Origin of the sequence: Thiomonas arsenitoxydans, from assembly GCF_000253115.1 — a bacterium.
Classification (GTDB): Bacteria; Pseudomonadota; Gammaproteobacteria; order Burkholderiales; family Burkholderiaceae_C; genus Thiomonas; species Thiomonas arsenitoxydans.
On the sequence record NC_014145.1, the window covers coordinates 1144320 to 1200362 of the forward strand.

54 protein-coding genes and 1 tRNA gene (2 of these 55 running past the window's edge) are annotated in these 56043 nt (G+C 65.5%); 25 read left to right on the top strand and 30 right to left on the bottom strand.

What is annotated here, in order from left to right:
* From THI_RS05260 to THI_RS05275, 4 genes are all read right to left on the bottom strand, one after another.
* Positions 1-642: the 5' portion of a branched-chain amino acid ABC transporter permease gene (locus THI_RS05260; RefSeq protein WP_013105198.1), read on the bottom strand. It extends 603 nt beyond the left edge of the window; the window shows 642 of its 1245 coding nt (coding positions 1-642); it begins with the start codon at positions 640-642; the stop codon falls past the left edge of the window.
* Positions 639-1613 (bottom strand): branched-chain amino acid ABC transporter permease, encoded by a 975-nt coding sequence (locus THI_RS05265; protein ID WP_013105199.1) that lies wholly within the window; start codon positions 1611-1613, stop codon positions 639-641. Before THI_RS05265 ends, THI_RS05260 begins: the two co-directional genes overlap by 4 nt.
* 34 nt (positions 1614-1647) lie before the next feature.
* Positions 1648-2970, bottom strand: a complete 1323-nt coding sequence (locus THI_RS05270; RefSeq protein WP_013105200.1) for a branched-chain amino acid ABC transporter substrate-binding protein — start codon at positions 2968-2970, stop codon at positions 1648-1650.
* An 87-nt stretch (positions 2971-3057) separates the two neighbouring features.
* On the bottom strand, positions 3058-5370 hold the full coding sequence (locus tag THI_RS05275; protein WP_013105201.1) for a TonB-dependent receptor plug domain-containing protein: 2313 nt from the start codon (positions 5368-5370) through the stop codon (positions 3058-3060).
* Between the two features lie 142 nt (positions 5371-5512).
* On the opposite strand from THI_RS05275, the gene THI_RS05280 reads away from it, so the two are divergent.
* The 6 genes from THI_RS05280 to THI_RS05305 all read left to right on the top strand — a co-directional run bounded on the left by THI_RS05280 (position 5513) and on the right by THI_RS05305 (position 12635).
* The gene (locus tag THI_RS05280; protein ID WP_013105202.1) at positions 5513-7408 is read left to right on the top strand and encodes a chorismate-binding protein; all 1896 of its coding nucleotides are present in this window, start codon (positions 5513-5515) and stop codon (positions 7406-7408) included.
* 82 nt (positions 7409-7490) lie between these two features.
* On the top strand, positions 7491-8972 hold the full coding sequence (locus THI_RS05285) for an FAD-binding domain-containing protein (RefSeq protein WP_013105203.1): 1482 nt from the start codon (positions 7491-7493) through the stop codon (positions 8970-8972).
* Positions 8969-9166, top strand: coding sequence for a DUF2256 domain-containing protein (locus tag THI_RS05290; protein WP_041608912.1), 198 nt, complete (start codon positions 8969-8971; stop codon positions 9164-9166). Before THI_RS05285 ends, THI_RS05290 begins: the two co-directional genes overlap by 4 nt.
* Positions 9153-10712: a cryptochrome/photolyase family protein gene (locus tag THI_RS05295; protein WP_013105204.1), complete on the top strand. Its 1560-nt coding sequence runs from the start codon at positions 9153-9155 to the stop codon at positions 10710-10712. The genes THI_RS05290 and THI_RS05295 overlap by 14 nt, the downstream gene beginning before the upstream one ends.
* Complete coding sequence (locus tag THI_RS05300; protein ID WP_013105205.1) at positions 10709-11899, top strand: FAD-binding domain-containing protein; 1191 nt, start codon at positions 10709-10711, stop codon at positions 11897-11899. The genes THI_RS05295 and THI_RS05300 overlap by 4 nt, the downstream gene beginning before the upstream one ends.
* The gene (locus THI_RS05305; protein ID WP_013105206.1) at positions 11892-12635 is read left to right on the top strand and encodes an SDR family NAD(P)-dependent oxidoreductase; all 744 of its coding nucleotides are present in this window, start codon (positions 11892-11894) and stop codon (positions 12633-12635) included. The genes THI_RS05300 and THI_RS05305 overlap by 8 nt, the downstream gene beginning before the upstream one ends.
* 24 nt (positions 12636-12659) lie before the next feature.
* Here the strand turns inward: THI_RS05305 and THI_RS05310 are convergent, their stop codons facing one another.
* From THI_RS05310 to THI_RS05345, 8 genes are all read right to left on the bottom strand, one after another.
* On the bottom strand, positions 12660-14801 hold the full coding sequence (locus THI_RS05310; protein WP_013105207.1) for a sensor domain-containing diguanylate cyclase: 2142 nt from the start codon (positions 14799-14801) through the stop codon (positions 12660-12662).
* 123 nt (positions 14802-14924) lie between these two features.
* The gene (locus THI_RS05315; protein ID WP_041609162.1) at positions 14925-16010 is read right to left on the bottom strand and encodes a diguanylate cyclase; all 1086 of its coding nucleotides are present in this window, start codon (positions 16008-16010) and stop codon (positions 14925-14927) included.
* Positions 16011-16052: 42 nt separating this feature from the next.
* On the bottom strand, positions 16053-16778 hold the full coding sequence (locus THI_RS05320; RefSeq protein WP_013105209.1) for an ABC transporter ATP-binding protein: 726 nt from the start codon (positions 16776-16778) through the stop codon (positions 16053-16055).
* The gene (locus tag THI_RS05325; protein WP_013105210.1) at positions 16775-17491 is read right to left on the bottom strand and encodes an ABC transporter ATP-binding protein; all 717 of its coding nucleotides are present in this window, start codon (positions 17489-17491) and stop codon (positions 16775-16777) included. The genes THI_RS05320 and THI_RS05325 overlap by 4 nt, the downstream gene beginning before the upstream one ends.
* Positions 17481-18416 carry a branched-chain amino acid ABC transporter permease gene (locus THI_RS05330; RefSeq protein WP_013105211.1) on the bottom strand — a complete coding sequence of 312 codons (936 nt, stop codon included), beginning with the start codon at positions 18414-18416 and terminating at the stop codon, positions 17481-17483. Before THI_RS05330 ends, THI_RS05325 begins: the two co-directional genes overlap by 11 nt.
* Entirely contained in the window at positions 18409-19290 is an 882-nt protein-coding gene (locus THI_RS05335; RefSeq protein WP_013105212.1) for a branched-chain amino acid ABC transporter permease, read from the bottom strand. Before THI_RS05335 ends, THI_RS05330 begins: the two co-directional genes overlap by 8 nt.
* A gap of 93 nt (positions 19291-19383) precedes the next feature.
* On the bottom strand, positions 19384-20631 hold the full coding sequence (locus THI_RS05340; protein WP_013105213.1) for an amino acid ABC transporter substrate-binding protein: 1248 nt from the start codon (positions 20629-20631) through the stop codon (positions 19384-19386).
* Between the two features lie 199 nt (positions 20632-20830).
* The gene (locus THI_RS05345) at positions 20831-22108 is read right to left on the bottom strand and encodes a c-type cytochrome (protein ID WP_013105214.1); all 1278 of its coding nucleotides are present in this window, start codon (positions 22106-22108) and stop codon (positions 20831-20833) included.
* A 215-nt stretch (positions 22109-22323) separates the two neighbouring features.
* On the opposite strand from THI_RS05345, the gene upp reads away from it, so the two are divergent.
* The 3 genes from upp (at position 22324) to THI_RS05360 (ending at position 24882) form a co-directional block, all read left to right on the top strand.
* Positions 22324-22959, top strand: a complete 636-nt coding sequence (upp, locus tag THI_RS05350; protein ID WP_013105215.1) for a uracil phosphoribosyltransferase — start codon at positions 22324-22326, stop codon at positions 22957-22959.
* Between the two features lie 76 nt (positions 22960-23035).
* The gene (locus tag THI_RS05355) at positions 23036-24355 is read left to right on the top strand and encodes a solute carrier family 23 protein (RefSeq protein WP_013105216.1); all 1320 of its coding nucleotides are present in this window, start codon (positions 23036-23038) and stop codon (positions 24353-24355) included.
* An 86-nt stretch (positions 24356-24441) separates the two neighbouring features.
* Complete coding sequence (locus THI_RS05360) at positions 24442-24882, top strand: hypothetical protein (protein ID WP_013105217.1); 441 nt, start codon at positions 24442-24444, stop codon at positions 24880-24882.
* 18 nt (positions 24883-24900) lie between these two features.
* Here the strand turns inward: THI_RS05360 and moeA are convergent, their stop codons facing one another.
* The 5 genes from moeA to murJ form a co-directional block, all read right to left on the bottom strand.
* A complete protein-coding gene (moeA, locus tag THI_RS05365) occupies positions 24901-26187 on the bottom strand; it encodes a molybdopterin molybdotransferase MoeA (protein ID WP_013105218.1) in 1287 nt (428 codons plus the stop codon).
* Complete coding sequence (mobA, locus tag THI_RS05370; protein WP_013105219.1) at positions 26184-26789, bottom strand: molybdenum cofactor guanylyltransferase MobA; 606 nt, start codon at positions 26787-26789, stop codon at positions 26184-26186. The genes moeA and mobA overlap by 4 nt, the downstream gene beginning before the upstream one ends.
* Position 26790: 1 nt before the next feature.
* On the bottom strand, positions 26791-27144 hold the full coding sequence (locus THI_RS05375; protein WP_013105220.1) for a hypothetical protein: 354 nt from the start codon (positions 27142-27144) through the stop codon (positions 26791-26793).
* 10 nt (positions 27145-27154) lie between these two features.
* The gene (locus tag THI_RS05380) at positions 27155-27541 is read right to left on the bottom strand and encodes a TraR/DksA family transcriptional regulator (protein ID WP_013105221.1); all 387 of its coding nucleotides are present in this window, start codon (positions 27539-27541) and stop codon (positions 27155-27157) included.
* An 86-nt stretch (positions 27542-27627) separates the two neighbouring features.
* The gene (gene murJ, locus THI_RS05385; RefSeq protein WP_013105222.1) at positions 27628-29166 is read right to left on the bottom strand and encodes a murein biosynthesis integral membrane protein MurJ; all 1539 of its coding nucleotides are present in this window, start codon (positions 29164-29166) and stop codon (positions 27628-27630) included.
* Positions 29167-29278: 112 nt separating this feature from the next.
* Between murJ and rpsT the strand changes: the two genes are divergently transcribed.
* Positions 29279-29599, top strand: coding sequence for a 30S ribosomal protein S20 (gene rpsT, locus THI_RS05390; RefSeq protein WP_013105223.1), 321 nt, complete (start codon positions 29279-29281; stop codon positions 29597-29599).
* A 124-nt stretch (positions 29600-29723) separates the two neighbouring features.
* Here the strand turns inward: rpsT and THI_RS05395 are convergent, their stop codons facing one another.
* Entirely contained in the window at positions 29724-30137 is a 414-nt protein-coding gene (locus THI_RS05395) for a DUF3579 domain-containing protein (protein ID WP_013105224.1), read from the bottom strand.
* A 235-nt stretch (positions 30138-30372) separates the two neighbouring features.
* On the opposite strand from THI_RS05395, the gene THI_RS05400 reads away from it, so the two are divergent.
* From THI_RS05400 to THI_RS05410, 3 genes are all read left to right on the top strand, one after another.
* Positions 30373-31560 carry an acetylornithine transaminase gene (locus THI_RS05400; RefSeq protein WP_013105225.1) on the top strand — a complete coding sequence of 396 codons (1188 nt, stop codon included), beginning with the start codon at positions 30373-30375 and terminating at the stop codon, positions 31558-31560.
* Positions 31561-31590: 30 nt separating this feature from the next.
* The gene (argF, locus tag THI_RS05405) at positions 31591-32526 is read left to right on the top strand and encodes an ornithine carbamoyltransferase (protein WP_013105226.1); all 936 of its coding nucleotides are present in this window, start codon (positions 31591-31593) and stop codon (positions 32524-32526) included.
* A 121-nt stretch (positions 32527-32647) separates the two neighbouring features.
* Positions 32648-33691 carry a hypothetical protein gene (locus THI_RS05410; protein WP_013105227.1) on the top strand — a complete coding sequence of 348 codons (1044 nt, stop codon included), beginning with the start codon at positions 32648-32650 and terminating at the stop codon, positions 33689-33691.
* Here the strand turns inward: THI_RS05410 and THI_RS05415 are convergent, their stop codons facing one another.
* The 4 genes from THI_RS05415 to THI_RS05430 are packed head-to-tail and all read right to left on the bottom strand — an operon-like array spanning position 33692 to position 36656.
* Positions 33692-34012, bottom strand: coding sequence for a putative signal transducing protein (locus THI_RS05415; RefSeq protein WP_013105228.1), 321 nt, complete (start codon positions 34010-34012; stop codon positions 33692-33694).
* A complete protein-coding gene (gene rsgA, locus THI_RS05420) occupies positions 34009-34974 on the bottom strand; it encodes a ribosome small subunit-dependent GTPase A (protein WP_013105229.1) in 966 nt (321 codons plus the stop codon). The genes THI_RS05415 and rsgA overlap by 4 nt, the downstream gene beginning before the upstream one ends.
* Before the next feature lie 17 nt (positions 34975-34991).
* The gene (locus THI_RS05425; protein WP_013105230.1) at positions 34992-35336 is read right to left on the bottom strand and encodes a 4a-hydroxytetrahydrobiopterin dehydratase; all 345 of its coding nucleotides are present in this window, start codon (positions 35334-35336) and stop codon (positions 34992-34994) included.
* 6 nt (positions 35337-35342) lie between these two features.
* Positions 35343-36656: a M48 family metallopeptidase gene (locus THI_RS05430; protein WP_013105231.1), complete on the bottom strand. Its 1314-nt coding sequence runs from the start codon at positions 36654-36656 to the stop codon at positions 35343-35345.
* Positions 36657-36751: 95 nt separating this feature from the next.
* On the opposite strand from THI_RS05430, the gene orn reads away from it, so the two are divergent.
* Positions 36752-37363 (top strand): oligoribonuclease, encoded by a 612-nt coding sequence (gene orn, locus THI_RS05435; protein WP_013105232.1) that lies wholly within the window; start codon positions 36752-36754, stop codon positions 37361-37363.
* A gap of 34 nt (positions 37364-37397) precedes the next feature.
* On the opposite strand, the gene THI_RS05440 is transcribed toward orn, so the two are convergent.
* Positions 37398-38312 carry an AraC family transcriptional regulator gene (locus THI_RS05440; protein WP_231836401.1) on the bottom strand — a complete coding sequence of 305 codons (915 nt, stop codon included), beginning with the start codon at positions 38310-38312 and terminating at the stop codon, positions 37398-37400.
* 146 nt (positions 38313-38458) lie between these two features.
* On the opposite strand from THI_RS05440, the gene THI_RS05445 reads away from it, so the two are divergent.
* Positions 38459-39592, top strand: coding sequence for an MFS transporter (locus THI_RS05445; protein ID WP_013105234.1), 1134 nt, complete (start codon positions 38459-38461; stop codon positions 39590-39592).
* Position 39593: 1 nt separating this feature from the next.
* Here the strand turns inward: THI_RS05445 and THI_RS05450 are convergent, their stop codons facing one another.
* From THI_RS05450 to THI_RS05460, 3 genes are all read right to left on the bottom strand, one after another.
* The gene (locus THI_RS05450) at positions 39594-40292 is read right to left on the bottom strand and encodes a class I SAM-dependent methyltransferase (protein ID WP_013105235.1); all 699 of its coding nucleotides are present in this window, start codon (positions 40290-40292) and stop codon (positions 39594-39596) included.
* Between the two features lie 54 nt (positions 40293-40346).
* Entirely contained in the window at positions 40347-42068 is a 1722-nt protein-coding gene (locus THI_RS05455; protein WP_013105236.1) for an AMP-binding protein, read from the bottom strand.
* A gap of 143 nt (positions 42069-42211) precedes the next feature.
* Positions 42212-43066, bottom strand: coding sequence for a symmetrical bis(5'-nucleosyl)-tetraphosphatase (locus THI_RS05460; RefSeq protein ID WP_013105237.1), 855 nt, complete (start codon positions 43064-43066; stop codon positions 42212-42214).
* A gap of 101 nt (positions 43067-43167) precedes the next feature.
* On the opposite strand from THI_RS05460, the gene THI_RS05465 reads away from it, so the two are divergent.
* The 3 genes from THI_RS05465 to THI_RS05475 are packed head-to-tail and all read left to right on the top strand — an operon-like array spanning position 43168 to position 46897.
* A complete protein-coding gene (locus THI_RS05465; protein ID WP_013105238.1) occupies positions 43168-44544 on the top strand; it encodes a phosphomannomutase/phosphoglucomutase in 1377 nt (458 codons plus the stop codon).
* Positions 44541-45593, top strand: coding sequence for a lipopolysaccharide heptosyltransferase I (waaC, locus tag THI_RS05470; protein ID WP_013105239.1), 1053 nt, complete (start codon positions 44541-44543; stop codon positions 45591-45593). Before THI_RS05465 ends, waaC begins: the two co-directional genes overlap by 4 nt.
* Entirely contained in the window at positions 45590-46897 is a 1308-nt protein-coding gene (locus THI_RS05475) for a 3-deoxy-D-manno-octulosonic acid transferase (RefSeq protein ID WP_013105240.1), read from the top strand. The genes waaC and THI_RS05475 overlap by 4 nt, the downstream gene beginning before the upstream one ends.
* On the opposite strand, the gene THI_RS05480 is transcribed toward THI_RS05475, so the two are convergent.
* Both THI_RS05480 and THI_RS05485 read right to left on the bottom strand, forming a co-directional pair.
* Complete coding sequence (locus tag THI_RS05480; protein ID WP_013105241.1) at positions 46891-47235, bottom strand: rhodanese-like domain-containing protein; 345 nt, start codon at positions 47233-47235, stop codon at positions 46891-46893. The genes THI_RS05475 and THI_RS05480 overlap by 7 nt on opposite strands.
* 185 nt (positions 47236-47420) lie before the next feature.
* A complete protein-coding gene (locus tag THI_RS05485; protein WP_013105242.1) occupies positions 47421-48071 on the bottom strand; it encodes a protein-L-isoaspartate O-methyltransferase family protein in 651 nt (216 codons plus the stop codon).
* Positions 48072-48271: 200 nt separating this feature from the next.
* Between THI_RS05485 and THI_RS05490 the strand changes: the two genes are divergently transcribed.
* From THI_RS05490 to THI_RS05500, 3 genes are all read left to right on the top strand, one after another.
* The gene (locus tag THI_RS05490; RefSeq protein ID WP_013105243.1) at positions 48272-49552 is read left to right on the top strand and encodes an Nramp family divalent metal transporter; all 1281 of its coding nucleotides are present in this window, start codon (positions 48272-48274) and stop codon (positions 49550-49552) included.
* Between the two features lie 121 nt (positions 49553-49673).
* Positions 49674-50930, top strand: coding sequence for an NRAMP family divalent metal transporter (locus THI_RS05495; protein ID WP_013105244.1), 1257 nt, complete (start codon positions 49674-49676; stop codon positions 50928-50930).
* Positions 50931-50985: 55 nt separating this feature from the next.
* Entirely contained in the window at positions 50986-51834 is an 849-nt protein-coding gene (locus tag THI_RS05500) for an undecaprenyl-diphosphate phosphatase (protein ID WP_013105245.1), read from the top strand.
* A 12-nt stretch (positions 51835-51846) separates the two neighbouring features.
* Here the strand turns inward: THI_RS05500 and trmB are convergent, their stop codons facing one another.
* Together trmB and THI_RS05510 are read right to left on the bottom strand one after the other, a co-directional pair.
* Positions 51847-52557: a tRNA (guanosine(46)-N7)-methyltransferase TrmB gene (trmB, locus tag THI_RS05505; protein ID WP_013105246.1), complete on the bottom strand. Its 711-nt coding sequence runs from the start codon at positions 52555-52557 to the stop codon at positions 51847-51849.
* Between the two features lie 34 nt (positions 52558-52591).
* Positions 52592-52665: transfer RNA gene (locus tag THI_RS05510), tRNA-Gly, on the bottom strand.
* Positions 52666-52736: 71 nt separating this feature from the next.
* Here THI_RS05510 and THI_RS05515 point away from each other — a divergent pair.
* The 4 genes in view from THI_RS05515 to THI_RS05530 are tightly spaced (at most 37 nt apart) and all read left to right on the top strand, a layout consistent with a single transcriptional unit that may run on beyond the window.
* Positions 52737-53276 carry a DNA-deoxyinosine glycosylase gene (locus THI_RS05515; RefSeq protein ID WP_013105247.1) on the top strand — a complete coding sequence of 180 codons (540 nt, stop codon included), beginning with the start codon at positions 52737-52739 and terminating at the stop codon, positions 53274-53276.
* A 1-nt stretch (position 53277) separates the two neighbouring features.
* Complete coding sequence (locus THI_RS05520) at positions 53278-54063, top strand: class I SAM-dependent methyltransferase (protein ID WP_013105248.1); 786 nt, start codon at positions 53278-53280, stop codon at positions 54061-54063.
* Positions 54064-54100: 37 nt separating this feature from the next.
* A complete protein-coding gene (locus THI_RS05525; RefSeq protein WP_013105249.1) occupies positions 54101-55936 on the top strand; it encodes a type IV pilus assembly ATPase TfpB in 1836 nt (611 codons plus the stop codon).
* Between the two features lie 16 nt (positions 55937-55952).
* On the top strand, positions 55953-56043 hold the beginning of the coding sequence (locus THI_RS05530) for a DUF4197 domain-containing protein (protein ID WP_013105250.1). The gene runs 743 nt beyond the window's last position; only the first 91 of its 834 coding nucleotides appear in the window; the start codon lies at positions 55953-55955; its stop codon lies beyond the right edge, outside the window.

Below are 56043 nucleotides of genomic sequence, written 5' to 3' on the forward strand. Positions count from 1 at the left end.
TCGCGGTGTGGCGCCGCTGACCGCAACGCGCAAGGGGTTGTCGCGCACTGCGCGCGCCAGCAGGTCGAGCCGGGTGCCGTCGAGCCCACGCATCAAGGCCGCGCCCAGCAGCACATAAGCGGCGCTCACGCCATAGACCTGTCGCTGCGACAGAAAATCGAGCCCCAGCCAGACTGGCCCGGCGGTGCGGTCGGTGGAAACGCCGCCTTCCCCGCCGAAAAACCCCTGCAGCATGGGCGCGGCCAGCGCTACGAGCAGGCCCAGCCCCAGCGTGATCATGGCAAAGCTCAAACCGCCTCGCCGCACGCTGATCGGGCCGAGCACCAGCGCCGCAGCCACGGCAAACGCCCCGCCATACACGGGCACCAGGGCAAAGGGCAGCGGCCAGCCGGAGGCGGCAATCGTGTTCATCGCATGCGCGGCGGCATAGGCGGCCAGCCCCGCATACATCGCCTGCCCGAAGCTGAGCAGCCCGGCGCGGGTGACCAGCAGCCCCACCGACAGCAGCAGCAACCAGGCGCTGGCCAGTTGCGACAGCAAGCTGAAACCGGCGCTGTCCAGCGGCAAGGCCAGCGGCAGCGCGACCAGCAGCGAAAACAGCGCAGCGCGGCCGCGCGCCGGGGCGGGCACGGCGGCGTTCACAGCGCGTCGTCCCGAGACAGCGCGCGTGTCAGCCCCTGCGGGCGCAGCGCCAGCACCCCGACCAGCAGCACATAGGGCAGCAGCGGTGCGGCGCGGGCCAGGTCGAGGTGCAGCAGGCTGGGGAGAATGCCGTCGCTCGCAGGCCAGGCGGCCGGGGCGTTCCAGCCCAGACGTTGCAGGCCGTCAGCCAAGGAGCCGTTGACGGCCACGGCCAGGGTCTGCACCTCGCCCACCAGCAGCGCACCCAGCAGCGCGCCGCGCAACGACCCCAGACCGCCGATGATGATGACGGCAAACAGCAGCGCGCCCATTTGCGCGGCCATGTCCGGCTCGGTGACGAGCAGCGGCCCCCCCACCGCACCAGCCAGCCCGGCCAGTGCGCCGCCCACGGCAAACACCCCAGTCTGCACCGCGCGTACATCGTGCCCCAGAGCCGAAGTCATGGGCGCGTGCGTCAGCGCGGCCTGCACGATCAGCCCGGCGCGTGTGCGCCACAGCAGCAGCCAGGCCAGCGCCAGCGCGGCCAGCGCCGTCGCCATGACAAAGCCGCGGTACACCGGAAAATCTACCCCGCTCAAGGCGAACAGCGGGCCCTGCAGCGATGCGGGTATGGCATAAGGCACCGAGCCGCCGCCCCACAACAGGCGGGCCGCTTCCACCAGCACCACGCCGAAGGCGAAAGTGGCGAGCAACTCCGGCAGATGCCCCTGCGAGCGCAGACGCCGCAACACGCCGACTTCAAACCCTGTGGCCACCACGGCAACGCCCAGGGGCGCAAGCAGCAGTCCGCCCCAGAAGCCCAGCCATTGGCCGCTTTGCCAGGCCAGATAGGCGCCGAGCATGTAGAAACTGCCGTGGGCGAAATTGAGTACGCCCAGCAGCGAAAAGATCAGCGTCAGCCCTGAGGCGAGCAGGAACAGCAGCAGGCTGTAGCTCAGGCCATTGAGGGCGGAGAGTGCGAGTGCCTCCATGCAGCAGCCGTGGCCAGGGATCAGACTCCCGGCTTTAGCGCGACGGCGTGCCCTGGCTGGCGCCGGGCACCGCGCTGGCCGTCACCTTGGGCGGTTTGACCGGATAGACCTCGGTCATCAGCGGTCGCTGCATGGTGCATTGCGCGGGCAGGGTGGTCTGCGCGGGGCGGTAGGTGTGCTCCAGCGCAAAGGTGTAGCCGGTGTTTTCCACGTCGTAAGGGTTGGCGGGCGAGACCGGCCGCCAGTCGCTGACATAGATGGGCTGGAGCAACTGGTGATCGGCCGCGCGCAGGGTGACCTCGCCGTTGAAGGTGTGGAACTTGAGCCCTTCCATCGCGCTGGCGACCTTCAGCGGCTCGGTGCTGTGCGCCTTGGTCATGGCGGCGGTGAGCAGCGCCAGTCCGGTGTAGGTGGCGGGTACCGAGAAGTCTTGCTTGTACTTGTCGCGGAAGCCTTTTTGCAGGCTTTGCAGCACGCCGGGCAGATTGGGGTTGCTGTAATAGACCAGCTTGACGCGCCCGGCGTCGTGCGGGCCGATTTCGCTGGGCGCGCCCAGGCTGCTGGCGTAGAAGGTGTAGAGATCGGCCTTGAGCCCGCCTTGCTGCGCCGCCTTGATGAGCAGGGTGAGGTCGGGGCCCCAGTTGGCGGTGATGATGCAGTCGGCCTTGGCGGCCTGTACCTTGGCGATATAGGGCGAAAAGTCTTTGACCTGCCCGAGGGGCACGAAATCTTCGCCCACGATCTGGATGTCGGGCCGTTTGAGCGCCAGCATTTCACGGGCGTACTTCGCCACCTGATGGCCGAAGGAATAGTCTTGCTCGATGAGATAGACCCGCTTGATCTCCGGCCGGTTGCGGATGTCGTCGGTCATCGCCTGCAGGGTCATGGGCACGCTGGGCTGCAGCGCAAAGTGCCAGAAGCTGCAGTCACTGCCCGTCAGCGCGGAATCGACCGCGGCGTAGTTGAGATAGAGCACTTCCTTGCCGGGATGGCGGGTGTTGTGACGGCTCACCGCTTTAGAGAGAGCAATCGCCGCGCCCGATCCGTCGCCCTGCAACACATAGCGGATGCCCTGATCCACCGCGGCCTGCAGTGCATTGACCGTAGCTTGCACCGCGCCCTTGTTGTCGAAGGGCACGATCTCGAAGCGCACCCCGGCGGTGTTGCCGCGGTTGACTCGGTCGGCCACGAACTGCCAGCTCTGCAACTGGTTTTGCCCCACTGCGGCGAAGGGGCCGGTGAGCGGGTCGATGAAAGCGAGCTTGACGGTGGGAATCTGCCGCGCATGCACTGGCGCGGCGCCGAGCAATAAGCCACCGGCCAGGGTGGAGATAAAACTTCTGCGGGTGGTGTGCATGCGAGCAAAGCCTTGTGAGGGAACAGCCGCCCCGGTTTTCAGGGGCGGCGCAAAAAGGCAATGCTATTTCAACGCCAGCCGGGCAGCTTAGAACTTCACCCCCACCCGCGCGTACACCGAGCGTCCCGGCCCCGGCACGGCAATGCCCCAGGGCAGGCCGTTGATCGACATGGTCGTGCCCTGGCCGACGTAGGCACCTCCGGTGGGCAGGGCGTAGAACTTGTCGAGCAGGTTGTCGATGCCGAAATCGACCCGCGCTTGCTTGAAGCTGTAGCTGGTGCGCAGGTTGAGCAGACCGTAGCCGCCGGTCGGGATTTCATTGCGCACGGCGGAAACCTGCGTCTTGGCCTTGACCAGCATCCATTCCAGCGCGTTGTTCCATCCGCCCAACTGCTGCGTGAGACTGAGCCGGGCGTTGAGCGGCATGATGGCGTAGAGGTTGTCTCCCGTGCTGGTGTTTTCCCCGCGGGTGTAGTTCACCACGCCTTGCAGCCCCAGCCGGCCGAGCGCGCCGTTGCCCAAAGGCATCTTGCCCGAGAGATTCAGCCCGTACAGCCGCGCGGTCTGGTTGACATATTTGAGGACGACGAACTGGTTTTTCAGCGGCGTGGCTTGCGGCGCGTTGGCCATTGCGTTCCACTGCACCGCGTCGATGTAATCGCTGACATGGGTGTAGAACGGTTGCGCGGTGAACGCCCAAGCGCGGTCGGCGCTGTGCAGATCGAAGCTGGCCGACAGGGTGGTGGCTTTTTCTGGCTTGAGATTGGGGTTGCCGATGTAGCCGTTGCCGTCGCCGACGAAGTTGTTCATCACCGCGGCCATCGACCAGGTGCTCCAGGGATCGCGCTGGTAGAGGCTGGGCGAGCGGGTGGTGTGGCTCAGGCCCACCGAGAGATCCTGCGTGGGAGTAAGCGTCCAGCGCGACAGCAGCGAGGCATCGACATGGGTGTCGGTGCGCGCGCGGTCGATGGTGTTGAACGCCGTGGCGTCGCGCAACTGGTAGTTCATCATCGTGCCCATGCCATTGCTGTTGGCATAGCCGTGCACCGGCCCGGCATCGGTGCGCACGCGCTCCACCCGCAGCCCCGCCAGGGTTTGCCATTTCGCGCTGAGCTGCTTTTGCCATTCGCCCCACACGCCGATGCGGTCGCGCTTGCCGTCGTTGACGTTGAGGAAGGTGCCGGGCCACATCATCCCGCCCGACGGCGTCCAGTAGTCGTCGAGGTGATAGCGCTGCAGCTCGACTCCGGTGCGCAACACGTCTTGCGCCGACAGATCGATGCTTGCCTGCAGCTTCACCCCGGTGGTGCGGCTTTGGCTATACATCGGCATGCCGGCGGCGCAGGTGGGCGACAGCGGGCTGCAGGGATAGCCGCCCACGCTGCCCTGCATGGTCTGGCTGCCGTACCAGAAGCGTTTGTCTGCGCCGAAGTCCATGAAGTGATCGACGGTTTCATGGTAGGCGCGCGCATCGAGCGAGCCCCAGCCGAACTGCTTGAGCCAGTGCAGATTGATGCGTTTTTCGGTATTGCCCAGCATGTCCATGCGCTGGTTGGGGTAGAGCTGATACGGCACGTCCTGATAGCCCAGACCGATTTCAAACAATTGATCGCTGCCCTTCCACGCCAGCCCCAGGGTGTGGTTGCGCACGTCGTAGGCGGTGGAGCCGACGAAGTCGCGCGCGAGGCTCTGCCCCGGGCGGCCGGTGGCGGTAAAGGTTTTGAAGTCGCCCCCGGCGGAGTAGTCATCGGCCTTGGTCAGTGCGCCGTCGTAGGCGATGGCGAACCACGGCGTGCCGTAATAAGCGTTCAGCCCGAGGCTGCGCGCATCGCCGTTGCTGGCATAGCCCGCGCTGACCTCGCCGCCGGAGATCGACGCCTGCCCCGCCGGGGCGAATTGCGGCGCGCGGGTTTTCACCTCGATGGCGCCGCCGATGGCATCGCCACCGACCGACACCGGCACCATGCCCGCCGGATACACGGTGATGCTCTGCACCTGCGACGGCGAGGCGTAAGACAGCACCGGGTTCATGTGGTTGGGGCAGCTGGCGATCAGCCCCATGCCGTCGAGCTGGATGTTGAGGTTGTCGTCCGACAGGCCGTTGTACTGCGGCAGCCCGGAGACGCCGCCCGCCGCGTTGACCGACAGGCCGGGAATGCCCAGCAGCAGGCTGGCGGTGTCATTCGTTGCGGCGCGGCGCTGGGCCAGATCGATGGCGCTTTGCCATTGCGCCCAGGACTGCGCGCCAGCGGCCGCGCCCGAGACGACGACTTCGGGCAGGGCGGTCTCGGCGGCCTGGACGTTGCTGGCGCACAGCGCCGCCAGTGCGGCACTCAGGGCGATTGAAAGAGCGGTGCGCGACAGACGCGAGCTTGACGGAGGACAGAAAGATGTTTGCATGGACAATTGAAAGCGATGGATTCAAACCGTTGCCAAAAACGACGGTCTCACTGTAGGAATGCCTGTTGCGCCCCGAGCGCGACAAAACGTCGCATTTGTCGCCCTCCTGTCACAGGGGTTTCCCCGAATTCGCCTCACCGCCATGCAAGACTTTGTGTTGTTCGACGACGCGCTGGAGCCGTCGCAGCCGCTGACTCGCCTGTACCGGCAGCCGCTGTCGCACTGGCAGGCGTGGCAGGCAGAGCAAGTCGAGAGTGCTTTTCAGCAGCTCGAACACGCATTGAACGCTGGGCGTCAGGTCGCCTTGTTCGTCCATTACGAAGCCGCGCAGGCGCTGGCTGGCTTGCCCGTGCATGCTCCCCTGGCCGCCCCTCTGGTCGAGGCGCTGGCGTTCGATGCGGTCATGCGCATGACCGCCGCCGAGACGCAGCAGTGGCTCCAAGCGCAAAGCGCCAGCCTCGATGGTGGCCAGCCCTGCGGCGTGGCCGCTCTGCAGCCCGGCATCACGCAGGCGGACTACACCGCCGCCCTGGCGCGCATCGCTGCGCACCTGCGCGCGGGCGACAGCTACCAGATCAACTTCACCTGGCCGCTGCGCGGGCAGGCGTTCGGCCATCCGTTGGCGCTGTATGCCGCGCTGCGGCAGGCGCAGCCCACGCGTTATTCCTGCCTGGCCAAACTCGGCGGGCGCTGGGTGCTCAGTTTTTCGCCCGAACTGTTTTTCGCGCGTGACGGGGCCACGCTGCGCGCACGGCCGATGAAGGGCACCGCTGCGCGCTGCGCCGACGCAGAAGCCGACGCGCAGGCCTCGCTGGCGCTGGCTGCCGATCCCAAGAACCGCGCCGAGAACCTGATGATCCTCGACCTGTTGCGCAACGATCTGGGGCGGCTGGCCGTGCCGGGTTCGGTGCGCGTGCCCGAGCGCTTCAGCGTCGAGCGCTATCCCACTGTGTGGCAGATGACCTCCAGCGTGCAGGCCGTGCTCGACGAGCGCGGCGGGCCACGGCGCTGGGCGGAGATTTTTGCCGCGCTGTTTCCCTGCGGCTCGGTGACGGGCGCGCCCAAGCGCAAAAGCATGGAGATCATCCGCGCGCTGGAGGGCGGGCCGCGCGGGCTTTATACCGGTGCGCTGGGCTTCATTGACCCGCGCGACGCTGGGCAAGGGCCGCTGGCGGTGTTCAGCGTGCCCATTCGCACCTTGCAGGTCGAAGATGGCGTGCAGACCACAGGGGAGGCTGCCGGAACCCGCGCTTTTCAACTGGGCGTGGGCAGCGGCGTGGTGATCGACTCCGACCCCGCCACCGAGTGGCAGGAATGTTGGGACAAGCTGCGCTTCGTCACCGCGCACGATCCGGGCTTCGGTCTGATCGAAACCTTCGCCGCCGTGTGGCCCGCGCAGGCCGCGCGCATCGAGCGGCATCTGGCGCGGCTGGCGCGCTCGGCGGCGTTTTTTGGCTTTGCCTGCGACCTGCCCGCACTGCGCCAAGCCTTGGCCGAGGCGCATCGCGGCCTCGTTGCGCCTTCGGCTGCCGCACTGGCCGATGGCTGCCCGGCGTGGCAAGCCGCTTGCGCGGCGCTGTCTCCCGCGCCCTGGCGCACGCGGTTGGTGCTGCGCAAATCGGGCGCGGTCGAGATCGACGTGCAGCCCATGCCGCCCGCGCCGCAGCAACCGGTGCGGCTGCTGCGGGCCGCCGACACGCTAGATTCGGCCGACCTGTTCCTGCGCCACAAGACCACCCATCGTGCGCGCTACGACGCCGCCTGGCGCGCCGCCGAGGCGCAGGGCGCGTTCGACCAGATCTTCTGCAACGAACGCGGCGAACTGTGCGAAGGCGGGCGCAGCTCATTGCTGCTGCGCTTGGGCGGCGCGTGGTACACGCCAGCGCTGCACAGCGGCCTGCTGCCCGGAGTCGGGCGGCAATGGCTGATCGACCACGGCGGGGTGCGCGAGTGTGTGCTCCAACCCGATGCATTGCTCCGCGCCGAGCAAATCGCCGTGGTCAATAGTTTGCGTGGGGTTTTGGCGGCCACGTTGTGAAGCGGCGGAAATTTCCGTAGGCGACGTCATGGCACTCGACGGCGCGCAGCGGTCTGCAACCGGGGCATGGCATCATCGAACCATGTCGACTTTGGCGCTAGTTTGGTTCAAACGCGACCTGCGTGTGCAGGATCACGCCGCGTTGCATGCCGCCGCGCAATGCGATGCGGCGCTGGCGCTTTTTGTGATGGAGCCGGAATGGATCGCCAGCCCGGAATGCGATGCGCAGCATGTGCAGTTCGCGGCGGATTGCGTTTCCGCGCTGCAGGAGTCGCTCGCGGGTCTTGGACTCAGGCTGTTGGTGCGCGTGGGCGATGTGCCTCAGGTGTTCGAGGACATTCGCCGCGAGGTGCGTTTCACCCATCTGTTCAGCCATGAAGAAACCGGTCCAGGCTGGACCTATGCGCGCGACAAGCGGGTGGCGCATTGGTGCCGAGAGCAAGGCGTGATCTGGCAGGAATGGCCGCAAAACGGCGTGGTGCGCCGTCTGCGTGATCGTGCGGGCTGGGCGGCCCGCTGGCAAAGGCGCATGGATGCGCCGCAGCTGCCTGTGCCGCAAGCCCTGCGCGACGCATCAAAGCCGTTGGCAGCGGGCGACTTTCCGGCCCTGCGCGATCTGCGCTTGCCCGCGGCCCGCCCCATGTCTGCTGCAGGCACGGCGGCGGCCCTGTCCACTCTGCACAGCTTTCTGGATACGCGGGGCGCGCAGTACCGGCGCGATCTGTCCAGCCCGCTGACGGCAGAACGCGGCTGCTCGCGCCTGAGCGCGCATCTGGCCTTTGGCACGCTCTCCATGCGGCAAGTGCATCAGGCCACCGAGCAACGCATTCGCGCGTTGCAGGCTAGTGGCGAGGCGCCGGCGCGCAGCATGGCGTATCACCTGCGCGGTTTTGCCGGGCGGCTGCGCTGGCATTGCCACTTCATGCAAAAGCTCGAAGATGAACCGGGCATCGAGTTCCACAACTTTGCGCGTGCCTACGACGGTTTGCGCGAGCCCGAATTCAACCCCGCGTATTTCGAGGCCTGGTGCAGTGGCAACACCGGCTTCCCGATGGTGGACGCCTGCATGCGCTGCCTCAACGCAACCGGCTGGATCAACTTTCGTATGCGCGCCATGCTGGTGAGTTTTGCCGCCTATCACCTGTGGTTGCATTGGCGCGAGCCGGGGCTGCATCTGGCGCGGCAGTTTCTCGATTTCGAGCCGGGCATTCATTGGAGCCAGATGCAAATGCAATCGGGCACCACGGGCATCAACACCCTGCGCGTGTATTCCCCGGCCAAGCAGCAGGCTGACCATGATCCGCAGGGCGAGTTCATCCGCCAGTGGGTGCCGGAGTGGGGGACTTCGGCTTACCCGCCGCCCATCGTCAATGAGCGCAGCGCCGTCAAGCAGGCCAAAGACCGCATCTACGCCATCCGCCAAAGCCCACAGGCGAGCGACGAGGCGCGGGCGGTGCAACAGCGGCACGGCTCGCGCAAGAGCGGCCTGCCGCCCAGCGGCTCCCGCTCGCGCAAGCCGGTTGCGCCACCCGCGCTACCGCGACAGCAGGAGTTGTTCGAATGAGCGCCGCGGCAAGCGGTCACAAGGGGAACAAGGCGGCTCTGGCCAGCAAACCCTGCGCGGTGTGCGGTCGCCCCATGAGCTGGCGTCGCGCCTGGGCGAAAAACTGGGAGGCGGTGCGCTACTGCTCGCAAGCCTGCCGCAAAAATCGGAACAAGGCCAAGAGCCAGGTTGGAGCGTTGCATGACAAGCCCTGATCCTGCGAGGCCACTGCGCCATTTGGTGCTGGTGCTGGGTGATCAGCTCGACCCGCAGGCCAGCGCGTTTGACGGGTTCGACCCCGTGCAAGATGCGGTGTGGATGGCCGAAGTGGCGCAAGAGTCCACCCATGTCTGGTCGTCCAAGCCGCGCATCGCCTTGTTTCTGGCGGCGATGCGCCACTTCGCGGCAGACTTGCGTGCTGCTGGCCTCACAGTGCATTACACCGAGCTTGACGACGCCGCTAACGCGGGCAGTTTGGCTGCCGAGCTGCAGCGCGCTGTGCAGCGCCTGCGCCCTACTCAGTTGGTCATGACCCAGCCCGGCGACTGGCGGGTGATGCAGTCGATCAAGGCTGCCGCTGCTGCGCTCGGCGTGCCGCTGGAAGTGCGCGAAGACCGGCACTTCTACGCTTCGCCCACCGACTTTGCCGCGCACGCCCGAGGTCGCAAGCAGTTGCGCATGGAGTTTTTCTACCGCGCCATGCGTCAGCGACACGATGTGTTGATGGAGGGTGATCAGCCCGCTGGCGGGCAGTGGAATTTCGATGCCGACAACCGCGAGGCGTTTCCCAAGTCCGGCCCCGGCCATGTGCCCAGCCCGGCGCAGTTTGCGCCAGACGCCATCACGCGCGAGGTCATCGCTTTGGTGAATCAGCGCTTCGCCAGCCATCCGGGCATGCTGGCCGATTTCGCCTGGCCGGTGACGCGGTCGCAGGCCTTGCAGGCGCTGGAGCGCTTCATGCGCGAGCGCCTGCCGCAGTTCGGCCAGTGGCAAGACGCACTCTGGCCCAACGAGCCCTGGCTCTGGCATGCCCACCTTTCTGCCGCGCTCAACCTCAAGCTCCTGAACCCGCGTGAAGTGGTCGAGGCGGCGCAGACCGCTTGGCGCCAGGGGCAAGCGCCGCTGCACAGCGCCGAAGGCTTCATCCGCCAGATTCTGGGCTGGCGCGAATATGTGCGCGGCATTTACTGGACGCAGATGCCCGGCTACGCCGAGCGCAACGCGCTGGGCGTGCAGGCGCCGTTGCCCGCCTGGTTCTGGAGCGGGCAGACCGACATGGCCTGCCTGCGCGACGCCCTGGCGCAAACCCTGCGCTACGGCTATGCCCATCACATCCAGCGGCTGATGGTCATCGGCCTGTATGCCTTGCTGCACGGGGTGCAGCCGCAGCAGGTGCACCAGTGGTTTTTGGCCGTGTATGTCGATGCGGTGGAGTGGGTGGAACTGCCCAACACCCTGGGGATGAGCCAGGCGGCGGACGACGGCCTGATGGCCAGCAAGCCCTATATCGCCAGCGGCAAATACATTCAGCGCATGAGCGGAGGCAGCCTGTGCGCGGCCTGCCGGTTTGACCCGGCGCAGCGTGTGGGTGCGAAGGCTTGCCCCTACACCACGCTGTATTGGGACTTTTTGCTGCGGCACGAGGCGCGCCTTGCGGCCAATCCGCGCACGGTGATGCAGGTGCGCAATCTGGCGCGGTTGTCGGCCGACGAGCGCGCACGCATCCAGGCGCAAGCCCAGTCCATCCGGGACGCGGCATGACTCTGGCAACCGAACCAGCGACGCTTTTCGAGCCGACCCTTGCGGCAGCGCAGCGCCGCCTCGCTGCGGTGCGTCCTGCAGACTACGCCCGCAGCCGCAACCATCTGCAAGGGCACGTCACCCGGCTCTCACCGTATTTGACGCATGGCTTTCTCGGTCTGCGCGACGTGGTGCAGCACCTGTCGATGCGCCACGGCCTCGGGCTTCAGGACAAGCTGTTGCAGGAACTCGGTTGGCGCGCTTTTTTTCAGCAGGTCTGGCGCCACGAGGGCAGCGGCATTTTGCAATCGCAGCACCTCGGCCCGCTGCCAGACCGTGCTTACGCCCCCGCCTTGCCCGCGGATCTGTGCGAAGGCCGCACCGGCGTGCCGGTGATCGACCAAGCGGTGCGCACTCTCTATGCCACGGGCTATCTGCACAACCACGCGCGCATGTGGCTGGCTTCCTACACCGTGCATTTGCGCAAGGTGCACTGGCGCGCCGGGGCCGACTGGATGGTTGCACACCTGCTCGATGGCGATCTCGCCAGCAACCACCTGTCTTGGCAATGGGTGGCGGGCACGGGCAGCTCCAAGCCCTATTTGTTCAATGCCGACAACGTGGCGAAGTACGCGCCTGCCGCCTGGCATAGCCCGGGCACCGTGATCGATGCGTCTTACGAAAGGCTGGATGCGCTTGCGCGTCAGCCACGAGACCTCGGCCCTGAACCCGGCGAGTTTGTCGGCGTGGCAGAGCCCGCTTTGTTCTCCGAGCCGCCCGATGGCGGGTTTTCGCAAGCGGATGCGCGGGCCGTGGCCGCACAGGATGTCTGGCTGGTTCACCCCTGGGCGCTGGGGCCGGTTCCAGAAGGCAGGCTGCCAGTCGCGGTTTGCGATGCCGATTGGCACGCGCGCTGGCCCTGGTCTGCCGCGCGTTGGCAGTTTGTGGCCGCGCGCATGCAGGCGCTTGCGCCCGTGCGATGGTTTGGGACGACGGCCTCTTTGCTGGAGGCGCTCAAGGCGGCGCGCTCGGTGCAAGGCTGGCATAACCCGCATCTTTCCGCAGCCTGGAGCGATTTTGCTCTGGCCACGCCGCCGCCGGCTTTTTCCGAGCCGACGCAGCGTTGCCGTTCGTTTTCTGCGTATTGGTCGCGCGTGCAAATCCTTTCGGCGTCATCGTCTATTCAAGGAGACCTGTTTCATGAGTGAGCAACCCATTGTTTTGATTACCGGTGCGCGCGGCGGCATGGGCCGGGCGCTGAGTGCGCAGTTGCATGCGCAGGGCTGGCGTGTCGCCGCCGTTGGGCGCGACGCGACAGCGCTGGCCGATGTGCCGTCCAGCGTGCGCATTGCCGCGGATGTCACCACGCCCGAGGGCGCGGCGCAGGCCATCGCGCAGTGCGCGGAGCAACTGGGCCAGACGCCGTCGCATCTGGCGCATTGCGTGGGCAGCACCCTGATTGCGCCGTTGCACCGCACCAGCGCCCAGCAATGGCGCGAGGTGCTGCGCGTCAACCTCGATAGCGCCCTTTGCGTGCTCGGCGCGTGGATCGAGGCGCGCCGCGCAGCGCAGCAACCGGGCGCGGCGGTGCTGGTGAGTTCGGTCGTTGCGCAGATCGGCGTGGCCAACCACGAAGCCATTGCCGCGGCCAAAGCGGGCGTGGAAGGACTGGTGCGCAGCGCGGCGGCGACCTACGCACCGATCGGTCTGCGGGTCAACGCCGTGGCGCCCGGCATGACCGATACGCCTTTGACCGCGGGCATGCTCAAAGTAGCCGCCATGCGAGAGGGCGCGGGCAAGCAATATCCGCTGGGCGGGGTGCAGACGGCCGAGCAAATCGCCGAAGTCATGGCGTTTGTGCTGTCAGAGTCCGCCAGCCGCATCACCGGCCAGTGCATCGCGGTGGATGGGGGCTTTACCACCATCAGGCCACTGGTGAAGTAGCGTACTTTTCAGGGCTCGCGCAATTCAGGGGGAATTCTCAGAGGTTCTGTTTTTCGGTTTGGCCGCGTACATGGCTTTGTCGGCCAGTCGCATCAGGGTGTCGGCGTCCTGCGCGTCGAGCGGGTAAGCGGAGATGCCGATGCTCATGTCGATGGGTAGTTGCACATTCGGCGCAATGTCGAACGGGGCAGCTACGGCTTGTCGCAGGCGCTGCACGCTGTTGGCATAGCCGGTCTGGACTTCGAGCGGGTTGAGGTCTTCCATCACCACGACGAATTCGTCTCCGCCTAGTCGCACCAGGAAATCGGTCTGGCGCTGCACGGCCTGCAGGCGGCGGGTGAGTTCGCGCAGCACCCGGTCGCCCGCGCTGTGGCCCCAGGTGTCGTTGATCAGCTTGAAGCCGTCGAGATCGATCATGCCCACGGCGAACAGGCTGCCTTGTCGACGCGCGCGGGCGATGACTTCGGGCAGGTATTGCTCCAGGGCATAGCGATTGGGCAGGCCGGTGAGGGTGTCGTGCCGCGCGCGATGAGCTTCGACGCGCTGCAGATGGCTCAGGCGCTCTTTCACGTCGAGTTCATCGAGCCCATAGCCCAGCAGGGCCGCGACCTGCTCGCACAGGGCGATGGTCTGCTCGTCGAAGGCCTGCGCCTGTGGCGAGGTGAACACCAGCACCCCCCACAGCGCGCCACCGCGCCATACGGGGGTGGCCAGGGCGGCGTGCCAGCGATAGCGCGACAGTGTGGAGTTCCAGGGCTGCATGTCCGGGTCGCGGAGCAGGTCATTGCAAACCTGCAGAGTCTGGGTATCCCAGACGCGCAGCACCAGGGGCACGCGGTTGGCGTCGTTCAGATGCACGCGAAAGTGATCGAGCTGCAGGGCGCCTTCGCCTGCGCGCGCCAGCACGCGGAAGGCGCCGCTGTCGTCCGGCCGCGCCAGCCAGGCGGCATGGAACTGGGTGTCGGTGGCGAGGGTGTCGCAGGTGCGCTGCAGCATCTCTTCTGCGCTGCGCGACTGCAGCACCACTTCGCCTTCGCTGATCAGGGCGCGGTAGAGGTTTTGCAGCCGGTCGATGCGCTCGCGCTGGCTGATGGCTTGCAGCCCGCGATCCACGCTGGCGGCGAGGTTGAGCAGCCAGTCGCGCAGGCTGTCGTCCATTTCGCAAGGGAGCCGCTCAGCCGCGTTGGCGCAGACCACGCGCAGCAGGGCGCACACCTGCCCTTGCGCATGCAGCGGGATGCAGGCGTCCAGCGTGCGGCCATCGCCCTGGAACTGCGGGCGATTCTGGCCCCAGGCGGTGTCGAGCAGCGAGGTGTCCAGCACGTCCATCGGTACCGGGCCGGAGTTCGAGCCGGACTGCGCGGCGATCTCGAAACCTCCTGTGATGGGGTCGCGCTGCACGATGCTTAGCGGCGCTTGGCCGTCCAGCGCTGCGTAGGTGCGGCAGATCGCGGCATAGAGCGCTGCGGCATTGGGCGCACTGGTGCCACGCTGGTTGGCTTCGGCCAGCAGGGCGTTGAGCTGGGCTTGCCGCGCGGTGCGTGCGCGCGCGGTTTCGGCCCGCGTGCGCCAATCGAGCAGTTGCAGGAACTGGAGCTGCCCGCGGCGTATCGCCACGCCGAGGTAGAGCAGATAGATGCAAACCATGGCCGCCATCGCCGTGGACAAAGAGGTCTGCACCCCCATCAGGCGCAGTGCCAGCGGCATGATGACCGAGACGACGAACAGCCCGGAAGCCCAGGCGTCGAACGCCAGACCCGCCACCGCAGCTCCGCTCACCCCAGCCAAGAAGAAGGCGACGAACGACTGCTCGATGGGGGTTGCGGGAAAGAGGGCGGCAGGAATCGCGCCCCAACTCATCCCCGTGGCCAAGGACGCGGCCCGCAGCACGCGTAGCCGCAGCGAACGCTGCACCGGGCGAAGGTTTTCCGCCGACGCCCCGCGCCAGATCAGCCAGACCAACAGCCGAATCGCCTGTAGGCCGATCATCACGCCACCCCAGACCGCATAAAAGCCGGCGGGTGCGCCGCCGTGCAGAAGCGCCATGGCGATGAGCGCCACGGAGGCGTTGGTCACGGCAGAGACCGGCACCGTGGCGAGCAACAGCCGCACGCGTGCCGCGGCAATGGCTTGCGGTGCGGTCGTGATCTGGGCTTCGTGCGGCATGGGGGCGGGGTCAGTGCGCATCAATGCCAAGAAATGTAAACGGACATCCCCCTCAATTGAAGGGGCGAAGGCGACCTGCACCGGGCGAATTGCCAACTATTGCCGCCGTAGGTGGCCTTTGATTCAGGCGGGGCGAACCTGCGCTGCAGCGTAAGGAGCAGTCGGGTGACTCGCTACTTGGTTGCGCCCTTGGTGCTTGGCCGAGTAAAGCGCAGCGTCGGCGGCTTGCATCCAGGCTTGCAGGTTGCTGAATGCCGGGGCGGCAGCGGCTACGCCGATACTGCTGCTCAGCCGCACATTTGGGTGATGCGGCAGCCGCAGCGTCAGCAACTCGGTGCGGATGCGCTCGGCGATGCCCAGCGCGTCGGGCTGGCCGGTGTTCTGGCACAGCACCGCAAACTCGTCGCCGCCGTAGCGACCGGCACAGTCTTCTTCGCAGATGCAGTCGCGGATGAGTTGGCCGACTGCGCGGATGGCGTCGTCTCCGGCCGTGTGGCCGTAGGTATCGTTCACCTGCTTGAAGTGATCCACATCGATCATCAGCAGACAGGCCGGTTGCCCCACGGCCTGAAAAAGCTGCAGCGCGGCGTCGGCCTGCTGCTGCCAGTGGTCGCGGGCGAACAGCCCGGTTTGCGCATCGGTGCGGCGCAGTTGTTCCAGCAGCTTGTTCTGCCGCGACACGGTGCGGATGAGCCGGTAGCTGCCGATGCTGCTCGACAGGGTGTGCACCACCAGCAGCGGCAAGGTGCAGGCAACGATCAGCAGCGAGCTTTCCAGCTGCACCGGCGGGCGCAGAATCAACGCGGTAAGCACCGCGGCGCCAAACAGCCCCGGCAGCGAGATCAGCCACAGGCGGCGCATGCCGCTGCTGAGTTTGTCGAAGGTGGTGACGGTGACCAGCACCACGCTGGGCAGCAGGTTGAAATGCATCAACGCCACCCACATGCCGGCGATGGCCGAGTCGATCAGCAGGTTGTGTTTTTCAGCGCGGTAGCTGTTGGCGCTCATCCGCGCGCACAGCAGGGCGATCTGTGGCCACAGCAGGCAGCTTGCGATCATCAGCGCCCAGCGCCACGGGTGCGCGTGCTGTTCGATCAGCACCCCGGCTATCGCCAGCCCGCCCAGCCCCATGCCGACCACGCGCAGCGGGTAGATGCGGCGATAGGTGCTCTGTTTGAAGGCGTCTTGTCGGGAGGTGGAGTAGGGCATGGCGGCAACACGCGACAACATGCCGCATCGTTGCCGCCGAGTTTACAGCCCGAAGTAAGTCTCGCGAACCGCGTCGCTGGCTTCGAGTTCGGCCCGCGTGCCCGAGAGACGCACCTTGCCGTGATCGATCAGATAGCCGCGGTCGGCCAGCTCCAGAAAGGCCACGTTCTGCTCGGCGATGAGCAGGGCGGTGCCCGCGCCGATGCTGGTCTTGAGCACTTCGATGACCTGCTTGACGAACACCGGTGCCAGGCCCGAGGACGGCTCGTCCATCAGCAGCAGCTTGGGCTCGGAGATCAGCACCTTGGCGATGCCCAGCATCTTGCGCTGCCCGCCCGACAGCGTGCCCGCCGCGTCGCGTCGCTTGGCGGCGAGATCGGGGAACAGCGCGAACAACTGCTCCTTGCGTTTGCGAATCTGCGCATCGCTCAGAAAGTAGCCGCCCAGGGCGATGTTCTCGTCGATCGACAGGGTGGGAAACACCCCGAGTTCCGACATATAGGCCATGCCGCGGCGAATGCGCTGATCGGGTGCGAGACGGTCGATGCGTTCGCCCTCAAAGGCAATCTCGCCCCGCCAGCACGGCAGCAGCCCGATGAGGGTGCGCAGCAAGGTGGACTTGCCCGCGCTATTGGCGCCGAGCAGCAGCACCGTCTCGCCGGACATCACCTCCAGATCGACGCCCCAGAGCACTTGCAGCGCGCCATAGCCGGTCTGCACATCGCGTAGCGAGAGCAGGGCGGCGGCGTTCATCTCTGCTGCGCTCATGCTTGTCCCCCGAAGAAGGCGGCCACGACTTCTGGGTGTTGCGAGGCGGCGTCGAGCGAGCCCTCGAACAACATGCGCCCGGCCCCGAGCACGATGACACGTTGGGTAATGCTGCCGAGAAACGCCATCAGATGTTCCACCACGATGAGGGCGATGCCGCGCTGCGACAGCTTGCGCAGCAGCTCGGCAATGCCGCCCAGCTCGGCCGGGTTGAGCCCGGCGCCGATTTCATCGACCAGCAGCAGCTTCGGCCCCGTGGCCAGCGCGCGCCCCAGATCGAGCAGCTTTTGCTGGTTGACCGTGAGCGAACCCGCCAGCTTGTCGGCCTGCTCGTCCAACTCGATGTCGTGCAGGATGGCGTTGATGTCCACCGCGCCCGCGGCATGGCCGAAGTGCGCAGCCACTTCAATGTTCTCGCGCACCGTCATATCGCGAAAGGTCTTGGGCACCTGAAAAGTGCGGTTGATGCCGAGCTGCGCCAGCTTGTGCATCGGCACCTTGTGCACCGGCTTGCCGTCGAACGCAATACTGCCGCTGTCGGCGCGGTACAGGCCCGAGATGACATTGATGGTCGTGGTCTTGCCCGAGCCGTTGGGCCCGACCAGACCGACGATCTCGCCCGGCGCGAGGCTGAAGCTCACGTCGTTGAGCACCACATGGCCGCCGAAGCGCTTGTTCACGCCCTGAAGCTGAAGGAGGGTTTCAGAAGACACGCACACCCCTCCGCGTCAACAGCGACAGCACGCCGCCGGGCATGAACAACACCAGCAGCACGATGAGCCCGCCGTAGATCAACTGGAAATACTGCGGCTCTGAAATGCCGATCGCCGAATACAAGCTGTAAAGCACTCCCGCGCCGATGATGGGGCCGATGACCGTGCCCACCCCGCCAAACAACGAGAACACGATGGCGAACACCGAAATCTGCAAGGTGAACACCGCTTCGGGATAGAACACCGACAGATTCCACGCATAGGCCCCGCCGGCCAAGCCGGCCACGCCAGCCGAAATCAGCCAGGTGATGAGCCGGGCGCGCACGATGTTGATGCCGACCATGGACGCGCTCACCGGGTCTTGCCTCATGGCGCGCAGCCCCATGCCGAAGGCCGAGACGCGAAAGTAGGCGGCCAGCGCGGTGGCCAGAACCAGCACCGCCAGCATGGTGTGATAACTCGCGCTAGGCGCGTACACCTGTTCGATCTTCAGCCCGTAAGGCCCGCCGGTGATGTCGGCCAGATTGGTGTTGGAAACCACGAAATACAGAATCTGCGACGCCGCCAGGCTGGCGATGGAAAAGTAAGCGCCCGAGAGCCGCAGCAGCGGCCCGAGAATCAGCCCCATCACCACCGCAGCGAGCCCGCCTCCCACCACGCACAGCAGCACCGGCAGACCGCTGTGCAGCACCAGCAGCGAGGTGGCATAAGCGCCGCAGCCGAAAAAGCCCACATAACCGAAGGGCAAGTAGCCGGTAAATCCATAGAGCAGATTCAGGCCCTGCGCGAGCACGATGAAAGTCATCAGCGTGAACAGCAGCGACTCGTTGCCGTAGACATGCGGCAGAAATAGGAACACCGCAATCAGCAAGGCCAGCACGATGAGCCCTGGTCGCCAGCGTTGTAGCAAAGAATGTTCAGACACTGCGCACCGCCTTTCCGAGCAGGCCCGTGGGGCGGATGAGCACGATCACCAGCAAGAGCACATAAGGCACGAGGTTGGACCAGGAGGAGTAATAGGTCTGCATCAACATCGTGCCCAGCCCGAACACCAGGCCGCCGATGATGGTGCCCAGCGGGTTGCCCAGCGAGCCGATGATGACGATGGCGAACGAGGTGGTGGTGAGGCTGTCGCCCAGATCGGGCGAAACCGAGCCGAGCAGGTAGGGCAGAAACACCCCGGCGACACCGGCGAGCGCCAGCCCGGCCACGAAAGCCAGCGCCGAGACCTTGTTCACGTTGATGCCGGTCGCCAGCGCTTCTTCGCGGCTGGCCATGATGGCGCGGGTGGCGTAGCCCAGCCGGGTGCGGGTGAAATACAGCCACAGCGCCACGATGGCGGCAATGCTCACTCCGGCAGCCCACCACCAGCTGTCCGGAAACTCCTGCCCAAATACCCCAAGATTGCCCGAGCCCAGCGCCTCGCTGGGCAGCGAGCGCTGATCGGCGCCGAAGCCCAGTCCGGTGAGTGCTTCGAGCATCTGCCCCACGCCGAAAAACAGAATGAACGACAGCATTTCCGGGTCGCCGCTGCGCTGCAGTCGGGGTACCACGGCGTAATAGAGCGGATAGCCGATGACGATGGCGGCCACGATCACCGTCGGCACGCCCCACAGCGGGTTGAAACCGAAGTGGCGCGACACCAGCCAGGCGGCATACGCGCCCAGCACGATGAACTGCCCATGCGCCAGATTGATGATGCGCATGACGCCAAAGATCAGGTTCAGTCCGATGCCGATCAGGCTGAAATAAATGCCATACAGAATGCCGCCGATGATGGCGTATTCAAGCAGTTCCACGCGCCCTCCCTGAGCTGCTTTTGGTGGATTAGTCGAATGAAGCGGCGCACAGGCCGCACCTGCCGCGCCGCTTTGTCACCCGCCTTGTCGCGCTTACGGCTTGGGCGCGGGATACACCGCTTTGCCGGTCGCCTTGTCTTGCGGATAGACCACGACCACGTCGAGCTTGCCGTCCTTGGGCTGTAGTTGCGCCACCGGGAAGGGCTGGCCGAGCTGGGCGCCGTTGGCGTTGACGTCGAAGGGGCCAAGCAGGGTGGTGGTCTTGCCTGACATATCCATGACGGCCTGATGGAAGGCGAGCTGGTCGAACTTGGGCGCCATGTCGAGCATGTGCTGCACGATCAGCCCGGTGTTGTAGCCCGAGCAATCGAGGAAGTTGGGCTCTTTTTTCATGGCCGCCTTGAAGGCATCGACGAACTGCTGGGTGTTCATGCCGTAGCTCACCTTGTCGTACTTCACCAGCGGCGGAGTCGGGTAGGTGTAGGTATAGGCCAGCGCCTTTTCACCCACGTTCTTGGTCAGCAGCGACAGCAGCTGGCCCGGAAAGATGGTGAAGGTCATGGGGAAATGCAGTCCGCTCTGGTGCAGCGCCTTGAGGAAGGCGATGTCGTTGGGCGCATAGCCGAACTCCAGCACCGCCTCGGGCTGAGTGGCGGCAATGGTGTGCAGCAGGATGGTGTAGTTCGACTCACTGGTGGGCACGCCGTGGTCATACACCGGCTTGATGCCGGCCTTGGCCAGCACGTCCTTGAGGGTGGCGGCCTGAGAAGCGTCGAAGTCGTTGGCGCTATAGACGATGGCCACGCGCTTGATCTTCTGCTGCACCAGATAGTTGGCCAGCGGCACCGGCCACACCGTGCTCGACGGAATGCTGACATCGGCGAGGTAGTTGGTGGGCTTGGTAAAGAAGTTGGCGCCCGAGCCGGTCGGGTCGATCAGCAGCATGTGGTGCTCGGCGGCCAGCGGCACGGCCACCGAGGTGAGCACCGAGCCGAAGTCGGCCACGAGCACGTCCACCTTGTCTTGCGTGATGAGCTGGTTGTAGAGCGTGGTCGCGGTGGAAGTGGAGCTTTGGTCGTCGTAGGCGACGAGCTTGACGGGAATCTTTTTGTTGAACGCCTTGACGAACACGCCGCCCTCTTTGTTGATGGCGTCGGCCCAATACTTCAGGCCTTCATACTGGCCTTGCGAGGCAACGGCGAAGGGGCCGCTGCTGGCGTAGAGCGTGCCGATCTTGATCTGCGACGGAGCCGCCGCAGCGTGGGCGGCAACGGCCGTGGCACTCAAAGCCAGACCGGCTGCGAGGTGACGCAGAATTTTTTTGGATGCGCGAATGGACATGAGAGTCTCCAGAGGATGAAACTGAACCGACGCGTGCTTGGCGCGTCTTCAAAATGTCATGATTCATTCTCGGTCTGGACTTTGCGCAAAGCGGTGAACAAGTGCGTTGATTTGAAACGGAACGTGTCTTTGGCGCCCGGGCGTTTTCTTGAGGGCGCAAAAAAGCCCGGCTGGGCCGGGCCTGGAAGAGCTGCTTGGATTATTTCGCCGCAACGAGTTTGCGGATTTTCGCCACCTCGTCTGCGCTGACGTTCGGCGCGTCGTTGCCCCAGCTGCTGCGCACATAGCTGGCGATTTCAGCCACTTGCGTGTCGTTGAGCGTGGCGCCCAGATCGGGCATGGCCATGGGCGTGGGGTTGCCTTTGGTCTCGACCGTATGTCCGCCGTGCAGCATCATGCGAATGGTGTTGATCGGGTCGGGCGTATTGACCGTGGGGTTGAGCGCCAGCGCGGGGAACACATTGGGAATGCCCTGGCCCTGCGCCTGATGGCACATGGCGCAATGCGCCGCGTACAGCGGATCGCCGGCCCGGGCAGCAGCGGTCATCACCGGGGTTTGCGGCTGGTTGATCGCGGCATTCGGGTGGATGGGCGACAACGATTTGAGGAACACGGCAATCGCTTGCAGATCGCCGTCATTCAGGTGCTGGGTGCTGTCGTGGATCACATCGGTCATGCTGCCGACAATGGTGAAGTTGGCGGTACGCCCGGTTTTGAGCAGTTGCACCAGTTCGGCTGGGGTCCAGCGGCCCAGACCGTCGGACTGGTCGCCGCGCAGATTGGCCGCGTACCAGTTGTCGATGCGCGCGCCAGAGAGATACAGGCTGCCATCCGCCCCGCCGGGCGCCAGTGCTTTTTCTTGCAGAAACGGGCCGCGCGGGGTATGGCAGGCGCCGCAGTGCCCCAGTCCTTCAACGAGATAAGCGCCGCGGTTCCATTGCGCGGTCTGCTTAGGGTCGGGTTTGTAAACGCCGTCGCGGGCGAACAACCAGTCCCACACCGCCAGCGGCCAGCGCATGTTCAGCGGCCAGGGAATGTCTTCGGGTTTGTTGGCCTGCGCCACCGGCTGCACACCGTGCATGAAATAGGCGTAGAGCGCACGCATGTCCTGCGGCTCGATGCGGGCATACGAGGGGTAAGGCATGGCCGGGTAGAGGTAGCCCAGGCGCGGCGACTTGCCGTGGCGCACGGCTTCGTCGAACTGCGCGAAAGTCCAGTTGCCGATGCCGTCCGTTTTATCCGGCGTGATGTTGGGCGAGTAAACCTTGCCGATGCCCATGGGCAGATTCATCGGCAGGCCGCCGGCAAAGGGCTTGCCTTTCGGCGCGGTGTGGCAGGCGATGCAATCGCCGGCGCGGGCCAGATAGGCGCCGCGCATCACTTCGGGGTCGTTCGGGGTGGGCTGCGCGGCAAAGGCGGCCTGGGCCTGCAGGCCCAGCGCGCAGCCCGCAAGCAGGGTCAAAAGGGGTAAACGCATTGAGAGTCTCCTGGTTGGAATGGGGGCGGTGCGAATCGCATCTCTTTTTTCTGTTGCACTGCAGTATGGTTCAACAAACGCCTCAGTGCAAACCCGTAGCATCCGATTCCCGGCAGTTTGCACACCAACGGTTGCGGCTGTAGCAGGTGGGTACAGCGGGATGACGCAAAATTGCCGTTCTTACTCCAACGTCACAATTCCAAAAAGAGCCCGCCATGAATGATTCCCAGGTCCACGTCGTCTCGCATCCGCTGGTGCAGCACAAGCTCACGCTGGCGCGCAGCCAGGACACCACCACCGACAACTTCCGCCGACTGGTGCGCGAAATCGCCGCCATGCTGGCATATGAAGCCACCCGCGATCTGCCCACGGAATTGGTCGAGGTGACCACGCCGGTGGCGCAGTGCCGTATGCCCATCCTCGCGGGCAAGAAGCTGTGTCTGGTGTCCATCCTGCGGGCGGGCAACGGCATGCTAGACGGCATGATCGACCTGCTGCCCAACGCCCGCGTCGGCCACATCGGCCTGTACCGCGACCCGGCCACGCTGGAGCCGGTGGAGTATTACTTCAAGGTGCCCGAAGACATGGCCGAACGCCTGGTGATCGTGGTCGATCCCATGCTGGCCACCGGCAACTCGGCCGCCGCCGCGCTCACCCATCTCAAGCGCGCCGGAGCGACCTCGCTCAAGCTGGTGAACCTGCTGGCCGCGCCCGAAGGGGTGCGCACCGTGCGCACCGCCCACCCGGACGTGCCCATCACCCTGGCCGCCATCGACGAGCGGCTCAACGACCACGGCTACATCGTGCCGGGTCTGGGCGACGCGGGCGACCGCATTTTCGGCACCAAGTAAAAACCGGGGCAGCGGTCGGCATGCGCCGGAGCTCAAGCCCGATCCCACCCACTCTCAATCCAAGGCGGAGCGCAATATGGCCGATGGCTACTTTCCTAAATGGCAACTCAAGACCAGCGGGGTGATCGCCCCGGATGAACGCCTGCCCGGGCCGCAGACCCTGGTGATGGGGCTGCAGCATGTGGTGGCCATGTTCGGCTCGACGGTGTTCGCGCCGCTGCTCATGGGTTTCAGTCCCAATATCGCGATTTTGATGAGCGGCATCGGCACGTTGATTTTCTTTCTGGTCGTCGGCGGGCGAGTGCCGAGTTATCTCGGCTCGTCGTTTTCGTTCATCGGCGTGGTCATCGCGGCCAGCGGCTATTCGGGCAGCGGGGCGAACCCCAACATTGGTGTCGCGCTGGGCGGCATCATCGCCTGCGGCGTGGTGTATGCGGTGATCGGCCTCATCGTCATGGGCGTGGGGGTGAAATGGATCGAGCGGCTCATGCCGCCGGTGGTGACCGGCTCGGTGGTCGCGGTGATCGGGCTGAATCTGGCGCCCATCGCCATCAAGAGTCACGGCGCGAGCAACTTCGACGACTGGATGGCGCTGATCTCCTTCGTCAGCATCGGTCTGGTGGCGGTTTACACCCGCGGCATGGTGCAGCGGCTGCTCATTCTGGTGGGTTTGTTGATCGCCAGCGTGATTTACGCCGTGCTCACCAATGGCCTGGGCCTGGGCACGCCGATGGATTTCTCCGGCTTGTCCAACGCCGCCTGGTTCGGCATGCCGACGTTCGCCACGCCCGAGTTTCAGCCCAAGGCGATGACGCTGATCGTGCCCGTCGTGGTCATTCTGGTGGCGGAGAACCTGGGCCACATCAAGGCCGTCACCGCCATGACCGGCCGCAACCTCGATCGCTACATGGGCCGCGCCTTTCTCGGCGACGGCCTGGCCACCATCGTCTCTGGCTCGGCCGGGGGCACGGGGGTGACCACCTATGCCGAGAACATCGGCGTGATGGCCGCGACCAAGATCTACTCCACGTTGATTTTCGCCACCGCCGCGGTGATTGCCATTGTGTTCGGCTTCAGCCCCAAATTCGGCGCGCTCATTCACCTCATTCCGCCGCCGGTGCTGCGCGGCGTGGCCATTGTCATTTTCGGACTGATCGCGGTTTCCGGCGCGCGCATCTGGGTGGACAACAAGGTGGACTTCTCCGACAGCCGCAACCTCATCATCGTGGCCATCACCCTGATGCTGGGCACGGCAGACTTCACCCTCAAGTTCGGCGACTTCGCACTGGGCGGCATCGGCACGGCAACCTTCGGCGCCATCCTGCTCTACGCCTTGCTGGGCCGCGGGCAGCCGAAAAACGATGAGCAGGACAAACTGATGGACGCGCTTGAATGAATTGTTGCCACTTTGACATCCATTGACCCGCAGGGCGCTGGCGCTGCGGTGCAATAGAAGTCTTTGAACAACCCGGAGGCTTCCGCATGGATATTCAGACCATCGATCAGCAGTATCAGCAACTGCAGAGCGAGGCGCAGCAGGTCGGGCAGCAATTGCAGGCGCTGGCCGCCAAGCTGCAGACGGCGGCCCAGGGCGGCAACCAGGACGCGCGCGAATGGTTGCTCGATCTGCGCGAAGTTGCGCTGGGCGTGCAGGCCGAGCAGCAACAGATGGGGCAAGTGCTGCAGGCCATCCACGGCATGTGGCAGAACCAGGCGCAGCAGATGCAGGCGATGCCGGCCGCCATGCAGCCCGGCTACATGCCGCAGGGCATGATGGCGCAGAACGCGGCCATGCCCATGCAGCAGCAGGGCGGCGGCATCATGGGCGCGCTCGACGGTTTTCTCAACTCCGGCTTTGGCCGCGCGATGGAAATGGGCGCGGGTATGGGGCTGGGCGACGATCTGATCAACAAGATTTTCTGAGCGACCCAAACAGAACGCTCAAACCAGCCCGTCGAACAGCAGTACGTCCACCAAATCGCCAGCCTGTGCGGTGCTCTGCTCATGGTGCAGCACGATCAGACCGTGCGCTTGCGACATGGAGCTGAGCACGCCCGATCCCTGATTGCCGATGGCGCTCACCTGCCAGCGGCCATCGGGCAGGGCAGTCAGCAGGCCACGTTGATATTCGGTGCGGCCGGGTTTTTTGCGCAGGGTTTGCGCGCTGACGGCGCGCAGCATCGGCTGCGGCTGCGGGCTGGCGCCCATGCAGTGCAGCAGGGCAGGGCGGACGAAAGCATAGAACGTCACCATCACCGCCACCGGATTGCCCGGCAAGCCGAACAGCCAGGCGCTGTGCGCACCCGCGCGCAACTGGCCGAAAGCCAGCGGACGGCCCGGCCGCATGGCGATGCGCCAGAACACCACTTCGCCCATATTCGCCAGGGTGCTGCGCAGGTAGTCGGCCTCACCCACGCTCACGCCGCCCGAGGTGATGACCACATCGGCGCATTCGGTCGCGGTGCGCAGCGCGGCTTCCACTGCCTGCGGATTGTCGGCCACCACGCCGAGGTCGATGACTTCGCAGCCCAGACGTTCCAGCATGCCCCACAGGGTGTAGCGATTGCTGTCGTACACGCAGCCGGGATCGAGCGGCTGGCCGACCGAGCGCAGCTCGTCTCCGCTGGAGAAGAAGGCCACGCGCAGCTTGCGGCGCACCGAGACTTCGGCCATGCCCAGCGAGGCCATCAGGCCCAGATCGGCCGGGCGCAGCAGCTTGCCTGCGGGCAGGGCCGCCTTGCCGCGCGCCAGGTCTTCGCCTCGCAGGCGGCGGTTGTCGCCGGGCCGCACCAGGCCGGGCGGGAAAATGACCTGATCGCCTTCGACGCGGCAAAACTCCTGCGGCACCACGGTGTCGCAGCCCGCGGGCATCACCGCGCCGGTCATGATGCGCACGGCGCTGCCCGCGGGCGCTTCGCCGCTGAAGGCATGACCGGCGAGCCCGCGTCCGGCGATCGAAAGCACGGTGTCGCCTTGCGCTGCGAGATCGGCGCCGCGCAGGGCGTAGCCGTCCATCGCCGAGTTGTCGTGGGCGGGCACGTCGATGGGCGAAATGATGTCCTGCGCCAGCACCCGGCCGAGTGCCGCGCGCACCGCCAGGCGCTCGTTGGCCTGTACCGGCTGCATGCTGGCCTGAATGACCGCCAGCGCCGCGTCCACCCGAAGGGCGTTGGGGTCATAGCCGCTGACGCAGGAGATGATGTGCTGCAGATCGAATGAAGGGGTCATGGTGAAACGTCGGCGTCCAGCCGCTGCAGGTCGTCCGGGGTGTTGATGTTTTCGAAGGCGTGGGTGTCGTCGAAATCGACGATGGCCGTGGGGTGCTGCGCGGTCCAATGCTCGATCTTGCGCCCGCCGGATTGAAGGAAGGCTCCCAGATCGTCGCGCAGACTGGCCTCCATCAGGCAGAACACGGGCTGCAGCCGTCCTCCCGCGCGGGGCAGCGCGATGCGCGCAGAAGACTCCATCAGCGCGGCGCCCAGACGCGCGGCCAGATCGGTGGGCAACAGCGGCGAATCGCAGGGGGCGGTGAGCAGATACGGCGTGACACACGCTTGCAGTCCGGCAAGAAAGCCGGCCAGCGGCCCCGAAAACTCGTCCGGCGCGGCATCGGTCAACACCGGCAGGCCCCAGCCGCGATAGACCTCGACGTGGCGGTTCGCATTGAGCAACACCGTGCCCACCTGGGGCCTGAGCCGCTGCAACACTTGCCGTGCCAGCGGCTGGCCGCGCCAGGGCTGAAGGCCTTTGTCCACCCCGCCCATGCGGCTGCCGCGGCCCCCGGCGAGAATCAGGCCGGTGATGTCGGCGACGGCGATGGCGTGAGACATCTCAAAACCTCTCGCGCTCGTCCGGTTCGCGCACCTGTTGTGTGGCGTGAGAGGCGTCGGCCCAGCGCACCGGGCCTTTCATGATGGACACCACCAGGCAGCCGATGCCCACGGTGAACACCAGCGTGGCGTCGAACAGGCTCATACCGATGCAAAAAATATCGATCAGATCGCGGGTGGGCTGCGGGTCGCCGTTCACCAGACCGGGCTGATAGCCGGTCTTGATCCACGCGCCAATGATCCAGGGCAGACTCACGCCGATGACGTAGGCCGGAATCAGCCAGCGGGTGAGCACCCGCTCGAGGCCGGGTGCGCCGAGCGGGGTGCGGGCAGGAGTGACGGGGCTTGCACACATGCCCCGGATGCTACAGCCGCGCGCCGCCGGGCGTGTGATGCTGATGCTCGAAACGCTGCTGGCAGGCGGTGCAACGCAGCACGGTGGGCTCGGCCAGCAGGCGGGCGGGCTCGATCTCCGCGCCGCAGTCGATGCAGATGCCGAAGTCGGGCGTATCCAGACGCTGTAGCGCGCTGTCGATGGCGGCAAGCTCGGTGGCGTCGCGCGCGGTCGAGGCGATTTCCACCGCGTCCATCGATTCGACCACGGCCTCATCGTCGGTTTCGCCGCGGTGGCTGCGCACCGCCAGCGTGCCCTCGTCGCTGATGGACTCGTCCCGGAGGTCGGCCAGCATCTGGACGCGGCGTTGCTGCAGTTTGTCGCGCAGGGTATTGCGCAGGTCAGTGGCGAGGCTCATGTCGTTCTCCTTGTTGTGCGATGCAGCTGATGATGCGCTTATTTTGGAAGGTCGGAGCGGGCACCGGCTTGCGTTGGCGCAACACATCACTCACTGTGCATGAATTGCCGCAGACGGAAACCGAGCAGTCGCAGCGTAGCGAAATACAGCACGGCGGCCACGGCCAGCAGGCCCAGCCCCATGCCCAGCCGCAGCAGGTCGCCATGCGCCCGGTCCCACGGCAGGGCGACGGCGCCCCACAACATCACCCCGCCCAGCGGCAGTTGTGCCAGAGCCACCTTGAGCGCATACCGCCCCCAGCCCGGTTGCGGCTGAAACATGCCGCGTCGGCGCAGCCCGCGAAACAGCAGGCTGGCATTGAGCAGCGCGCCCACGGAGATGGCCAGCGCCAGCCCGGCATGCCCCAGCCACGGCACGAACAGCAGGTTCATCAGCTGGGTGCACACCAGCACCACCAGGGCGATTTTCACCGGGGTGCGCAAGTCTTGCCGGGCGTAGAAGCCGGGGGCGAGAATCTTGACGCCGATCAACGCGATCAGGCCGATGCCATAAGCCCGCAGTGCGCTCGTCGTGGCCAGCACATCCGCATGGTCGAAGCGGCCGTAGTTGTAAAGCATCGATACCAGCGGCTGGGCGAAGATCAGCAGCGCGATGGCGCTGGGCAGCGCCAGCACCAGGGTGAGGCGCAGCCCCCAGTCGAGCAGGGTGCTGTACTTGGCCACGTCTTGCGTGGCGCTGGCGCGCGACAGGCTGGGCAACAGCACCGAGCCCAGCGCCACGCCGAGAATGGCGGTGGGGAATTCCATCAGCCGGTCCGCATACGCCAGCCAGGACACGCTGCCCGCATGCAGGTGCGACGCGATCTGCGTGTTGATGACAATGGACACCTGCGCCACCGAAACCGACAGGCTCGCGGGCAGCATCTGCTTGACCACGCGGTGCACGCCCTCAGATCGCCAGGCCTTGAGAAAGCTCAGCCGAAAGCGTGGCACCACGGCGTACTTGCGCAGCGCCGGCCATTGCACCGCCAACTGCGCCACCCCGCCGATCATCACCCCGATCGCCAGGGCGAAAATGGGCGGATGCACCAGTTTGTGAAACGCCACTGCGGCGCCGATGATCGCCAAGTTGAGCAGCGCCGGGGTGACCGCGGGCACCGCGAAGTGCTTCCAGGTATTGAGAATGCCTGCGCTGAGCGCCACCAACGAAATCAGCCCCGCGTAGGGAAACATCAGCCGAGTCATCCAGACGGCCGCGTCAAACGCTTCGGGATGCAGGCCGGACGCTGTGAGCCACACCAGCACTGGCGCGAGTAGCACGCCGACAAGGCTGATCGCCGCGAGTATCCACAACAGCGCGGTGGACACCTGATCGATCAGCTCTTGCGTCTGCTCTTCCGTCTGGGTCTGCCGCGTCTGCGACAACAGGGGCACGAAAGCCTGCGAAAACGCGCCCTCGGCAAACATGCGGCGCAGCAGATTGGGCAGGCGAAACGCCACGTTGAACGCATCGGTCCAGGCGCTGGCGCCGAAATAAGTCGCCACCATGATTTCCCGCACCAGGCCGGTGATGCGCGAGGTCAGGGTGAGAAGCGAGATGGTGGAGGCGGCCTTGAGCAGATTCACCGGGCAGCATTATAGGAATTCGCAGGCCTCGGCCTCGAAGAGGCTGGCGCCCCGCTATTTTTTGTCTATAATGGCCGGTTTCCCGAGCAGGCAATACAGAAGGATTTCAACTATGGCAACCAAAGCCGCAGCCAAAAAGAAGAGCGTTCGCACCCCGTCGGGTCGCAAACGCGCGCGTCAATCCGTCAAGGCCAACGCCGCCAACACCGCGCTGCGTTCGCGTTTTCGCACGGCTGTGAAGTCGGTTCGCAAGGCCATCGCCGCTGGCGATCACGCCAAGGCGATGGAAGTGTTCAAGGCCAACGCCCCGGTGCTGGACTCGATCGCCGACAAAAAGATTTTCCACAAGAACACCGCAGCGCGTCACAAGAGCCGCCTGAACGCGGCGATCAAGGCGCTGGCCTCCTCTGCCGCTACCGGCGCCGCGGCCTGATTTGCTTTGCCTGCTCTGGTCGGCCTCTGGGTTGACCAAAAGATTGACCACACAAAAAAGCCCGCATCTGCGGGCTTTTTTGTGTGCGCCTATGTCTTCAAGTCAGCGCGGGGGCGGGAAGTTCTCAAGCGGTTTGAAACACGCGCTGCAGCGTTTCGCGCGCCGTTTGCAGGTCTTCTACCTCGGCATCCATTTCAGCGTCAATTGCGGCGGCTTGCGTCAGGCAGGCTTCAACCACGTCGAGCTGGTTGTCGCGGGCGAAGTTGAGCAGGAAATCAAACGCCATGGGCTCGATATCACGCAGCGACTCGCTCACCACCAAGCAACGCACGCCGTCCACCAAGGTGGGCACGCAATAGGGCGAGTAACCGAGGTGGGCTTCTTTGCGGCACAGACCGACGGGACGGAAGCGGGCCATCAGCCCAGCCAGGCGTTCTGCCCAGTCGCTCGGGCGGAAGGTGCGTCCCTCGGTGGTGACGCCGCGAATGAAAATTTCTCTGGGTTTGACCAGTTCTAGGGAGTGTGGAAAGGCGCTCATGGCTGTGAATCCTTGAAGAGGCAGTTTTGCTGCGGTGCCGCAATTATGCTGCAATGCAGTATTACCGGGTAAACCCGAACGGTGATTCTGTGTTGCAGTTGCAACAAATGCTCCGGGCTGCCTGAGTTCAGCTGTCATGCGCCGCTCTCTATAATTTCACTTTGCCCCCGGAGGCGCAGTGCTTTTTTATGCCTTGCCCGCCGGGTTTGCTTTTTTTTGCAAAGGAGAAATGACCATGCCCTCTCATGTGATGAACACCTATGCGCGGCTGCCCATTGCCCTGGCGCATGGCGAGGGGGCGTGGGTGTGGGATACCCAGGGCAAACGCTATCTGGACGCGCTTTCGGGCATCGCAGTCAACACGCTGGGCCATGCGCATCCGAGGCTGGTCGCCGCACTGACCGATCAGGTGGGCAAGCTGATCCACACGTCCAATCTGTATCAGATTCCCCTACAGGAGCAGTTGGCCGACCGTTTATGCGCCTTGGGCAGCATGGACACGGCGTTTTTCTGCAACTCGGGGCTGGAAGCCAACGAAGCGGCGATCAAGCTGGCGCGTTTGCACGGTCACAACAAAGGGATCGACCGTCCGGAAATCGTGGTGTTCGAGCGGGCGTTTCATGGGCGCTCGCTGGCCACGCTCTCGGCCACAGGCAATCCCAAAGTGCAAAAAGGCTTCGAGCCGCTGGTCGAAGGTTTCGTGCGCGTGCCGCTGAACGACGCCTCGGCCTTGCAAAGCGTGGCCGAGACGCACCCCAATGTCGTGGCGGTATTCATCGAGGCGATTCAGGGCGAGGGCGGCATTCAACCGGCGCACGCTGATTTCTTGCGCGCTGCGCGCACGCTATGCGATCGTCACGGTTGGCTGCTGATGATCGACGAAGTGCAATGCGGCACGGGGCGGACCGGCAAATGGTTCGCCCATCAGTGGGCCGGGGTGAGTCCCGACGTGATCGCCATGGCCAAGGGGCTGGCTTCGGGCGTGCCCATCGGCGCCATTCTGGCGCGCGGGGCGGCCGCGACCACTTTCGGCCCCGGACAGCATGGCACCACGTTTGGCGGCAATCCGCTAGCCTGCCGTGCCGCGCTGGAAACCCTCGCCGTGATCGAAGACGATGGCCTTTTGGCCAACGCGCAGGCGCGCGGTGAGCAGATTCAGCATGCGCTGCGTCATGCGTTTGCCGGCCATGCTGGCGTGGTGGAGGTGCGCGGTCAGGGCTTGATGATCGGCATCGAGCTCGACCGGCCGGCCGGTGCGCTGGTGGGGCGGATGCTGGAGCGCGGGGTGTTGCTCAACGTCACGCAGGAGCGGGTTGTCCGCCTGTTGCCACCGCTGATCTTCACCCAGGAGCAAGCTGACGCGCTGGTGCAGGCGCTGGTTCCCGCGGTGCTTGATTTTTTGCAGGACGCGCCCGCGAAATAAGACACACAAAAGACATCCAAGGAGGCTGTGATGAAAACCACGCTGCGGCACTATCTGCAATTTTCCGACCTGAACCGTGAGGAGTACGACTACGTTTTCGCCCGCGCCGCGCTGATCAAGGCCAAGTTCAAACGCTACGAGCCGCACCAGCCCCTGGTCGATCGCACCCTGGCGATGATTTTCGAGAAGCACTCCACCCGCACCCGGTTGAGCTTCGAGGCCGGCATGCACCAGCTCGGCGGCGCGGCCATCTACATCAATACCCGCGATAGCCAGTTGGGCCGTGGCGAGCCCATCGAAGATGCGGCGCAGGTGTTTTCGCGCATGGTCGATCTGGTGATGATTCGCACCTATGGTCAGGAAATCGTCGAGCGTTTCGCCGCGTATTCGCGCGTGCCGGTGATCAACGGCCTGACCAACGAGTTTCATCCCTGCCAGATCCTCGCCGATGTCATGACCTATATCGAGCATCGCGGCCCGATCCAGGGCAAGACCGTGGCCTGGATCGGCGACGCCAACAATATGTTCTACACCTGGCTGCAGGCCGCGGAAGTGCTCGGTTTCACCCTGCACTTCGCCGGGCCGAAAGGCTATGGCGTCGAGAAGAACCGCCCGGGCTACCCCCTGAGCGCGGCGCAGATCGCGCACCTGCGCGAGTTCGACGATCCGCGGCAAGCCTGCGAGGGCGCGCACCTCATCACTACCGATGTGTGGACGAGCATGGGCTATGAGGCGGAAAAACTGGCGCGCGAGCAGGCGTTCAAGGGCTTCATGGTGGATGGCGAGATGATGGCCCGCGCCCATCCCGATGCGCTGTTCATGCACTGCCTACCGGCGCACCGCGGCGAGGAAGTGGCGGCCGAAGTCATCGACGGGCCGCAGAGCGTGGTGTGGGACGAGGCGGAAAATCGCCTGCACGGCCAGAAGGCGCTGATGGAATTCCTGCTTTTGGGGCGCCTGGATTGACACTGTTCTCCTAGGCGAGGTCGGGTGGCTCTAGCGCCCGCCCTAAGTCGCATTTAAGTCGGCCTGAGCAAAATCTTGTTGCGGTGCATCGTCAGGCGATGCATCGTTCGGGAGTTCAGGCATGGCGTTCACACAACAAAATTCTTCTGCGCCGCAGCACGGCCATGGCGTTCCTCACGTCAGGCTGCCGCTTGTTCAGGCCGACGCCGAAAAGGCTGGGCCGCCCGGTATGGCCGATCAGACTGCGATGCGGGCGCTGCGTTGGCTGCGCCTCGTGTTCGGGGTGTGCTTCGCCATCAACCTCGGGCTGCACTTGCATCCGCAATACGCCGCGCAGTTCGCGCGTCAGGCCGCTGATGTGGCGGCTCAGCCGCACTGGCTTGCCTTGTGGGATGGTGCGGTTTGGCGCGTTTTGTCTGCTGCCGAGGTGAGCAAGGGCTTGGCGCTGCTGTTTGGTGTCGAGACCCTGCTTACCGTCGGGCTGTTGACGGGCTGGGGATTTCCGGCAATGGGATGGCTGGGGCTGGCCTACGAACTGCTGGTGTGGAGCGCGCTCGGCGGCGGCGCTGGCACGGTGGCCCTGGTCTATGCGCTGGGTTTTGCGCTATTGCTGTTGCTGCGGGCATGGCAGGGTTCGGCGTGGTCTGACGCGGCGCTGCGCAGGCCCGGTCTGTCGCAGATGCGCTGGGCCTTCTGGCTGGTCGGACTGCTTTGGATTGCGATCGTTTGGACGGCCTGGCAGCCGGGCCTCGGGCTGCGCCTGTCGGACGCTTTGATTCAGGCGCAGGCCCACGCGCCAAACGGGCAGGCGGAGTGGATTGCGGCCTGGGCCGGTCTCGCACAAGCGCTCGGCATGGGTGCGTTCGCTGTGCTGATCGCGCTGGTCAACACCTTGATCGCCGCGGGTTTGCTGCTGGCGCCGTGGCTGCCGCGCCGGTCGCGCCGCTGGCTGCTGTGGAGCGGGCTGATCTTCAGCCTGCTGGCCTGGAGCCTGAGCGGGGCGCTGGGTATTTTTCCCCGCAGTCAGGCAGACACGCTGAGTGCCGCGGCGATAGGGGCGTGGCTTTTCGGGCTTCTTTTGGCGGCGCACCCTTGGCTCGAAGCGGCGCCTCCTGGGGTTACGACTACGTCACCTGAAATGCGCCGGGATGGCGATGCGGCCTGATCAGAACGAGGACGAATCCGGGCGGCTGTGGCCGCATTTCCAGCATTGAGCGAATTGCGGACCGTGACGTTCGCCGCAGTCGGGGCAGGTCCACGGCGCGCCGCGCAGGGGGGTGCGCAATTCCTGCAGCAACTGTTTGGCGCTCGCCAGATCGTCGTCGTCGAGCACCCAGACCGCTGGGTTGCATTGATCGGGCGGAATCTCGCCCGCGATGCTGGTGAGGTAGCGCGAGAACACTTCGGCGCGCAGGCCTGCGGCGTTGAGCGCATCGGCCCAAAGCGTGGCGATTAACAGATTGGGCGCGATGTCCACCCGCTTCATCGCGGTGCAGCCGAGGTGAGTTCAGCATAGAGCGTGCGGTAGAGCGCCAGCCGCGACGCAGAGATGGCTTGCGGGTCGGTGGTGAACACGCAGCCGGGCTCGTCGCGATGGGTGCAGTTCTGAAAACGGCACTGCCCGTTGCGCGCGCGGATTTCCGGAAAGCCGTGCTGCAACTGCGACACCGAGAGATGATGCAGACCGAAGGACTGGAAGCCTGGCGAATCCATCAGCACGCTTCCCGGCGGAAAGCCGGGTAGGTCGTATAGCCGTGTCGCGGTCGTGGTGTGCTTGCCGGCTGACAATGCCTCGGAAATTTCGCGCGTGGGCGCCTGCGCCTGCGGCGCCAGCAGATTCGTCAGGCTGGACTTGCCCACGCCGGAGGCGCCCAGCAGCAGCGTGGTTTGGCCGCTGAGCAAGGGGGTCAGCACAGCCAGCGCGGCTTGTGGGTCGGTGCGCACCGAGAGTTCGAGCACTTCGTAGCCCAAATCGCGATACAGCCGCATCTCGGCCCGCGCGGCTTCGGCTTGCGGCAGGTCGCATTTGTTCAGCAGTAGGGTTGAGGGAATGTCGGCCGCGTCTGCCGCGATGAGCGCGCGGCCGATCAGGCCGTGCTGGATGCCAGGATAGGTGGCGGTGACCAGCATCACGCGGTCGAGGTTGGCAGCAAACATCTTGCTGCGCCAGAGATCTTCGCGCCACAGTGCATTGCGGCGCGCATGCACCTGTTCGATGGCCAGCGGCGCATCACCCGGGGCGAGGGTGACACGGTCGCCGCAGACCACCTCGGCGCGCTTGCCGCGGGGCACGCAGGCGAGCACCGTGCCATCGTCAAGCTGCGCCAGATAGTGCCGCCCAAACGCACCGACGATGCGTGCGGTCAAACCGTGGGAGGTGGACGGTGCGGATTTGGTGCTGCGCTTGCCCTTGGGGCGTTGGGGGTTGTGGCGCTCTAGGTCGTCCATGCCGGCCGTTTGGCGGTTTAGCGCGCGGCGCCCTGGGCAAACATCGCGTCGGCTTTGGCCGCGCAAATGAAGTCGTTTCGGGTAATACCGCCGGCCGAATGGGTGTTGAACGCCACGCTGCAGCGGTTGTATTGCACCAGCAAGTCGGGGTGATGGTCTTCGCGGTGCACCACCCACGCCAGCGCATTCACGAAGGCGAGAGTCTGGTAGTAGTTGCCGAAGGCGTAGGTCTTGCGGATGCTGCCGTCTTCAAACTGCCAGCCGTCCAGCAGTTGCAGGTAGGGCGTCATGGCCGCGGTGTCCAGGCGCTGGCTGGCGTCTAGCGGCATGCAGTGGCTGTCGAGCAAATCCTGGAGTGTCATGGCTGTTCAGGCTGTCGCCGGAGTGTGGGCCGAAGATGGCGCGATGGATGAGGGCAATGCGCCCAGCCGTTCCAGTCGCTGCAGGGCGGGCGGGTGGCTGTAATAAAAGCGCACATAGACGGGGTCGGGCGTGAGCGTGCTGGCATTGTCGCGGTAGAGGGTGACGAGGGCTTCGCCTAGCGCGCGGGCGTCGCTGTGCTGGGCCGCGTAGGCGTCGGCCTCGAATTCATGTTTGCGCGAAGTGGCCGCACCCAGTGGGCTGAAAAACACCGCAAACACCGGCAGCGCCAGACTGAACAGAATGAGCGCGAGTGCATGGTTGGGGGCGAACAGATTGGGCATGACGCCCAGACCGACGTAGAACCACACCTGGTTCGACAGCCACCCCAGCAGCGCAAAGCCCGCCAGACTGATGCCGAACATCACCGCCATGCGCTTGAGAATGTGATGACGCTTGTAGTGCCCGACCTCGTGCGCCAGCACGCCTTCGATCTGCGCCGGGCTAAGCTGGCCGAGCAGGGTGTCGAACAGCACCACGCGCCGCGCCGCGCCCATGCCGGTGAAGTAGGCGTTGGCGTGCGCGCTGCGACGCGAACCGTCCATGACGAACAGGCCGGACAGCGCAAAGTCACAGCGCTGCATGAGCGCCTGCGCGCGGGTTTTCACCTCGCCGTCGGGCAGCGGCTGAAACTTGTTGAACAACGGCGCGATCACTAGCGGATACGCCACCATCATCAGCAGGCTGAAAGCCGTAAGCCCCGCCCAAGCCCACAGCCACCACCAACCCCCGGCCACCTGCATGATCCAGAGCACCAGCAGGGCCAGCGGCAGCATGAGCACCGCGCCGACCAGCGCGTTTTTGAGCAGATCGACCACGAACATGCGCGGGGTGAGCCGGTTGAAACCGAAGCGCGATTCCAGCCCGAAAGTGCGCGCCACTTCCCAGGGCAGATCGAGCAGCGAACCGATCACGGCGAAGGCCACCAGCAGCGCAAGCTGGCCTCCCAAAGCGGTGCCGAAAGTGGCGCTCACCCAGCCGTTGAGCAACTGCAGCCCGCCTTCGAGCGTCCACACCAGCACGATCATGGCGGAGAACAGCGTCGTCCACAGACCAAAGCGCAGTTTCGCCACGGTGTAGTCAGCGGCCTTCTGGTGGGCTTCGAGCGAAATGCTGGCGCGGAATGGCGCGGGCACGGCATCACGGTGCGCGAGCACATGGCGCTGCTGCCGCTGGGCCAGCCAGAGCTTCAGCGCCGTGCCGCCAATCAGCGCGGCGGCGAACAGCGCGCTCCAGGCGAGGGCAAGATGTTGCGGGCTCATGCGAAAATCCTTGTCAGTCTTAGGTTCAGTCAGATTATCCCACCCGGCCTGTCCTCGCGACCCGCCGCCGCCATTCCCCTACTTGAATGCATTTCATGTCCGATTCCGCCACGCCTGCCGCTTCCATCCTCACCTGTCACGACGACAACCTCATCTGGGTCGACATGGAGATGACGGGGCTGAATCCCGACACCGATCGCATCATCGAAGTGGCCGTGGTCGTGACCGACCCGCAGCTCACCGTGCGCGTGGAAGGGCCGGTGCTGGCCATCCATCAAAGCGATGCGGTGCTGGCCGGCATGGACGCCTGGAACCAGAACACCCACGGCAAATCCGGCCTCACCGACCGGGTGCGCGCCAGCACGGTGGACGAAGCGCAGGCCAGCAAGGCGATCATCGCTTTCCTCAAAAAATACGTGCCCGCTGGCAAGTCGCCGATGTGCGGCAACACCATTTGCCAGGATCGCCGTTTCATGGCCCGGGGCATGCCCGAGCTGGAAGCCTATTTCCATTACCGCAACCTCGACGTGAGCACCCTCAAGGAACTGGCGCGGCGCTGGCGCCCCGAGCTGGTGAGCGCCTTCAAGAAGCAGCAGGCCCACACCGCGCTGGCCGACATTCAGGAATCCATCGACGAGTTGCGCCATTACCGCGAGCACTTCCTGCGCGTGCCGGTGGCGGGTATCGATCCGGAAGTGGCGGGGTGAGCCTTCCGTAGCGACTGACGAAGCCGCTCAGCGTTTACCGAGTCGCTGTCGAGGACTTGCGGCTCTGGCGCGGCGACTGACCGAAATGCTGTCGATAGGCGCGGCTGAAGTGCGCAGGCTCGGTGAAGCCGCATTGATAAGCGACGGAGGCAATCGACACATGACGCGAGGCCGGGTGTTCAAGGAGCGCGCGGGCGGTCTCAAGCCTTCGGTGTTTCACCAGCCGGGAAAAGGTGATGCCGCGCAGCGATGCGAGCCGGTAGAGATATCGCTCTGAGATGCCCACAGCCCGCGCGCAGTCAGCGGGCGATAGGGCCGACGCATCGAACAGATGGGTTTCGACGTAGGACAGAACCTGCTGCCAGCGGGTGGCGTTCGGCGGTTTGGCCGGTTCGGCATCTCGCTCGATGCTGTAATAGGCCGCCGCGAACAGCCAGGGCAGCGCGAATCCCGCATACAGGCTGCTGACCGAACCTTGATCTGATGCGGGCAGCAGCGTGTGCAGACCGTATGAGGCGACGACTCTTGGCCGCAGAAGCTGCCGACGATCGCTTCTGGCCTGATGCCACAGCAAGGCGCCGCGCGGCATTCTCACGGCGATCAGACGGGCGGGCGTTTCGAAGACGATGCGCGAAGGTTGTTGCAGGTTGCGAAACGATAGATCACCGGCGCGAAAGCGCAGCGTGGCTCCTTTCTGCTCGATCACACCTTCGCCCTCGATGACGATATGGCTCAAGACGGTATCGCGAACATCCGCCGATAAAGCGGACAGATGCTGCGCGCTGTGCGTGATGATCTGCGGTTGCAAGGTCAGGGGCGTCATGCTCAACGCCCCTGCGAAAACCTCCTGCCCGATGTGTCCTCCCGGGCCAGGGCAGGTGAGGCTGGTGTGGCCTGGCACGAACCGGCGAGACAACAACTGCTCCCAGCTTGCAAGGTTGTGGGGCATGTCGCAGTTCGAGTGATCGCGCATGTGCAGTGTCATCCTTGAAAGGGGTGCGTGGGCAACCAAGTTTAAGGGTTGGCCGTACCTACTATGCAGCGGTCAGGCCATTCCTGGCGACACGCTCGAATGCTGCCTTTAGATGACGACCTATGCGCCGATGGACTCCCTTTGTCTTGCTGATGCCGTTTCAGTTCATTTTCGGGCTGATCTATTCCTGGGGAACGATTTCCCCGGCCATCCACGTCCAGAGTGGCTGGCCGCAGGCCACGCTTGATCTCGCGTTCTCGCTCACCCCGCTGGGTTTGCTTCCCGCCGTCATTCTGGCGGGGCGCGCGCTTCATCGCCTGGCGCCGAAGACGCTGCTGGCGTGGGCGCTGACCTGTTTCACCGTGGGCGGGGGCATCGGCCTTCTGACGGCCTCGCCCGTGGCGTTCATGCTGGGTTACAGCCTGCTGGCGCTGGGCGTCGGCGCGGGTTTGTCGACCGCCGCCTGCATCGCCCTGGTTTCGCGTCTTTACCCGCAGCGCCGCGGTTCTCTGGGTGGCGCGCTCCTGGCGCTCTATGGCATGTCGTCCGTGATCAGTGCGCCCTTGTTCGATGAGATCAACCGCCTCATAGGCTGGCGGCCCTCGCTTGCCGCGCTGCTCGGCTTGTATGCGGCCGTGGGGTGGATCGCTTGGGCCTTTCTGCCGGTGGCGCCCGCGGCGCCGAGGCGCCAAACGGACCCCCTGCCGCTGATGGTTCTGCTCAAGCAGCGACCCTTGCAATGGGCGCTGGTCATCGTTCTGATGGCCACTCCGCTGGGTTCCGCCTCTTTTGCCACAATCGGGCATCTCACCAAGGCCATCGGCGTCAGTTCGGCGCTGGGTGTGTTGGCGGTGTCTCTGATGGCCTTGGGCAACGGAGTGGGACGGCTGGGATTCGGGTTTCTGGCCGACTGGATTTCACCGCGCTTCAGTCGCGCGGCGGCGCTGGGCCTCAACGCGCTTGCCGCGCTTTTGTTGCTGGGGGTGTTGCACGGCTACGGCGTGGGGGCCTTTGCCGCCTATCCGCTGCTCATCGGCCTGGCCTTCGGCGGCATGGCGGGCAAGCTGCCTGCCTTGGCCGCGCATGTGGCCGAGCGCCACAGCGAGGCGGCGTTTGGCCTGCTGTTCGGCGCCTTTGCTTTCGCCAGTTTTCTCGGCCCTTTTTTGAGCGCTGGTCTTGGCATGCACTCCGCGCTGCAGGGGCTCGCCTTGTGCGCTCTCGCGGCGATGGGGCTTGGGTTGGTTGTGGCGAGGTGAATCAAACCGCTTGCTTTTGCAGCAGCCGCACGTGCATCGGGCGAGTGAAGTGCGCGCCGTCGGCGCGGCAATGCGGGTCGAAGGCGGCCTTGACGCGCTGCCGCAAATCGTCGGTGATCTGATGATCGGCGAAGCTGGGGTAGAGCATGCGCTGCTCGAAAGACTCCCAGTTGGGGAAGTGCGCGGGCATGTCGAAGCGGCGCTCGGCGGTCTGCTGCCATTGCCCGGTTGACAGGGCCCGGTCGAGCGCGGCCTGCGCTGCGGCGCGCACCGGGCCTTCGTCGTTGTAGAGCTTGACGATGTCGTTGAGCGCGCCTTCATAAACCGGCTCCGAGACGTAGAGCCAGCCGCCCGGACGCAGCACGCGCCAGGTTTCCGCCAGTGCGGTCTGCATGGCGCCCTGCGGAATGTGGTGCAGCGACTTGAGCATCAGCGCCAGATCGAAGCCGCAGTCCGCGGCCGGTATGGCCGTGGCGCTCTGCTGCACGAAGCGCAGCCGCGGTGCAAGCATTTCGGGCAGACGCGCCAGATTCTTGGCGTGCTGGACGGCATCGACTTCCAGCGCCAGCGCTTCGCAGGCCGGGCAGCACTGCAGCAGCTCGGTGAGCAGCCGGGCGCTACCGCAACCCAGTTCGATGACCTTCAGGCTGTTACCCAGCGGCACCAGTTCGGTCAGGACGTCGAGTTCGTTGTGGATCATGGGGGGGCTTGTGGGTGAGCAAGGCCGCGATTTTAGAGACGGAGCGCGGCGCTTTCAGCCCGGGAGATCGTCTTCGTAAAACTCCAGGTCGCCTCGCACCCCTGCCGCACGGTCGATTTCGATTTTGCGCAACTCAACCCGGCGAATCTTGCCCGAGATGGTCTTGGGCAGGTCGAAGAACTCGATGCGGCGGATGCGCTTGTAAGGCGCGGCGCGTTCGCGCACGAACAGCAGAATGTCTCGGGCCAGTTCGGCGCTGGGCGTAAAGCCGACGCGGCATGACACGAAGGCTTTGGGGATGGTCAGCCGCAGCGCATCCGGGCAGGGCACCACGGCGGCCTCGGCCACGGCGGGATGTTCGATCAGCAGGCTTTCCAGCTCGAACGGGCTGATGCGGTAGTCGGAGGACTTGAACACGTCGTCGGTGCGGCCAACGAAGGTGTAATAACCGTCGGCGTCGCGTTGCGCCACGTCGCCGGTGTGGTAGAGGCCGTCGTGCATGACCTGCGCGGTTTTCTCGGCATCGCCCGCATATTCGACCAGCAGACCGGTGGGGCGCGGCTCGGTCTCGACGCAGACTTCGCCTTCTTCCTCTGAGTTGCCGTCCACATCGACCAGGCGGATGCGGTAGCCCGGCATGGGGCGGCCCATGGCGCCGGGTTTGAGCGGCTGGCCGGGGCTGTTGCCGATGAGCGCACAGGTCTCGGTCTGGCCGTAGCCGTCGCGGATGGTGATGCCCCAGGCGGCGCGCACCCGCTCGATCACTTCCGGGTTGAGCGGCTCACCAGCGCCCACCAGTTCGCGCAGTTTGACCGGATAGCGCTTCAAATCTTCCTGAATGAGCATGCGCCACACCGTGGGCGGCGCGCACAGGGTGGTGATGCCGCAGCGCGACAGGGTTTGCAGCGTGGCCGCGGCGTTGAATCGGCTTTGGTTGAAGGCGAAGATCGCCGCGCCGGCGTTCCAGGGGGCGAAAAAACTGCTCCACGCGTGCTTGGCCCAACCGGGGGAGCTGATGTTCCAGTGCACATCGCCGGGCTGCAGGCCGATCCAGTACATCGTGGCCAGCGCACCCACGGGATAGCTTTGATGGGTGTGCAGCACCAGCTTGGGCTTGGAGGTGGTGCCGGAGGTGAAGTAGAGCAGCAGCGGATCGGTGGCGCGGGTGTCGGCCTCGGGCGCGAAGTCGGCGGCCGCTGTTTGCGCCCCGGCAAGCGCTGTCCAACCGATGGGCGCGCTGCCTGCGGTGAAACGGCCTTGTACCTGCGTCCAGATGGTTTGCGGCAGATCGTGGAATTTGGCGGTGTCGGCCGGCAGGCAGATCACATGCCGCACGCCGCCGCGGACGATGCGGTCTTGGAGGTCGGTGGGGGTGAGCAGGGTGGTGGCGGGAATCATCACCGCGCCGAGTTTGATGCAGGCGAGCATGGCGTCCCACAGCTCGATGCAGTTGGGCAGCATGAGCAGCACGCGGTCGCCGCGCGCCACGCCGCCCGCGCGCAGGAAGTTGGCCATGCGCGCCGAGCGCTGCGCCATGTCGGCAAAGCTGTAGCGCGCCTCGCTGCCGTCTTCTTCCACGATCCACAGCGCAATCGCGTCATTGCCTTGGGCCATTGGATCGAAATAATCGAGCGCCCAGTTGAAGCGGTCGAGCGCGGGCCAGCGGAAATCGGCGTAGGCGCGGGCGTATTCGGTGCGGTGGCGCTGCAGCAGGTCGCGCGCCTGCACAAAACCGGCATGGGCGCCGGGGTGGCTGATGGGATGGCTGATCTGCATCGAAGTCTCCTGATGTTGTTATGCGCCCACTTTAGCCCGCACCGCTGAGGCGGGCCAGCGGGAAAGCACAGAGGTCGACAGTCAGGTCGATGTCAGTTATCCCCCTCGGGGCGGCTTGCGCAGCAAGCCAGGGGCCTTGCAGCTCAGTCCGGCATGGGCGCCAGGCTGCGGGTGCAGGGGATCTGGGTGATGTCCAGCCAAGGCTGACCCGCGGGCGGCAGCTTCAATGCGCTGAGCGCGCCGCCCCACAGGCAGCCGCTGTCCAGGCATAGCGCGTTGTGTTCCCAGCGCAGGCCCAGGGTGGACCAATGGCCGAAGGCGATGGGAGTCTGCGCGGTCTCGCGCTGCGGCAGGGCGAACCAGGGCAGGAGTTCGGAGGAGGCGCCGTTGGCGCTGGCCTGCTTGTTGTGAAAATCCAGTCGTCCCCGATTCGGGCCGCTGGCCTGCAGAAAACGGGCGCGGGTGAGGGTGTTGACCACGATGCGCAGACGGTCGAACCCCGCCAGACTCTCGCTCCATTCGTCGGGCTGATTGCCGAACATCACGCGCAGGAAATCGACGTAATCGGGCGCGCGCAGGCGGCGCTCCACCTCGGCGGCGAGTTGCACGGTTTTGTCGGCCGACCATTGCGGCAACACCCCGGCGTGCACCAGCAGCCAGCCACGCTCCATCAGCGCCAGCGGGCGGCGGCGCACCCAGTCGATCAGCTCCGTGCGCCGTGGTGATTGCAGGATGTCGTCGAGCGTGTCGCTGCGATGCGCCTTGCGCACGCCATGCGCCACGGCCAGCAGATGCAGGTCGTGATTGCCCAGCAGACATTGCGCGCTGTCGCCCAGCGCCATCAGCCGCTCCATGCTGGCGAGCGACTGCGGGCCGCGATTGACCAGGTCGCCCAGCACGATGAGCCGGTCGTGCGCCGGGTCGAACTGCAGCGCGTCGAGCAGGGCGTCGAAGGCGTCGGCGCAGCCTTGCACATCGCCGATCAGGTACGTTGCCAAAGCCTCTCCCTAAAATGCGTGGTTTACCAAACGCATCATCGTAATGACGCAAGTTGACGCTTGCGCGCTCTTCTCGACAATGCATCTCACCGGAGCCCCGCATGGCGCAGCTCGATCCCACGATTTTCAAGGCCTACGACATTCGCGGCATCGTTGGCAAAACGCTGACCGAGGACGCCTGCCGCGCGATCGGCCAGGCCTTCGCCACGCTGGCGCGGCGCAATGGCGAGACGGCGGTGAATATCAGCCGCGACGGGCGTCTATCCGGCCCGGCGCTGGCGCAGGCGCTTAGCGACGGTTTGCGCGCCGGGGGCGTGGACGTGATCGATCTGGGCATGAACGCCACGCCCATGCTGTATTACGCCTGCGCCACCACGCCGGTGGTCAGCGGCATTCAGATCACCGGCAGCCACAATCCGCCCGAGTACAACGGTCTGAAAATGGTGCTCGGCGGCAATGCCCTGTTCGGCGAGCAGATTCAGGAATTGCTCGCGCTGACCCGCAGCGAAGCCTTCGCACAAGGACAAGGTAGCGCGCGGCAGGCCTCCATCGTCGAGGACTATCTGGGCCGCATCGAAGGCGACATCAAGCTGGCGCGGCCGATGAAAGTGGTGGTCGATTGCGGCAACGGCGTTTCAGGCGCTTTTGCGCCGCGCTTGCTGCGCAGCCTGGGCTGCGAGGTGGTGGAGTTGTACTGCGAAGTCGATGGCACCTTTCCCAACCATCATCCCGACCCCGCCGATCCGCGCAACCTCGAAGATCTCATCCGCACCGTGCTCGACACCGGCGCCGAACTGGGGCTGGCGTTTGATGGCGACGGCGACCGTCTCGGCGTGGTCACGCCCAGTGGGGCCGTCATCTGGCCCGATCGCCAGCTCATGCTCTACGCCGCCGATGTGCTGGAGCGCCATCCCGGCGCGCCCATTCTGTTCGACGTGAAATGCACCGCGCAGCTGCCCGCCTGGGTGCGTCGGCATGGCGGCGAGCCGGTGATGGGCCGCACCGGGCATTCGCTGGTCAAGGCCAAGATGAAAGAAATCGACGCGCCGCTGGCTGGCGAGATGAGCGGCCACATCTTTTTCAAGGATCGCTGGTACGGCTTCGACGACGCGCAGTATGGTGCGGCGCGGCTGCTGGAAATTCTTTCTCGTGCCGAGAATGCGGGGGCCGTGCTCGAAGCCCTGCCCGATTCCGTCTCCACCCCGGAGCTGAAGCTGCAGACGGCCGAGGGCGCCAACTTCACGCTGTGCGAGCGTTTGCAGCGAGAGGGCCGCTTTCCCGGCGCTTCGAATATTTCCACCATCGACGGCGTGCGTGCCGACTACGCCGATGGCTTCGGCTTGGCGCGGCCCTCCAACACGACGCCCTGCGTGGTGCTGCGATTCGAGGGCGCTGATGCAGCGGCGCTGGCGCGGATTCAGGCCGAGTTCCGCGCCGCGTTGCTGGCGCTCGATGCTTCGTTGATACTGCCATTTTGACCACGGTATTGAATCCGTCCACACCGCCCTTGCGCGTGCTGATCGTCAAGACCAGCTCGATGGGCGATGTGGTGCACGCGCTGCCGGTGGTGCACGACATCCTGGCCGCGCATCCGGGGGCGAAAATCGACTGGCTGGTCGAGGAGGCCTACGCCGACATCGTGCGCGCCCATTCCGGGGTCAGGCGAGTGATTCCGCTGGCGCTGCGGCGCTGGCGCAAGCAGTTCTGGCGCCCAGAAATTCGGCAGGAATGGCGGGAGTGGAAGGCTGGTTTGCGCGCCGAGACCTATGACGCCGTGATCGATTTGCAAGGGCTGGTGAAAAGCGCCCTCATCGCCCGGCTGGCGCGCGGGCCGCTCTATGGCCTGTCGTGGGGCAACGCACGCGAGGCGCTCGCGCCCTTGTTCTACGCCCATCGTCAGAAGACCGACTTGCATCGCACCGAGGCTGCTGTGCCGCGCTACCGGGCGCTGGTCGCCTGGGCCTTGCGCTATGCCCCGCAGGGCAAGCCGCAATACGGCCTGAGCCTGCAGGCCGAGCGCCCCGCATGGCTGGCTGGCGATGCACCCTATGCCTTGCTGCTAAGCGCCACCGCCAAAGACCGCAAGCTGTGGGAGGAAGCGCGCTGGGTCGCTCTGGGTCGAGCGCTTGCGGCGCAAGGTCGGATCGGGGTGTTCGCCTGGGGCAATGCAGCCGAGCGTGCCCGCGCTGAGCGTCTGGCCGAGTCGGTGAATGCCGCAGCGTCCGACGTCACGATGACACGCGCTTGCGTTGCCCCCGCTGCCTTCGGCCTAGCCGAATGGATGCGGGTGTTGCGTGCGGCCAGCGTGGTGGTTGGAGTCGATACCGGTCTGCTCTATCTCGCTGCCGCAGTGGGCACGCCCGCGGTGGCTGTTTACACCGGCTCGTCGCCGCATAGTGTGGATTTCGAGTCGGCGGGGCCCTGGCGCAGTCTGGGTGACACCGGCCAGCAGCCTGCTGTGGACGAGGTGCTGAATGCCACGCGGGACGTGCTGGCAGCGGCTGCGAATCGCCGCTCCCCGGCATGAAACTGACCTTGCGGGTTTATGGCCTGCTCTGGCGGCTGGTTTTGCCCTTTGCCTTGCTGCGGCTATGGTGGCGCGGCCGCGCCGAGCCGCTGTATCGGCAGTATTGGGCAGAGCGGCTGGGATGGTTCAACGGCAAGTCGGCTTCTGCGACAACTGCGGGGCCGCGGATCTGGGTACATGCGGTGTCTCTGGGCGAAACCCGCGCCGCTGCGCCGCTGATCGAGGCGCTGCGCGAGAAGTTGCCGCAGATGCAGCTTTTGCTGACGCATATGACCGCCACTGGCCGCGCCGCCGGGGCTGAGCTGCTGCAGCCCGGCGATGTGCAGGTCTGGCTGCCGTATGACCTGCCGGGGCCGATGCGGCGTTTTCTGCGCCGGTTTCAGCCGCGTGCGGCGGTGCTGATGGAAACCGAGGTGTGGCCGAATCTGGCCGAGCAATGTCGCGCAGCCGGGGTGCCGGTGCTGCTGACTAATGCACGGCTGAGCGCGCGCAGTGCGAGCCGTTGGCAGCGCTGGCCGTCCTTGGCGCGCGTGGCCTGGGGCGGCTTGTACGCTGCGGCGCAAACGCCGGAAGATGCACGGCGCATTCAGGCGCTGGGAGCGGCGCAGGCGACGAGTCTGGGTAATCTGAAGTTCGACATGCGACCCGACCCCGCGCTGATGCAACTCGGCGAACAGTGGAAGGCGGCTGCTGCGCGCCCAGTGTTGCTGCTGGCGTCCACCCGCGAGCAGGGCGGGCAGAGCGAGGAGGCGTTGCTGCTGGCCGCGCTGCCTTTGGCGCTGGCGCAGCGGGCACTGCTAGTTTGGGTGCCGCGCCATCCGCAGCGCTTCGATGCGGTCGCGCAACTTCTCGCGGGTCAAGGCCACGCCGTGCAGCGCCGCAGCATGGGGGCCCCGACGGCCGAGACTGCCGTGTGGCTGGGCGACTCACTGGGCGAGATGGCGGCTTACTACGCCATGGCCGATGCGGCGTTCATCGGCGGCAGCCTGCTGCCGCTGGGCGGGCAGAACCTGATCGAAGCCTGCGCTTGCGGCTGCCCCGTGGTGCTGGGGCCGTCGCAGTTCAACTTCGCTGCAGCGGCTCAGGCAGCGATCGACGGCGGGGCCGCAGTGCAGGCGGCGGATGCGGCGCAGGTGTGGGCGGCTTTTGCGCGTTGGCTCGACGACCCGCCTTTGCGGCAACAGGCGAGCCAGAGCGCCCGCGCCTTCGCCGCGGCGCACCAGGGCGCGGCGCAGCGCCAGGCGGATTGGATTGTGGAGAACGCGGGGAAGGCGCTTTCGCAGCGCCCGGAAGCGGATCAGTAAATCGGCACCGAAGGGTCGATTTCGCGCGACCAGGCGGTCATGCCACCGTTGAGGTTGTACAACTCGCCGAAGCCGTTTTGCTCCAGAAAACGGGCGATCATCATGCTGCGGTTGCCGCTGCGGCAGATGACGACCAGCGGCTTGCTCTGATCGAGCTCGTTTTGCCGCAGGGGCACGATACTCATGGGGATGTGGGTCACGGGGCAGTGCGGATGCTTGATCGCCGCCATTTGAAATTCCCAGGGCTCGCGCACGTCGAGGAATTGCCAATCGGTGATGGGGGCGGTGGCGGCTTCGATCTTGTCGGCTAGTTCGCGCACGCTGAGTTGCTTGATCATCAGGGAGTCCTTGTTTTGTCAGAGGGTGTGAATGAGTCCGGCGTGACAGAGCAGTGCACCCAGAGGGTTCCAGTCAAGGCGCAAAGCACAGCCGTGCCCGTCGGCACGGCGCGCATTTGCAACGCCGAGTGGGACGCTTTGGGCGCGATGAGCGGGCATGGCGGAGTCATTCACACCCTCTCTGTTCAGAATTGGAAGCGCGACGGCTCGGGGAAATGCTCCAGCCGCGTGGCCACGGTATCGAACAGATCGCGGGTGCGGAAGTCGGTGGCGGTGGCGCGGGTGACGATCTGCGCGCGCATCACGGGTTCGTCGCCGACGATGGCCGCCAGCCGCCCGCCCGGTTTGAGGCGTTGCAGCAGGTCTTGCGGAATTTGCGCGACCGAGCCGGAGAGCACGATCACATCGAATTCGGCGCTTTTGGCGTAGTGCGCGCCATCGGCCTGCTCGACGGTGACGTTGTTCATGCCGGCGCGCTGCAGGTTGGCGCGCGCCATGGTCACCAGTTCTTCATGAATTTCCAGGGTCTGCACCGCAGCGGCGCGGTGGCCGAGCAGCGCGGCCATGAAGCCGCTGCCCGCGCCGATTTCGAGCACCCATTCATCCTTGCGCACCGCGAGTTCTTGCAGGATGCGCGCCTCTACCTTGGGGGCGAGCATGTTCTGGCCGCAGGGCAGGGGAATTTCGGTGTCCATGAAGGCCAGACCGCGATAGGCCGCGGGCACGAAGTCTTCGCGGCGCACGCTGCCCAGCAGTTCGAGGATGCCGGCGTCCAGCACATTCCAGGGACGGATCTGCTGCTCGATCATGTTGAAACGGGCTTGCTCGATGCTCATGGGTTCTCCGCAACGCAGGGTGAAAGTGCCACAGTTTAATTTGTGATGCAAAACCGGCGGGCGGTGCGGTGTCTGCCGAAGAGCAAATTTCGCGCCGGTTGCCGCATTGTTCCGCGCTAAGACTTCCATATTCAAATCCAATTAGAAAGTTACGGTAATTGACATAAATTATCGAAAAGACGTTCAGCAGGGAGAAGGTCATGTCGTATGCCTCCACACTCGATCAACGCACCGCTCAGGCCGCGCATGTCGCCCTGAGCGGAGACCCAAAAAGCGTGCAGGGGCTGCGGCGAATCTTGCCTTTTATTGGCCCGGCGGTGGTGGCCTCGGTGGCGTATGTCGATCCGGGCAACTTCGCCACCAACATTCAGGCGGGCGCGCAGCATGGCTACACCCTGCTGTGGGTGGTGCTCTGGGCCAATCTGGCGGCGATTCTGGTGCAGGGTCTGTCGGCCAAGCTGGGCATCGCCACCGGACGCAATTTGCCGGAACTCATCCGCGAGCGTTTCCCGCGCAAGCTGGTGTGGTTTTACTGGGTGCAGGCCGAGATCGTGGCGATGATGACCGATCTGGCGGAGTTTCTCGGCGCGGCGCTGGCGCTGCATCTGCTGTTCGGCCTGCCCATGGGGGCTTCGGTGCTGGCGGCGTTTGTCGTGGTGATGGGCATTCTGACGCTGGAGCGCAAGGGTTTTCGTCCGCTGGAACTGGTGGTGGCCGCGCTGGTGGGAGTGATTGCGCTGGGCTACGGCCTGCAACTGGCGCTGAGCCATCCGGCCTTGCTGCCCATCCTCCAAGGCACGCTGAGGCCGAGTTTCGGCGGCAGCTCCGATGCGGTGTATCTGGCCGTGGGCATTCTGGGGGCGACCGTCATGCCGCACGTCATCTATCTGCATTCCAGCCTGACGCAGCGGCGCATTCAGGTGCCGGTTCAGCGCAGGGCGCTGCTGATGCGTTTCGCCTGGAAGGACGTGATGCTGGCGATGGGGCTGGCCGGTCTGATCAATATGGCCATGCTGGCGGTGGCTGCGGCCACCTTTCATCAGCAGGGCCTCGCGGCCAATGATCTGAGCGAGGCCTATCGCACTCTCACGCCGATGCTGGGCGCTGGGGCGGCCACGGTGTTCGCCCTGGCGCTGCTGGCCAGCGGCATTTCGAGCAGTGTGGTGGGCACGATGGCGGGGCAGGTGGTGATGCAGGGGCTGGTGGGTTTCACCGTGCCGCTGTGGGTGCGCCGTCTGGTCACCAGCTTGCCGGCTGTCGGGGTGGTGATGTTGGGCATCGATCCGACGCGCACGCTGGTGTTTTCGCAGGTGGTGCTGTCGTTCGGCATTCCCTTCGCACTCGTGCCCTTGCTGCTGTTCACCTCCAACCGGGGTTTGATGGGCGAATTGGTCAATCGGCCGACGGTGCGCTGGGTTGGGTGGGCGGTGACGGCGCTGATCATCGCACTGAATGCGCTATTGCTGTGCAAGCTGATTTGATGGTTGGCGAAGAACGAAAGAAGTGTGAGCAGGAGTAAATGCGATTGAATTACAAATAAAAGTGAATAGCATTTGCTGCATAAGCCTTCGCGCCAGCGTGGGCAGATGAGAGGCAAATGCCATGTCCGCAAGTTCCACCCTGCCACAGCCCGGCCCCCGGGCGCTGTCACGACTGGCCATTTTTCTGGCCGTGCTCGGCCCGGGGCTGGTGGTCATGCTGGCCGATACCGATGTCGGCAGCGTGATTACCGCGGCGCAAAGCGGGGCGCAGTGGGGCTACCAGTTGCTCAGCTTGCAGCTGGTGCTTATCCCCATTCTGTATGTGGTGCAAGAGCTCACCGTGCGGCTGGGCATTTTCACCGGCAAGGGGCATGGCGAGCTGATTCGCGAAACCTTCGGAGCGCGCTGGGCCTGGGTGTCAGTGGCGGGCCTGGCGGTGGCTTCGGTCGGGGCCATCATCACCGAGTTTTCGGGGGTGGCCGGGGTCGGGGCGCTGTTCGGCGTGCCGCGCGGCTGGAGTCTCGGTCTGGCGGCGTTCTTTCTGCTGGCGGTGGTGTGGACGGGGTCTTACCGCCGGGTGGAGCGCATTGCCATCGCGCTCGGGCTGTTCGAACTGGTGTTCGTCTGGGTGGCGTTTCGCGCGCCCATCGATGGCGCGCAGGTGTTGCAGGGGCTGGGCCATGTGCCGGTGCAGCATCCGGCGTACTGGTATTTGGTGGCGGCCAATATCGGCGCGGTCATCATGCCGTGGATGGTGTTCTATCAACAGTCCGCCGTGGCCGACAAAGGGCTCAAGCCGGAGCAATACACCGCTGCCCGCTGGGACACGGCGGTGGGCGCCGTGCTTACCCAGCTCATCATGGCGGCGGTGCTGATGGTGACCGCAGCGGTGTTATGGAGTGGGCACAGCACCGCGCCGCTCAACACCGTGGGGCAAATTGCGCAGGCGCTTACCCCGACGCTGGGCGAGACGCTGGGGCGCACCGTATTTGGCCTGGGCATTCTGGGCGCAGCCATGGTGGCTGCCATCGTGGTGGCGCTGGCGGCGGCCTGGGGGTTTGGCGAAGTCACCGGCTACAAGCACTCGCTGGAACTGCATCCGGCACAGGCGCCGTGGTTCTACACCGTGTTCAGCGCGGGGGTGATCGGCGGGGCGCTGGTGGTGGCCTTCGTGCCCGATCTGGTCGCCCTGTCCATCGGGGTGGAAGTGATGAACGCCTTGATGCTGCCGCTGGTGCTGGGGTTCCTGGTGGCGTTGGCCACCAAGGCACTGCCCCCAGAGCATCGCCTGCGCGGCGCGTACTTCTGGGTGGTCGTCGCCGTGGTGGTGCTGACCGCTGGTTTAGGGGTGTACGGGGGGCTGAGCAGCCTGGTGTGAGCCCTTTTGACGCAAAGTTTGCGCATAATCACAACCTTTTGTCACAAGGGTCAGCATGGACGCGCATTCCGCCATCGTGGTGGTGATTCTCGGCTTGGTCGAGGGCCTCACCGAATTTCTGCCGATTTCCTCCACCGGCCACCTCATTCTCGCCGCCAGCCTGCTGGGCTGGGTGAGCGACAAGGCCAAGGTGTTTGAAATCGCGATTCAAAGCGGCGCCATTCTGGCGGTGATGTGGCATTACCGCATGCGCATCGGCGAAGTGCTCACCGGACTGACCGCAGCCGAACCCGCGCGGCGCAGCACCGCCTGGCGCTTTGCGATCAATGTGATCATCGGCTTCATTCCCGCTGCCATTCTGGGCTTGCTGTTTGCCAGCGCCATCAAACGCTGGCTGTTCGCACCCGCGCCGGTGGCGCTGGCTTTTATCGTTGGCGCCTTGGTGATCTTCTGGGCTGAAGCCTGGCAGAAGCGGTCGGCGCAGCATGTGCGCATTCACCATGTCGATGACATGCGTGCGAGCGACGCGCTGAAGGTCGGCATCGCGCAGGCGTTTGCGCTCATTCCCGGCACCAGCCGCTCGGGTGCTTCGATTATTGGCGGCATGTTGTTCGGCCTCAGCCGCGCGGCCGCCACCGAGTTCTCCTTCTTCCTCGCCATTCCCACCCTGCTGGCTGCCACGGTGTACGAGCTTTACAAAAATCGCGCTCTGCTCAGCCTGAGCGATGTGCCCACCTTCGGCCTCGGTATGGCGGTGGCGTTTGTCTCGGCGCTGATGGTGGTGCGCTGGTTGCTGCGCTATGTGGGCGGGCACAGCTTCGTGCCCTTCGCCTGGTACCGGGTGGTATTCGGCGCGCTGGTGCTGGTCACCGCCTGGGGCGGCTGGGTGAACTGGTCTGGATGAAGTCCGGCGGGTTCACCGGGTGGTGAACACCAGATCCCAGACGCCGTGGCCGAGATTGAGACCGCGGCGCTCGAATTTGCTCACCGGGCGCCAGTCCGGGCGCGGGGCGTAATCAGCGGCCGTGTTGACAAGTCCCGGCTCGGCGCGCAACACCTCCAAGATGTGCTCGGCGTAGGGCTGCCAGTCGGTGGCGCAGTGCAGATAGCCGCCCGGGCGCAGACGGCTGATGGCCAGCCGCACGAATTCCGGCTGGATCAGGCGCCGCTTGTGGTGCCGCTTTTTCGGCCACGGATCGGGAAAGTAGATGTGCAGTCCGTCCAGGCTGTACGGCGCGATCATGTGCCGCAGCACCTGCACCGCGTCATGCTGCACGATGCTCAGATTGCTGAGCTTGGCGGCGTCGATGCGCTGCAGCAGCGCGCCCACGCCAGGCGGATGCACTTCCACGCCGATGAAATCCGTCTCGGGCTTTGCTGCGGCGATCTGCGCCGTGGCGTCGCCCATGCCGAAGCCGATTTCGAGCACCCGCGGCGCGGCGCGGCCGAATACGGCGGACCAATCGGTGACGGCGTCGGCATAAGGCACGATCCAGCGCGGCCCCAATTCCGCCAGCGCGCGCGTCTGCGCCTCGGTGGTGCGCCCGGCGCGCAGCACAAAGCTGCGGATGCCGCGTTGCCGGAGCGCGTCGGCGTCGTCTGTTGCGGGGTTTTGGTCAGCCGTCATGGCGAAAAAAATCCGGCTCAGGCCGGAGATGTTTTGGAGCGGGTGAAGGGAATCGAACCCTCGTATGCAGCTTGGGAAGCTGCCGTTCTACCATTGAACTACACCCGCAGTGCGACAAAGCAGGCGATTATAGGCAGGTGCTTGGTGGCGGCCATGGCGGCAGGGGCGACAATGACGGCATGGCTCGTTCGTCCGCTTCCGCCCTTGCTTCTGTTGTGCCGTCGGCGCCGATGCTGCGGGGGCTGGCGCCCGCGGTGCGGGGCGATTGCCGTCTGCTGGTGCTGGGCAGCTTCCCGAGCGTCGCCTCGTTGCAGGCGCAGCAGTATTACGCACATCCGCGCAATCAGTTCTGGCCCATCGTGGGCGATTTGTTCGGGCTGGAACTGATGCAGCGGCCCTACGCGCAGCGCATCGAGGCGGTCTGCGAGCGCGGGCTGGGCATCTGGGACGTGTACGCCCACTGTCGCCGCGAGGGCAGTCTGGACAGTGCCATTGCGGATGCGCTGCCCAATGATCTGCCCGCCCTCGTGGCGCGTCTGCCTTCGCTGCAACTCATCGCGCACAACGGGGGCGAATCGGCCCGCGCCATGCGCATCACCCGCAGCCTCGGCCCCGAGGTGCGCCGTCTGCCTTCCACCAGCCCGGCGAATGCGAGCTGGAGTCTGGAGCGCAAGCGTGCCGCCTGGCGCGAGGCATTCATCGCTGCAAATCTCATTTGATATGGCCCGTAAACCCACCTTTCCCCAACCCACCCTTTCCGAAGAAGATGGCGTGCGTCATTTGCATCTGGGCACGCCCTGGATTCAGGGCAGCATGCGCATCGCCCGTCCCAACGATCTCGAACTGGAGTATGTGCAGCGCATGATGGCCTGGATGCTGCTCGCGCCCGACGCGGCCTGGCGCGGCGGAACGGCAGTGCAGCTCGGGCTGGGCGCTGCGGCGATCACCAAATTCATGCTCAAGCGCTTGCGGCTGCCCTGCGTAGCGGTGGAGCTGAATCCGGGCGTCATCCTGGCCGCGCATCGCTGGTTTGCGCTGCCCGAGCCGGGCGGCAAGTTGCAAGTGCTGTGCGCGGATGCCGGCGCGTATGCGGCCGACCCCGCCCATGCGGGCAGTGCGGCGGTGTTGCATGTGGACATGTACGACGAGCAAGCCGCAGCCCCCGCGCTGGAGTCTGCCGAGTTTTATGCCGCGTGCCGCCAACTGCTGGGCGAGCAGGGGGTGATGGCGGTCAATCTGTTCAGCGGGCCGGGTCATGTGCGCGTGCTGGAGCGCAACCTGCAGCGCATCGTCGCGGCGTTCAACCAGCCGGGCGACAGCGTGTGGCAGCTACCGCCCAACCGCGACGGTAACCTCATCGCCATCGCCCTGCGCGACGCCACGCAGGCACGGCTGCCCACCCGTGCGCAGTTGCTGGAGCGCGCCGATGCCGTGGCGGAGCGCACCGGCGGCCTGCCGGCGCGGCGCTGGGCGCGCTTGCTCAAGCGCCTGCATCCGGCGCGTTAACACGGCGTCACAAGGGGCTGTCCTACACTCGGTTTTTATGGACGTTCCCCGCACTCCCACTCGCTCGGCCGACCCTTCCGCCCCGCCCAAGGCGCGATCTGCACCGGGTGCGCCGCCTGCGGCGCAGGGTCGACTCGATTGGCGCGAACTGCTGCAGTGGCTGGAGGCCGACGGCCTGATTGACGCGGCTGCTGGCCGCTACGGCTGGGAGCGCTGCGCTCACGCCAGCGGCAAGCTGCATGCGCTGCAGCGCGTGGCGCTGGCCGGGCTCAAGCGTCTGAGCGACGGCCGCACGCTCGATCTGGATGTGCTGACCGAATGGCTGGCGCAGCGTGCCAATCTGCCGTATTTGCGCGTCGATCCGCTGAAGGTGGAGATCAGCAAGATCGGCGATCTCATGTCCACCAGCTACGCCGAGCGCCACCGCATTCTGCCCGTGGCGGCCTCCACCGAGGCGGTCACCATCGCCACCTGCGAGCCGTTCGACCGCGGCTGGGTGCCCGAGATGGAGCGCATGCTGCGCCGCCCCATCGAACTGCGGGTCGCCAGCCCGGCCGACATCACCCGCTACACGGTGGAGTTTTTCAACCTCGCGCGCTCGGTCAAACATGCGCAGAAAAACGGCAGCACCGGCGGGGTTAACCAGTTCGAGCAGTTGGTGGAACTGGGCCGCAGCGGCAAGGCGCTCGACGCCAACGACGCCGGCGTGGTGCAGGTGGTCGATTGGCTGTGGCAATACGCCTTCGAGCAGCGCGCCTCCGACATCCACCTCGAGCCGCGGCGCGACATGGGGGTGATCCGGTTTCGCATCGACGGTGTGCTGCACACGGTTTATCAGGTGCCCGGTTCGGTGATGGGCGCGATGACCAGCCGGGTCAAGCTGCTCGGCCGCATGGACGTGGTCGAAAAGCGCCGTCCGCAAGATGGCCGCATCAAGACCCGTCGACCTTCGGGCGACGAGGTGGAGCTGCGCCTGGCCACCATGCCCACGGCGTTTGGCGAAAAACTCGTGATGCGCATCTTCGATCCCGACGTGGTCGTGCGCGATATGCCCGCCCTCGGCTTTCCGGCGCACGAAGCGCGCGACTGGCAGCGCCTGACCCATCAGCCCAACGGCGTCATCCTCGTCACCGGGCCGACTGGCAGCGGCAAGACCACCACGCTGTATTCCACCCTCAAGCGCCTGGCTACCGAGGAGGTGAACGTCTGCACCGTGGAAGACCCGATCGAGATGGTCGAGCCCGCGTTCAACCAGATGCAGGTGCAGCCCGCCATCGACCTCAGCTTTGCCGAAGGCCTGCGCGCCTTGATGCGGCAAGATCCCGACATCATCATGGTCGGCGAAATCCGCGACCGCGAGACTGCCGACATGGCGGTGCAGGCCGCGCTCACCGGGCATCTGGTGCTGTCCACCCTGCACACCAACGACGCGCCGTCGAGCATCACCCGCCTGCTCGAACTCGGCGTGCCGTCCTACCTCGCCAGTGCCACCTTGCTCGGCGTGCTCGCGCAGCGCCTGGTGCGCACGCTATGCCCGCATTGCAAGCAGCCCGACGACGCCTTCGACCAAGAGGCCTTTCGCGCGGCCGTGGCGCCGTGGAAAACGCAATCTGAGGTGCGCCCCTACAAACCCATGGGCTGCGTGGAATGTCGCAACACCGGTTATCTCGGCCGCATCGGCCTGTATGAGCTGCTGAGTTGCAGCGAGGCGCTGCGGGCGCTGCTGGTGCGCAGCCCGGAACTCGGGCCGCTGCGCGCGCAGGCCATCAAAGACGGCATGAAGCCGCTGCGCCTGGCTGGCGCCATCAAGGTGGCCGAAGGCGTCACCACCCTCGACGAAGTGCTGCGCGCCACCCCCGATCCACAACGCTGACCCCCCGGAGAGCACGATGAAAACACGTCCCCTGGCTTTGCCTCTTGCCCTTGCCGCCGTGTTGGCGCTCGCCGCGCCACTGCCCGCAATGGCCTTCGATCTCGGTA

Coding starts and splice junctions, on each gene's coding strand:
- THI_RS05440 (WP_231836401.1), bottom strand. CDS start 38,312: ATGCCCCACAACCTTGCAAGCTGGGAGCAGTTGTTGTCTCGCCGGTTC.
- THI_RS05360 (WP_013105217.1), top strand. CDS start 24,442: ATGGATATTCAGACCATCGATCAGCAGTATCAGCAACTGCAGAGCGAG.
- rpsT (WP_013105223.1), top strand. CDS start 29,279: ATGGCAACCAAAGCCGCAGCCAAAAAGAAGAGCGTTCGCACCCCGTCG.
- THI_RS05270 (WP_013105200.1), bottom strand. CDS start 2,970: ATGCACACCACCCGCAGAAGTTTTATCTCCACCCTGGCCGGTGGCTTA.
- orn (WP_013105232.1), top strand. CDS start 36,752: ATGTCCGATTCCGCCACGCCTGCCGCTTCCATCCTCACCTGTCACGAC.
- THI_RS05500 (WP_013105245.1), top strand. CDS start 50,986: ATGGACGCGCATTCCGCCATCGTGGTGGTGATTCTCGGCTTGGTCGAG.
- THI_RS05340 (WP_013105213.1), bottom strand. CDS start 20,631: ATGTCCATTCGCGCATCCAAAAAAATTCTGCGTCACCTCGCAGCCGGT.
- mobA (WP_013105219.1), bottom strand. CDS start 26,789: ATGTCTCACGCCATCGCCGTCGCCGACATCACCGGCCTGATTCTCGCC.
- THI_RS05265 (WP_013105199.1), bottom strand. CDS start 1,613: ATGGAGGCACTCGCACTCTCCGCCCTCAATGGCCTGAGCTACAGCCTG.
- THI_RS05430 (WP_013105231.1), bottom strand. CDS start 36,656: ATGAGCCCGCAACATCTTGCCCTCGCCTGGAGCGCGCTGTTCGCCGCC.
- THI_RS05275 (WP_013105201.1), bottom strand. CDS start 5,370: ATGCAAACATCTTTCTGTCCTCCGTCAAGCTCGCGTCTGTCGCGCACC.
- THI_RS05280 (WP_013105202.1), top strand. CDS start 5,513: ATGCAAGACTTTGTGTTGTTCGACGACGCGCTGGAGCCGTCGCAGCCG.
- THI_RS05490 (WP_013105243.1), top strand. CDS start 48,272: ATGTCGTATGCCTCCACACTCGATCAACGCACCGCTCAGGCCGCGCAT.
- THI_RS05345 (WP_013105214.1), bottom strand. CDS start 22,108: ATGCGTTTACCCCTTTTGACCCTGCTTGCGGGCTGCGCGCTGGGCCTG.
- THI_RS05465 (WP_013105238.1), top strand. CDS start 43,168: ATGGCGCAGCTCGATCCCACGATTTTCAAGGCCTACGACATTCGCGGC.
- THI_RS05285 (WP_013105203.1), top strand. CDS start 7,491: ATGTCGACTTTGGCGCTAGTTTGGTTCAAACGCGACCTGCGTGTGCAG.
- trmB (WP_013105246.1), bottom strand. CDS start 52,557: ATGACGGCTGACCAAAACCCCGCAACAGACGACGCCGACGCGCTCCGG.
- THI_RS05400 (WP_013105225.1), top strand. CDS start 30,373: ATGCCCTCTCATGTGATGAACACCTATGCGCGGCTGCCCATTGCCCTG.
- THI_RS05290 (WP_041608912.1), top strand. CDS start 8,969: ATGAGCGCCGCGGCAAGCGGTCACAAGGGGAACAAGGCGGCTCTGGCC.
- THI_RS05410 (WP_013105227.1), top strand. CDS start 32,648: ATGGCGTTCACACAACAAAATTCTTCTGCGCCGCAGCACGGCCATGGC.
- upp (WP_013105215.1), top strand. CDS start 22,324: ATGAATGATTCCCAGGTCCACGTCGTCTCGCATCCGCTGGTGCAGCAC.
- THI_RS05425 (WP_013105230.1), bottom strand. CDS start 35,336: ATGACACTCCAGGATTTGCTCGACAGCCACTGCATGCCGCTAGACGCC.
- THI_RS05295 (WP_013105204.1), top strand. CDS start 9,153: ATGACAAGCCCTGATCCTGCGAGGCCACTGCGCCATTTGGTGCTGGTG.
- THI_RS05480 (WP_013105241.1), bottom strand. CDS start 47,235: ATGATCAAGCAACTCAGCGTGCGCGAACTAGCCGACAAGATCGAAGCC.
- THI_RS05415 (WP_013105228.1), bottom strand. CDS start 34,012: ATGAAGCGGGTGGACATCGCGCCCAATCTGTTAATCGCCACGCTTTGG.
- THI_RS05520 (WP_013105248.1), top strand. CDS start 53,278: ATGGCCCGTAAACCCACCTTTCCCCAACCCACCCTTTCCGAAGAAGAT.
- THI_RS05315 (WP_041609162.1), bottom strand. CDS start 16,010: ATGCCCTACTCCACCTCCCGACAAGACGCCTTCAAACAGAGCACCTAT.
- THI_RS05485 (WP_013105242.1), bottom strand. CDS start 48,071: ATGAGCATCGAGCAAGCCCGTTTCAACATGATCGAGCAGCAGATCCGT.
- THI_RS05450 (WP_013105235.1), bottom strand. CDS start 40,292: ATGATCCACAACGAACTCGACGTCCTGACCGAACTGGTGCCGCTGGGT.
- THI_RS05305 (WP_013105206.1), top strand. CDS start 11,892: ATGAGTGAGCAACCCATTGTTTTGATTACCGGTGCGCGCGGCGGCATG.
- THI_RS05445 (WP_013105234.1), top strand. CDS start 38,459: ATGCGCCGATGGACTCCCTTTGTCTTGCTGATGCCGTTTCAGTTCATT.
- argF (WP_013105226.1), top strand. CDS start 31,591: ATGAAAACCACGCTGCGGCACTATCTGCAATTTTCCGACCTGAACCGT.
- THI_RS05380 (WP_013105221.1), bottom strand. CDS start 27,541: ATGAGCCTCGCCACTGACCTGCGCAATACCCTGCGCGACAAACTGCAG.
- THI_RS05455 (WP_013105236.1), bottom strand. CDS start 42,068: ATGCAGATCAGCCATCCCATCAGCCACCCCGGCGCCCATGCCGGTTTT.
- THI_RS05355 (WP_013105216.1), top strand. CDS start 23,036: ATGGCCGATGGCTACTTTCCTAAATGGCAACTCAAGACCAGCGGGGTG.
- THI_RS05475 (WP_013105240.1), top strand. CDS start 45,590: ATGAAACTGACCTTGCGGGTTTATGGCCTGCTCTGGCGGCTGGTTTTG.
- THI_RS05320 (WP_013105209.1), bottom strand. CDS start 16,778: ATGAGCGCAGCAGAGATGAACGCCGCCGCCCTGCTCTCGCTACGCGAT.
- THI_RS05495 (WP_013105244.1), top strand. CDS start 49,674: ATGTCCGCAAGTTCCACCCTGCCACAGCCCGGCCCCCGGGCGCTGTCA.
- THI_RS05525 (WP_013105249.1), top strand. CDS start 54,101: ATGGACGTTCCCCGCACTCCCACTCGCTCGGCCGACCCTTCCGCCCCG.
- THI_RS05300 (WP_013105205.1), top strand. CDS start 10,709: ATGACTCTGGCAACCGAACCAGCGACGCTTTTCGAGCCGACCCTTGCG.
- THI_RS05375 (WP_013105220.1), bottom strand. CDS start 27,144: ATGTGTGCAAGCCCCGTCACTCCTGCCCGCACCCCGCTCGGCGCACCC.
- THI_RS05395 (WP_013105224.1), bottom strand. CDS start 30,137: ATGAGCGCCTTTCCACACTCCCTAGAACTGGTCAAACCCAGAGAAATT.
- THI_RS05515 (WP_013105247.1), top strand. CDS start 52,737: ATGGCTCGTTCGTCCGCTTCCGCCCTTGCTTCTGTTGTGCCGTCGGCG.
- rsgA (WP_013105229.1), bottom strand. CDS start 34,974: ATGGACGACCTAGAGCGCCACAACCCCCAACGCCCCAAGGGCAAGCGC.
- moeA (WP_013105218.1), bottom strand. CDS start 26,187: ATGACCCCTTCATTCGATCTGCAGCACATCATCTCCTGCGTCAGCGGC.
- THI_RS05310 (WP_013105207.1), bottom strand. CDS start 14,801: ATGCCGCACGAAGCCCAGATCACGACCGCACCGCAAGCCATTGCCGCG.